The sequence below is a fragment of the Stenotrophomonas sp. GD03958 genome (assembly GCF_029839005.1).
GTDB lineage: Bacteria > Pseudomonadota > Gammaproteobacteria > Xanthomonadales > Xanthomonadaceae > Stenotrophomonas > Stenotrophomonas hibiscicola.
On the sequence record NZ_JAOBZT010000004.1, the window covers coordinates 1 to 51,320 of the forward strand.

At 65.9% G+C, this 51,320-nt stretch carries 74 protein-coding genes (1 of these 74 running past the window's edge); 40 read left to right on the plus strand and 34 right to left on the minus strand.

What is annotated here, in order from left to right:
- Nucleotides 1-133 precede the first annotated feature (133 nt).
- The 6 genes from rsmD (at nt 134) to N5C25_RS01785 (ending at nt 4,948) form a co-directional block, all read left to right on the plus strand.
- Entirely contained in the window at nt 134-712 is a 579-nt protein-coding gene (gene rsmD, locus N5C25_RS01760) for a 16S rRNA (guanine(966)-N(2))-methyltransferase RsmD (protein ID WP_251102729.1), read from the plus strand.
- A gap of 26 nt (nt 713-738) precedes the next feature.
- On the plus strand, nt 739-1,248 hold the full coding sequence (gene coaD / locus N5C25_RS01765) for a pantetheine-phosphate adenylyltransferase (protein WP_005416145.1): 510 nt from the start codon (nt 739-741) through the stop codon (nt 1,246-1,248).
- A 60-nt stretch (nt 1,249-1,308) separates the two neighbouring features.
- Complete coding sequence (locus N5C25_RS01770) at nt 1,309-1,800, plus strand: hypothetical protein (protein WP_010484374.1); 492 nt, start codon at nt 1,309-1,311, stop codon at nt 1,798-1,800.
- 132 nt (nt 1,801-1,932) lie between these two features.
- Complete coding sequence (locus N5C25_RS01775) at nt 1,933-2,214, plus strand: YfhL family 4Fe-4S dicluster ferredoxin (RefSeq protein WP_010484376.1); 282 nt, start codon at nt 1,933-1,935, stop codon at nt 2,212-2,214.
- Nucleotides 2,211-3,941 carry a gamma-glutamyltransferase gene (gene ggt, locus N5C25_RS01780; RefSeq protein ID WP_251102728.1) on the plus strand — a complete coding sequence of 577 codons (1,731 nt, stop codon included), beginning with the start codon at nt 2,211-2,213 and terminating at the stop codon, nt 3,939-3,941. Before N5C25_RS01775 ends, ggt begins: the two co-directional genes overlap by 4 nt.
- A 119-nt stretch (nt 3,942-4,060) precedes the next feature.
- Nucleotides 4,061-4,948, plus strand: coding sequence for an MBL fold metallo-hydrolase (locus tag N5C25_RS01785; RefSeq protein WP_019661213.1), 888 nt, complete (start codon nt 4,061-4,063; stop codon nt 4,946-4,948).
- Between the two features lie 41 nt (nt 4,949-4,989).
- Here the strand turns inward: N5C25_RS01785 and N5C25_RS01790 are convergent, their stop codons facing one another.
- On the minus strand, nt 4,990-5,283 hold the full coding sequence (locus tag N5C25_RS01790; RefSeq protein ID WP_279936224.1) for a PsiF family protein: 294 nt from the start codon (nt 5,281-5,283) through the stop codon (nt 4,990-4,992).
- A gap of 186 nt (nt 5,284-5,469) precedes the next feature.
- On the minus strand, nt 5,470-6,102 hold the full coding sequence (gene upp / locus N5C25_RS01795) for a uracil phosphoribosyltransferase (protein WP_005409099.1): 633 nt from the start codon (nt 6,100-6,102) through the stop codon (nt 5,470-5,472).
- 171 nt (nt 6,103-6,273) lie between these two features.
- On the opposite strand from upp, the gene N5C25_RS01800 reads away from it, so the two are divergent.
- The 4 genes from N5C25_RS01800 to N5C25_RS01815 are packed head-to-tail and all read left to right on the plus strand — an operon-like array spanning nt 6,274 to nt 11,939.
- Complete coding sequence (locus N5C25_RS01800; RefSeq protein WP_251102726.1) at nt 6,274-8,835, plus strand: TonB-dependent receptor; 2,562 nt, start codon at nt 6,274-6,276, stop codon at nt 8,833-8,835.
- Nucleotides 8,832-9,950, plus strand: coding sequence for a phytase (locus tag N5C25_RS01805; protein ID WP_279936225.1), 1,119 nt, complete (start codon nt 8,832-8,834; stop codon nt 9,948-9,950). Before N5C25_RS01800 ends, N5C25_RS01805 begins: the two co-directional genes overlap by 4 nt.
- Before the next feature lie 14 nt (nt 9,951-9,964).
- Nucleotides 9,965-11,314 carry a metallophosphoesterase family protein gene (locus tag N5C25_RS01810; protein WP_279936315.1) on the plus strand — a complete coding sequence of 450 codons (1,350 nt, stop codon included), beginning with the start codon at nt 9,965-9,967 and terminating at the stop codon, nt 11,312-11,314.
- A 10-nt stretch (nt 11,315-11,324) separates the two neighbouring features.
- A complete protein-coding gene (locus N5C25_RS01815) occupies nt 11,325-11,939 on the plus strand; it encodes an inorganic diphosphatase (RefSeq protein ID WP_021203979.1) in 615 nt (204 codons plus the stop codon).
- A gap of 19 nt (nt 11,940-11,958) precedes the next feature.
- On the opposite strand, the gene N5C25_RS01820 is transcribed toward N5C25_RS01815, so the two are convergent.
- Nucleotides 11,959-12,543: a hypothetical protein gene (locus N5C25_RS01820; protein ID WP_134730638.1), complete on the minus strand. Its 585-nt coding sequence runs from the start codon at nt 12,541-12,543 to the stop codon at nt 11,959-11,961.
- A 109-nt stretch (nt 12,544-12,652) separates the two neighbouring features.
- Here N5C25_RS01820 and N5C25_RS01825 point away from each other — a divergent pair, with 109 nt between their 5' ends.
- Together N5C25_RS01825 and N5C25_RS01830 are read left to right on the plus strand one after the other, a co-directional pair.
- Nucleotides 12,653-14,068, plus strand: coding sequence for a deoxyribodipyrimidine photo-lyase (locus tag N5C25_RS01825; RefSeq protein WP_251102724.1), 1,416 nt, complete (start codon nt 12,653-12,655; stop codon nt 14,066-14,068).
- Nucleotides 14,069-14,208: 140 nt separating this feature from the next.
- On the plus strand, nt 14,209-14,904 hold the full coding sequence (locus N5C25_RS01830; protein WP_005416156.1) for an OmpA family lipoprotein: 696 nt from the start codon (nt 14,209-14,211) through the stop codon (nt 14,902-14,904).
- Nucleotides 14,905-15,097: 193 nt separating this feature from the next.
- Here the strand turns inward: N5C25_RS01830 and N5C25_RS01835 are convergent, their stop codons facing one another.
- The gene (locus N5C25_RS01835) at nt 15,098-16,129 is read right to left on the minus strand and encodes a LysR family transcriptional regulator (protein ID WP_005416157.1); all 1,032 of its coding nucleotides are present in this window, start codon (nt 16,127-16,129) and stop codon (nt 15,098-15,100) included.
- A 145-nt stretch (nt 16,130-16,274) separates the two neighbouring features.
- On the opposite strand from N5C25_RS01835, the gene N5C25_RS01840 reads away from it, so the two are divergent.
- The 6 genes from N5C25_RS01840 to N5C25_RS01865 all read left to right on the plus strand — a co-directional run bounded on the left by N5C25_RS01840 (nt 16,275) and on the right by N5C25_RS01865 (nt 24,102).
- Complete coding sequence (locus tag N5C25_RS01840) at nt 16,275-16,502, plus strand: hypothetical protein (RefSeq protein WP_058980293.1); 228 nt, start codon at nt 16,275-16,277, stop codon at nt 16,500-16,502.
- Nucleotides 16,499-17,269, plus strand: coding sequence for an SDR family oxidoreductase (locus N5C25_RS01845; RefSeq protein WP_058980294.1), 771 nt, complete (start codon nt 16,499-16,501; stop codon nt 17,267-17,269). Before N5C25_RS01840 ends, N5C25_RS01845 begins: the two co-directional genes overlap by 4 nt.
- A 91-nt stretch (nt 17,270-17,360) precedes the next feature.
- Nucleotides 17,361-18,587 (plus strand): efflux RND transporter periplasmic adaptor subunit, encoded by a 1,227-nt coding sequence (locus N5C25_RS01850; protein WP_019661223.1) that lies wholly within the window; start codon nt 17,361-17,363, stop codon nt 18,585-18,587.
- A 127-nt stretch (nt 18,588-18,714) separates the two neighbouring features.
- The gene (locus N5C25_RS01855; protein WP_099494590.1) at nt 18,715-21,885 is read left to right on the plus strand and encodes a multidrug efflux RND transporter permease subunit; all 3,171 of its coding nucleotides are present in this window, start codon (nt 18,715-18,717) and stop codon (nt 21,883-21,885) included.
- Nucleotides 21,886-21,949: 64 nt separating this feature from the next.
- A complete protein-coding gene (locus N5C25_RS01860) occupies nt 21,950-22,687 on the plus strand; it encodes an SDR family oxidoreductase (protein ID WP_279936226.1) in 738 nt (245 codons plus the stop codon).
- The gene (locus N5C25_RS01865; RefSeq protein ID WP_279936227.1) at nt 22,681-24,102 is read left to right on the plus strand and encodes an efflux transporter outer membrane subunit; all 1,422 of its coding nucleotides are present in this window, start codon (nt 22,681-22,683) and stop codon (nt 24,100-24,102) included. The genes N5C25_RS01860 and N5C25_RS01865 overlap by 7 nt, the downstream gene beginning before the upstream one ends.
- 41 nt (nt 24,103-24,143) lie before the next feature.
- On the opposite strand, the gene N5C25_RS01870 is transcribed toward N5C25_RS01865, so the two are convergent.
- Entirely contained in the window at nt 24,144-24,521 is a 378-nt protein-coding gene (locus tag N5C25_RS01870; RefSeq protein WP_279936228.1) for a VOC family protein, read from the minus strand.
- A gap of 140 nt (nt 24,522-24,661) precedes the next feature.
- Here N5C25_RS01870 and N5C25_RS01875 point away from each other — a divergent pair, with 140 nt between their 5' ends.
- Nucleotides 24,662-24,925 carry a hypothetical protein gene (locus tag N5C25_RS01875; RefSeq protein WP_021203970.1) on the plus strand — a complete coding sequence of 88 codons (264 nt, stop codon included), beginning with the start codon at nt 24,662-24,664 and terminating at the stop codon, nt 24,923-24,925.
- Nucleotides 24,926-24,944: 19 nt separating this feature from the next.
- On the opposite strand, the gene N5C25_RS01880 is transcribed toward N5C25_RS01875, so the two are convergent.
- From N5C25_RS01880 to N5C25_RS01905, 6 genes are all read right to left on the minus strand, one after another.
- Complete coding sequence (locus tag N5C25_RS01880; protein ID WP_043399271.1) at nt 24,945-25,799, minus strand: endonuclease/exonuclease/phosphatase family protein; 855 nt, start codon at nt 25,797-25,799, stop codon at nt 24,945-24,947.
- A gap of 138 nt (nt 25,800-25,937) precedes the next feature.
- Entirely contained in the window at nt 25,938-26,165 is a 228-nt protein-coding gene (locus N5C25_RS01885; RefSeq protein WP_227200225.1) for a hypothetical protein, read from the minus strand.
- Nucleotides 26,166-26,224: 59 nt separating this feature from the next.
- Nucleotides 26,225-26,461, minus strand: a complete 237-nt coding sequence (locus tag N5C25_RS01890) for a hypothetical protein (RefSeq protein ID WP_279936229.1) — start codon at nt 26,459-26,461, stop codon at nt 26,225-26,227.
- Between the two features lie 87 nt (nt 26,462-26,548).
- On the minus strand, nt 26,549-27,253 hold the full coding sequence (locus tag N5C25_RS01895; RefSeq protein WP_279936230.1) for a PA1136 family autoinducer-binding transcriptional regulator: 705 nt from the start codon (nt 27,251-27,253) through the stop codon (nt 26,549-26,551).
- 5 nt (nt 27,254-27,258) lie between these two features.
- Nucleotides 27,259-28,131: a glyoxalase III HchA gene (hchA, locus tag N5C25_RS01900; protein ID WP_279936231.1), complete on the minus strand. Its 873-nt coding sequence runs from the start codon at nt 28,129-28,131 to the stop codon at nt 27,259-27,261.
- 84 nt (nt 28,132-28,215) lie between these two features.
- Nucleotides 28,216-30,228, minus strand: a complete 2,013-nt coding sequence (locus N5C25_RS01905; RefSeq protein WP_279936232.1) for an alpha/beta fold hydrolase — start codon at nt 30,226-30,228, stop codon at nt 28,216-28,218.
- A 145-nt stretch (nt 30,229-30,373) separates the two neighbouring features.
- Here N5C25_RS01905 and N5C25_RS01910 point away from each other — a divergent pair, with 145 nt between their 5' ends.
- Nucleotides 30,374-30,835 (plus strand): isoprenylcysteine carboxylmethyltransferase family protein, encoded by a 462-nt coding sequence (locus tag N5C25_RS01910; protein WP_262213184.1) that lies wholly within the window; start codon nt 30,374-30,376, stop codon nt 30,833-30,835.
- A 14-nt stretch (nt 30,836-30,849) separates the two neighbouring features.
- On the opposite strand, the gene N5C25_RS01915 is transcribed toward N5C25_RS01910, so the two are convergent.
- The 21 genes from N5C25_RS01915 to N5C25_RS02015 form a co-directional block, all read right to left on the minus strand.
- A complete protein-coding gene (locus N5C25_RS01915) occupies nt 30,850-31,332 on the minus strand; it encodes a hypothetical protein (RefSeq protein WP_058980302.1) in 483 nt (160 codons plus the stop codon).
- 253 nt (nt 31,333-31,585) lie between these two features.
- Nucleotides 31,586-31,804, minus strand: a complete 219-nt coding sequence (locus N5C25_RS01920; protein WP_065183319.1) for an AlpA family transcriptional regulator — start codon at nt 31,802-31,804, stop codon at nt 31,586-31,588.
- Between the two features lie 11 nt (nt 31,805-31,815).
- Entirely contained in the window at nt 31,816-31,998 is a 183-nt protein-coding gene (locus tag N5C25_RS01925) for a hypothetical protein (RefSeq protein WP_279936233.1), read from the minus strand.
- Nucleotides 31,995-32,261, minus strand: a complete 267-nt coding sequence (locus tag N5C25_RS01930; protein WP_279936234.1) for a hypothetical protein — start codon at nt 32,259-32,261, stop codon at nt 31,995-31,997. Before N5C25_RS01930 ends, N5C25_RS01925 begins: the two co-directional genes overlap by 4 nt.
- A 137-nt stretch (nt 32,262-32,398) precedes the next feature.
- Nucleotides 32,399-32,599 (minus strand): hypothetical protein, encoded by a 201-nt coding sequence (locus N5C25_RS01935; RefSeq protein WP_279936235.1) that lies wholly within the window; start codon nt 32,597-32,599, stop codon nt 32,399-32,401.
- Nucleotides 32,596-33,240: a hypothetical protein gene (locus N5C25_RS01940; RefSeq protein WP_279936236.1), complete on the minus strand. Its 645-nt coding sequence runs from the start codon at nt 33,238-33,240 to the stop codon at nt 32,596-32,598. Before N5C25_RS01940 ends, N5C25_RS01935 begins: the two co-directional genes overlap by 4 nt.
- Nucleotides 33,237-33,527: a hypothetical protein gene (locus tag N5C25_RS01945; protein ID WP_279936237.1), complete on the minus strand. Its 291-nt coding sequence runs from the start codon at nt 33,525-33,527 to the stop codon at nt 33,237-33,239. Before N5C25_RS01945 ends, N5C25_RS01940 begins: the two co-directional genes overlap by 4 nt.
- Nucleotides 33,524-33,784, minus strand: coding sequence for a hypothetical protein (locus N5C25_RS01950; protein WP_279936238.1), 261 nt, complete (start codon nt 33,782-33,784; stop codon nt 33,524-33,526). Before N5C25_RS01950 ends, N5C25_RS01945 begins: the two co-directional genes overlap by 4 nt.
- Nucleotides 33,777-33,959: a hypothetical protein gene (locus tag N5C25_RS01955; protein WP_279936239.1), complete on the minus strand. Its 183-nt coding sequence runs from the start codon at nt 33,957-33,959 to the stop codon at nt 33,777-33,779. The genes N5C25_RS01950 and N5C25_RS01955 overlap by 8 nt, the downstream gene beginning before the upstream one ends.
- Complete coding sequence (locus N5C25_RS01960) at nt 33,956-34,177, minus strand: hypothetical protein (RefSeq protein WP_032962321.1); 222 nt, start codon at nt 34,175-34,177, stop codon at nt 33,956-33,958. The genes N5C25_RS01955 and N5C25_RS01960 overlap by 4 nt, the downstream gene beginning before the upstream one ends.
- Complete coding sequence (locus N5C25_RS01965; protein ID WP_279936240.1) at nt 34,174-34,395, minus strand: sigma-70 region 4 domain-containing protein; 222 nt, start codon at nt 34,393-34,395, stop codon at nt 34,174-34,176. Before N5C25_RS01965 ends, N5C25_RS01960 begins: the two co-directional genes overlap by 4 nt.
- Complete coding sequence (locus tag N5C25_RS01970; protein ID WP_279936241.1) at nt 34,392-34,982, minus strand: hypothetical protein; 591 nt, start codon at nt 34,980-34,982, stop codon at nt 34,392-34,394. Before N5C25_RS01970 ends, N5C25_RS01965 begins: the two co-directional genes overlap by 4 nt.
- Before the next feature lie 2 nt (nt 34,983-34,984).
- Nucleotides 34,985-35,878: an ATP-binding protein gene (locus tag N5C25_RS01975; protein ID WP_279936242.1), complete on the minus strand. Its 894-nt coding sequence runs from the start codon at nt 35,876-35,878 to the stop codon at nt 34,985-34,987.
- Nucleotides 35,879-35,967: 89 nt separating this feature from the next.
- The gene (locus N5C25_RS01980) at nt 35,968-36,117 is read right to left on the minus strand and encodes a hypothetical protein (protein ID WP_279936243.1); all 150 of its coding nucleotides are present in this window, start codon (nt 36,115-36,117) and stop codon (nt 35,968-35,970) included.
- Complete coding sequence (locus N5C25_RS01985; RefSeq protein WP_279936244.1) at nt 36,114-36,506, minus strand: hypothetical protein; 393 nt, start codon at nt 36,504-36,506, stop codon at nt 36,114-36,116. The genes N5C25_RS01980 and N5C25_RS01985 overlap by 4 nt, the downstream gene beginning before the upstream one ends.
- On the minus strand, nt 36,496-36,648 hold the full coding sequence (locus tag N5C25_RS01990; protein ID WP_279936245.1) for a hypothetical protein: 153 nt from the start codon (nt 36,646-36,648) through the stop codon (nt 36,496-36,498). The genes N5C25_RS01985 and N5C25_RS01990 overlap by 11 nt, the downstream gene beginning before the upstream one ends.
- A complete protein-coding gene (locus tag N5C25_RS01995) occupies nt 36,635-36,886 on the minus strand; it encodes a hypothetical protein (RefSeq protein ID WP_279936246.1) in 252 nt (83 codons plus the stop codon). Before N5C25_RS01995 ends, N5C25_RS01990 begins: the two co-directional genes overlap by 14 nt.
- Nucleotides 36,887-36,995: 109 nt before the next feature.
- Nucleotides 36,996-37,196, minus strand: coding sequence for a hypothetical protein (locus tag N5C25_RS02000; protein ID WP_279936247.1), 201 nt, complete (start codon nt 37,194-37,196; stop codon nt 36,996-36,998).
- On the minus strand, nt 37,193-37,498 hold the full coding sequence (locus N5C25_RS02005) for a hypothetical protein (protein WP_279936248.1): 306 nt from the start codon (nt 37,496-37,498) through the stop codon (nt 37,193-37,195). The genes N5C25_RS02000 and N5C25_RS02005 overlap by 4 nt, the downstream gene beginning before the upstream one ends.
- A gap of 170 nt (nt 37,499-37,668) precedes the next feature.
- Nucleotides 37,669-38,106 (minus strand): hypothetical protein, encoded by a 438-nt coding sequence (locus N5C25_RS02010; RefSeq protein ID WP_279936249.1) that lies wholly within the window; start codon nt 38,104-38,106, stop codon nt 37,669-37,671.
- A 321-nt stretch (nt 38,107-38,427) separates the two neighbouring features.
- Nucleotides 38,428-39,177, minus strand: coding sequence for a S24 family peptidase (locus N5C25_RS02015; RefSeq protein ID WP_345781905.1), 750 nt, complete (start codon nt 39,175-39,177; stop codon nt 38,428-38,430).
- A gap of 26 nt (nt 39,178-39,203) precedes the next feature.
- On the opposite strand from N5C25_RS02015, the gene N5C25_RS02020 reads away from it, so the two are divergent.
- The 8 genes from N5C25_RS02020 (at nt 39,204) to N5C25_RS02055 (ending at nt 42,627) form a co-directional block, all read left to right on the plus strand.
- The gene (locus N5C25_RS02020; RefSeq protein ID WP_279936250.1) at nt 39,204-39,470 is read left to right on the plus strand and encodes a YdaS family helix-turn-helix protein; all 267 of its coding nucleotides are present in this window, start codon (nt 39,204-39,206) and stop codon (nt 39,468-39,470) included.
- A 284-nt stretch (nt 39,471-39,754) separates the two neighbouring features.
- On the plus strand, nt 39,755-40,120 hold the full coding sequence (locus N5C25_RS02025; protein ID WP_111203437.1) for a hypothetical protein: 366 nt from the start codon (nt 39,755-39,757) through the stop codon (nt 40,118-40,120).
- Complete coding sequence (locus N5C25_RS02030) at nt 40,117-40,602, plus strand: DUF559 domain-containing protein (RefSeq protein ID WP_279936251.1); 486 nt, start codon at nt 40,117-40,119, stop codon at nt 40,600-40,602. The genes N5C25_RS02025 and N5C25_RS02030 overlap by 4 nt, the downstream gene beginning before the upstream one ends.
- Nucleotides 40,603-40,604: 2 nt before the next feature.
- Entirely contained in the window at nt 40,605-41,480 is an 876-nt protein-coding gene (locus N5C25_RS02035; RefSeq protein WP_171952163.1) for a YdaU family protein, read from the plus strand.
- On the plus strand, nt 41,470-41,853 hold the full coding sequence (locus N5C25_RS02040) for a hypothetical protein (protein WP_216654511.1): 384 nt from the start codon (nt 41,470-41,472) through the stop codon (nt 41,851-41,853). Before N5C25_RS02035 ends, N5C25_RS02040 begins: the two co-directional genes overlap by 11 nt.
- Nucleotides 41,850-42,050, plus strand: coding sequence for a hypothetical protein (locus tag N5C25_RS02045; RefSeq protein ID WP_171952162.1), 201 nt, complete (start codon nt 41,850-41,852; stop codon nt 42,048-42,050). The genes N5C25_RS02040 and N5C25_RS02045 overlap by 4 nt, the downstream gene beginning before the upstream one ends.
- On the plus strand, nt 42,047-42,226 hold the full coding sequence (locus tag N5C25_RS02050; RefSeq protein WP_111188576.1) for a hypothetical protein: 180 nt from the start codon (nt 42,047-42,049) through the stop codon (nt 42,224-42,226). The genes N5C25_RS02045 and N5C25_RS02050 overlap by 4 nt, the downstream gene beginning before the upstream one ends.
- Nucleotides 42,223-42,627, plus strand: coding sequence for a recombination protein NinB (locus N5C25_RS02055; protein ID WP_279936252.1), 405 nt, complete (start codon nt 42,223-42,225; stop codon nt 42,625-42,627). Before N5C25_RS02050 ends, N5C25_RS02055 begins: the two co-directional genes overlap by 4 nt.
- On the opposite strand, the gene N5C25_RS02060 is transcribed toward N5C25_RS02055, so the two are convergent.
- On the minus strand, nt 42,612-43,217 hold the full coding sequence (locus N5C25_RS02060; RefSeq protein ID WP_279936253.1) for a hypothetical protein: 606 nt from the start codon (nt 43,215-43,217) through the stop codon (nt 42,612-42,614). The two genes, N5C25_RS02055 and N5C25_RS02060, sit on opposite strands and share 16 nt — an antisense overlap.
- Before the next feature lie 50 nt (nt 43,218-43,267).
- On the opposite strand from N5C25_RS02060, the gene N5C25_RS02065 reads away from it, so the two are divergent.
- From N5C25_RS02065 to N5C25_RS02095, 7 genes are all read left to right on the plus strand, one after another.
- Entirely contained in the window at nt 43,268-43,576 is a 309-nt protein-coding gene (locus N5C25_RS02065; protein WP_279936254.1) for a nuclease domain-containing protein, read from the plus strand.
- Nucleotides 43,573-43,938 (plus strand): hypothetical protein, encoded by a 366-nt coding sequence (locus N5C25_RS02070; protein ID WP_279936255.1) that lies wholly within the window; start codon nt 43,573-43,575, stop codon nt 43,936-43,938. Before N5C25_RS02065 ends, N5C25_RS02070 begins: the two co-directional genes overlap by 4 nt.
- Nucleotides 43,935-44,132 carry a hypothetical protein gene (locus tag N5C25_RS02075; RefSeq protein ID WP_279936256.1) on the plus strand — a complete coding sequence of 66 codons (198 nt, stop codon included), beginning with the start codon at nt 43,935-43,937 and terminating at the stop codon, nt 44,130-44,132. The genes N5C25_RS02070 and N5C25_RS02075 overlap by 4 nt, the downstream gene beginning before the upstream one ends.
- A 35-nt stretch (nt 44,133-44,167) precedes the next feature.
- Nucleotides 44,168-44,608: a hypothetical protein gene (locus N5C25_RS02080; RefSeq protein WP_279936257.1), complete on the plus strand. Its 441-nt coding sequence runs from the start codon at nt 44,168-44,170 to the stop codon at nt 44,606-44,608.
- Nucleotides 44,609-44,771: 163 nt separating this feature from the next.
- Nucleotides 44,772-44,978, plus strand: coding sequence for a hypothetical protein (locus tag N5C25_RS02085; protein ID WP_279936258.1), 207 nt, complete (start codon nt 44,772-44,774; stop codon nt 44,976-44,978).
- The gene (locus tag N5C25_RS02090) at nt 44,975-45,229 is read left to right on the plus strand and encodes a hypothetical protein (protein ID WP_279936259.1); all 255 of its coding nucleotides are present in this window, start codon (nt 44,975-44,977) and stop codon (nt 45,227-45,229) included. Before N5C25_RS02085 ends, N5C25_RS02090 begins: the two co-directional genes overlap by 4 nt.
- On the plus strand, nt 45,213-45,704 hold the full coding sequence (locus N5C25_RS02095; protein ID WP_279936260.1) for a terminase: 492 nt from the start codon (nt 45,213-45,215) through the stop codon (nt 45,702-45,704). The genes N5C25_RS02090 and N5C25_RS02095 overlap by 17 nt, the downstream gene beginning before the upstream one ends.
- 3 nt (nt 45,705-45,707) lie before the next feature.
- On the opposite strand, the gene N5C25_RS02100 is transcribed toward N5C25_RS02095, so the two are convergent.
- Nucleotides 45,708-45,890, minus strand: a complete 183-nt coding sequence (locus tag N5C25_RS02100; protein WP_279936261.1) for a hypothetical protein — start codon at nt 45,888-45,890, stop codon at nt 45,708-45,710.
- Nucleotides 45,891-46,009: 119 nt separating this feature from the next.
- Between N5C25_RS02100 and N5C25_RS02105 the strand changes: the two genes are divergently transcribed.
- From N5C25_RS02105 to N5C25_RS02125, 5 genes are all read left to right on the plus strand, one after another.
- The gene (locus N5C25_RS02105; RefSeq protein ID WP_279936262.1) at nt 46,010-47,305 is read left to right on the plus strand and encodes a PBSX family phage terminase large subunit; all 1,296 of its coding nucleotides are present in this window, start codon (nt 46,010-46,012) and stop codon (nt 47,303-47,305) included.
- A 51-nt stretch (nt 47,306-47,356) separates the two neighbouring features.
- Nucleotides 47,357-49,684 carry a hypothetical protein gene (locus N5C25_RS02110; protein WP_279936263.1) on the plus strand — a complete coding sequence of 776 codons (2,328 nt, stop codon included), beginning with the start codon at nt 47,357-47,359 and terminating at the stop codon, nt 49,682-49,684.
- Nucleotides 49,685-49,696: 12 nt separating this feature from the next.
- A complete protein-coding gene (locus N5C25_RS02115; protein WP_279936264.1) occupies nt 49,697-49,996 on the plus strand; it encodes a hypothetical protein in 300 nt (99 codons plus the stop codon).
- 70 nt (nt 49,997-50,066) lie between these two features.
- On the plus strand, nt 50,067-50,387 hold the full coding sequence (locus N5C25_RS02120; protein WP_057499589.1) for a DUF2829 domain-containing protein: 321 nt from the start codon (nt 50,067-50,069) through the stop codon (nt 50,385-50,387).
- Between the two features lie 3 nt (nt 50,388-50,390).
- On the plus strand, nt 50,391-51,320 hold the 5' portion of the coding sequence (locus N5C25_RS02125) for a hypothetical protein (RefSeq protein WP_279936265.1). The gene runs 225 nt beyond the window's last position; 930 of the gene's 1,155 nt are visible here — the first part of the coding sequence; the start codon lies at nt 50,391-50,393; the stop codon falls past the right edge of the window.

A 51,320-nucleotide genomic window follows, 5' to 3' on the forward strand; every position in this document is an offset into this window, starting at 1 on the left:
GCCTACCCACAGGAAACCAGCTTTTGCCGTTGCTCTGGCTGTTGCTTCGGCCTCTGCGGGTTCCGGGCGCCGCCCGGACGACTACAATCCCGCTCATGCTGAAATTCTCGAATGAACCCCGCCGGGGGCGCCTGTGAGCGGCCGTGGGGGCAATGACGGTCAGGTCCGCATCATCGGTGGTCGCTGGCGTAACACCCGCCTGCCGGTGCCGACCCTGCCGGGGCTGCGTCCCAGCAGCGACCGCGTGCGCGAAACCCTGTTCAACTGGCTGATGCCCAAGCTGGGCGGGGCGCGGGTGCTGGACCTTTTCGCCGGCAGTGGCGCGCTGGGCCTGGAGGCGGTTTCGCGCGGCGCTGCTCACGCCACCCTGGTCGAGCGTGATGCTCAGCTGGGGCGCAACCTGACCGCCGCCGCGACCAGGCTGCAAGCCAGCGACCAGATCACCGTGGTGCAGGCCGATGCCCTGCGCTGGCTGCAAGGGGCGCAGGCGCAGCAGGCCGATCTGGTCTTCATCGACCCGCCGTTCGCCGATGGCCTGTGGCAGGACGTGCTGGCCCAGCTGCCGCGGCACCTGGCCGCCGATGCCTGGCTGTACCTGGAATCGCCGGCCGGCCACGTGCCGGTGCTGCCGCCGGACTGGCTGCTGCACCGCGAGGGCGGCACCCGCGAGGTGCGCTTTGCCCTGTACCGCCGCGCCACTGCTACACTTTGACCTCATCTGAACATCTGCACCCGCCCATGACCGTGGCCAACCGCCGCATTGCCGTGTATCCCGGCACATTCGATCCGATCACCAACGGTCATATCGACCTGGTCAGCCGGGCCGCGCCGCTGTTCGAAAAAGTCGTGGTCGGCGTGGCGCAGAGCCCGTCCAAGGGCCCGGCGCTGCCGCTGGAGCAGCGCGTGCAGCTGGCACGCGGCGCCCTGGCCCATCACGGCAATGTCGAGGTCATCGGCTTCGATACCCTGCTGGCGCATTTCGTACGTTCGGTGCAGGGCGGGGTGCTGCTGCGCGGCCTGCGCGCGGTGTCCGACTTCGAATACGAATTTCAGATGGCCAGCATGAACCGCCACCTGATCCCCGAGGTCGAGACCCTGTTCCTGACCCCGGCCGAGCAGCACAGCTTCATTTCGTCCTCGCTGGTCCGCGAGATCGCCCGCCTGGGTGGCGACGTGTCCGGCTTCGTGCCGGCCGCGGTGCTCGAAGCCCTGCGCAAGGTCCGCGAAGCGAAGGCGGCACAGTCGTAAGCCCCGCTGTACCCGCACCCCATTACGTACACCACCACGCACCATTCCGGGAGGAAACCCATGAACACCACCATGCGCGCGATGCTGATCGCTTCGTTGGCCCTGGCCTTCACCGCCTGCAAGAAGGAAGAGGCCGCTCCGGTCGACGAGGCCAAGCAGGCCCTGGTCGCGCCGTCCAAGGATGACGATGCAGGCTGGAAGAAGTACCTGCAGGAAGTGGCCATCCAGAACATGGGCAACATCAGCAACAGCCCGTTCCTGTACTACCTCTCGCCGGAATCGGACCCGGACTTCCAGGCCAAGTACGAGCGCCAGACCGAGAGCGCGACCCAGGCGGTGGCCCGTGGCGTGCAGCCGGGCAACATGCTGGCCTTCGGTTCGTCGGCCTCGGGCAAGATGGCTGACATGATCCAGGCTGTGTTCAAGGACGTGGCGCCGGATTCGATGAAGGGCGTGCGCGTCGTCTTCATCGGCCAGTCGGCCGACAACGCTCGCGTGCAGGCGGCGGTCCAGCCGACCGGCGCCGAGTACATTTTCGTCGAAGCCAAGTAATACCGAGCCATGGCGGCCATGCTCCGGCATGGCCCGGGCGGCACCCCGCAAGGGTGCCGCTGATGACCTGACCGGCCCGCGCGCCCGCGCTGGCCGGTCCTTTGTCCCAAGGCGCGGGCGAGGAGTATCGCCATGTCGCTGAAAATCAACGAGCTCTGCGTCAACTGCGACGTCTGCGAGCCGGCCTGCCCGAACCAGGCCATTTCGATGGGTGAAACCATCTACGTGATCGACCCTGCGCGGTGCACCGAATGCGTGGGTCATTTCGACGAGCCACAGTGCGTGGTCGTCTGCCCGGTCGAGTGCATCGACCCGGATCCGGAGATCGTGGAAACGGAAGACCAGCTGCTGGCCAAGCTGCGCCAGCTGCAGCACGATCACCCCGAACTCTACGCGGAGCCCCCATCCGAATGAAGACGCTGATCGTTCGCCCCCTGTTGCTGCTCGGCCTGCTGCTGAGCCCGATTGCCTGGGCCGGCAGCCCGGTCCGTGCCGAGCGCCCTGATGGCGCCGCCATTGCCAGCGGCCATGCGCTGGCCACCCAGGCCGGTATCGACATCCTGGCCCAGGGCGGCAACGCCTTCGACGCAGCAGTGGCGGTGTCGTCCACGCTGGCGGTGGTCGAGCCGATCAGTTCCGGTCTGGGCGGTGGCGGCTTCTTCCTGCTGCACGATGCGGCCACCGGAAAGGACGTGATGCTGGACGCGCGCGAGACCGCGCCGGCCGCCGCGACCCCGCAGGCCTTCCTCGACAAGCAGGGCAACCTCGACCGTGACCGCTCGGTCAACGGTGCGTGGTCGGCCGGTATTCCGGGCCTGCCTGCGGCGCTGGTCGAGCTGTCGGCCAAGCACGGCAAGCTGCCGCTGTCGGCATCGCTGCAGCCGGCGATCCGCATCGCGCGCGAAGGCTTCCCGGTCTACGAGCGCATGGCCAAGGGCTATGCCTCTCGCCGTGAGGTGATGGAGCGCTATCCCGGCACCCGTGAGGTCTACCTGCGCAACGGCAAGCCGATCGCCAGCGGTGACCTGTTCAAGCAGCCGGAGCTGGCACAGACGCTGGAGCGCTTGGCCGCAGGTGGCTTCGATGGCTTCTACAAGGGCCAGACCGGAAAGCTGTTGCTGGCCGGCGTGAAGCAGGCCGGCGGCCAGTGGACCGCTGAAGAGCTGGCCGGCTATCGCGTGAAGCAGCGCGAACCGATCGTGTTCAACTACAACGGCTGGAAGATCACCACCGCGCCGCCGCCGTCGTCCGGTGGCATCGCGCTGGCCAGCATGCTGCAGATCCTGGAAGGCTGGGACATCAAGAAGATGGACCCGGCGCACCGCACCCACCTGGTGGTGGAATCGATGCGCCGTGCCTACCGTGACCGCACCTTCTTCCTCGGCGATCCGGACTTCGTGCAGATCCCGCAGAAGGTGCTGACCAGCAAGGACTACGCACAGGGCCTGCGGGCGACCATCCATCCGGAGAAGGCCACGCCCAGCGACCTGCTGTCGGGCAACCCGACCCCGCTGGAAGATGACGAGACCACGCACTTCTCGATCATCGACCGTGACGGCAACCGTGTCGGCGCCACCCAGACCGTCAACCTGCTGTACGGCTCGGGGCTGATTCCGAAGGGCACCGGCGTGCTGCTGAACAACGAGATGGACGACTTCGCGCTGAAACCAGGCACGCCCAATGCATTCGGCGTGATGGGCTACGAGGCCAATGCGCCCAAGCCGGGCAAGCGCATGCTCAGCTCGATGACGCCGACCTTCATGGAAAACAGCGAAAAGGTGATCGTGCTGGGCACCCCGGGTGGCAGCCGTATCATCACCATGGTGCTGCTGGGCATCCTCGGCTACGACGCCGGCCTGGACGCGCAGCAGGTTGCTGCGCTGCCGCGCTATCACCACCAGTGGCTGCCGGACCTGATCGAAGCTGAGGACGATGCATTCGACGCGGCGACGGTGAAGCAGCTGCAGGCGATGGGCCACAAGATCGACCTGCCGGGCAATGTCGCCGCAGGCGGCCGCGGTTCCAGCCACGTGTGGGGCAACCTGCAGACCGTGGAATGGGACCGCAAGGCGAACCGACTGTTCGGCGGCAGCGACCCGCGCAATCCGGTGGGCAGTGCCCAGGTCGTGCCGGCCCATTGACGTGAGAGTGCCGGCCACTGGCCGGCACTTCGGCGGATATCGAAACCCCGTCTTCGCCGGCGGGGTTTTCCGTTTACTTTCTAGCGATTATTTAACGGTCCGGCGCCGATAATCGACACATGAAACTCTGGTCTATTCGTGGAAACTCGCAACGCCTTGATGGCGGCGCGATGTTCGGCAACGCGCCGCGCGCGTTGTGGGAAAAATGGGCGGCTCCGGACGAGCTCAATCGCATCGAGCTGGCCTGCCGTGCGCTGCTTGCCAGTCCGCTGGAAGGCAAGACCGTGCTGTTTGAAACCGGTATCGGGGCGTTCTTCGATCCGCGCATGCGCGAGCGCTACGGCGTGCAGGAAAGTCAGCACGTACTGATCGATTCGTTGCGCGAAGCCGGCTTCGAGCACGAGGATATCGATGTGGTGGTGCTCAGCCACCTGCATTTCGATCATGCTGGCGGCCTGCTGGCGGCATGGAGCGAAGGGCGTGAACCCGAGCTGCTGTTCCCCAACGCGACCTACGTGGTCGGTGCGCAGCATTGGCAGCGCGCCGTGCAGCCACACCCGCGCGATCGGGCCAGTTTCATTCCTGAGCTGCCCGGCCTGCTGCAGGCCAGTGGCCGCCTGGAAGTGGTGGAGGGGGAGTACTCGAAGGCACTTGGCCGCAGCGTGCGCTTCAGCTACAGCGACGGGCATACGCCGGGGCTGATGCTGGCCGAGATCGTTGGTCATGCGCATGCCGGTGAAGATGCGCACGGTGGCGTGGTGTTCTGTGCCGACCTGATCCCGGGGCGCTCATGGGTACACGTGCCGATCACCATGGGCTACGACCGCAACGCCGAGCTGCTGATCGACGAGAAGCGGCAGTTCCTTGAAGACAAGCTGGCGCGCAACGTGCGGCTGTTCTTCACCCACGACCCGCAGGTGGCGCTGGCGCAGCTGGGCCGTGATGACAAGGGACGTTTCGTGACCCTGCACGAACAGGGCGAGCTGAAGGCGCGCGCCCTGGGGTAACGGCAGAGCCGAGCGTGGGCTCGGCTCTACATCACTCGTCGTTACGACGCCTTCAGGCAGCTGCTCATGAAGGTCTTGCGCGCATCGCCTGCCAGCTTCTTCGCACCCGCGTCGGCATTGCACTTGCGCATGCGTTCCTGCTGTGGATTGACCGCCTTGGGTTCGGCGGCGTGGCCGCTGAGGCAGGAACTCTGCGCGGTCTTGTAGGCATCACCCTTCAGCCCCTTGTTCTTGGCCGAACATTCGGCCATGCGCTGCTGCTGCGGGGGGGTGGCGTTGGCAGCCAGGGGCAGGCCAACCAGCAGGACGGCGGCCAGCAGGAAAGCGGCTTTCATCGGAATGCTCCAAGCGCTGGCGGGTGCGCGGAGCATTCGCTTCCGACCGGTAAGGCCACGTGAAGAATCACGCGTCGGCCACGCCCGCGTCCACGGGCGTTCACGTGCCGCGGCGAAGCGCGCCCGCGAGTGGTTGGCGGGTCAGAGCCCTCTCCTGCGGAGAGGGATCCGACCCGTTCACCGGGATTACCCGACGCGGGTTCCGAAGATGCGGTCGCCGGCGTCGCCCAGGCCCGGCAGGATGTAGCCCTTGTCGTTGAGCTGGGCATCGATGGCCGCGGTGTAGATCTCCACGTCCGGATGCACGGCCTTCACTGCTTCGATGCCTTCGGGCGCGGCCACCAGGAAGATGCCCTTGATGCGACGGGCGCCGGCGCGCTTGAGCATGTCGATGGTGGCGATCAGCGTGCCGCCGGTGGCCAGCATCGGGTCGAGGATCAGTGCGTCGCGCTCTTCCAGGCGGCCGGTCAGGCGCTCGAAGTAGGGCACCGGCTGCAGGGTTTCCTCATCGCGCTGCAGGCCCACCACGCTGACACGGGCGGCCGGGATCAGCGACAGCACGCCGCTGAGCATGCCCAGGCCGGCACGCAGGATCGGCACCACGGTGATCTTGGCGCCGGCAATGCGCTGAACCGTCACCGGGCCGGCCCAGCCGGGCAGGGTGTGCGGCTCGGTGTCCAGGTCGGCGGTGGCCTCGTAGGCCAGCAGGGTGCCCAGCTCGTTGGCCAGTTCGCGGAAATCCTTGGTGCTGAGCGCGGCATTGCGCATCAGGCCGATCTTGTGCTGCACCAGCGGATGGCGCACTTCGACGATCTTCATGGTCGGGAAGGGGGGAAAGGAGAGAGAGGACGCCATTTTGCCGGATTGGCGTGTCGAATCCCAAACCGGCCCCGGAGCGGCGTGACCGGAAATGTGCGGATGCATGTCATGGCCATGCAACCTTGCGGACATACCGTGCAGACCCATTCTTAACAGGAATGGGGATTCCCAGTGCATATCAAGACTCCGTTGGCCGTTGCCATCACCCTGACCCTGGCAATGGGGGCCGCAGCACCGCTGCAGGCGGCCGGGCAGCAGGCGGTAGCCGCCACCGGCGCCGTGGCCGCCGACGCGGTCGACCTGGACCGCATCGAAGTACGCGCCCAGCTCGAGTCGCAGATCCGCGCAGTCGACCTCAAGCGCAGCAGCGACGCCATCGAGGATGCAGTGTCCTCCGACGCACTGGGCCAGTACCCGGACAAGAACGTGGCCGAGTCGCTGCAGCGCCTGCCGGGCATCAGCGTGACCCGCGACCAGGGCGAGGGCCGCTTCGTGGTCATCCGCGGCCTGGATGCCAATCTCAACAGCGTCAGCGTGGATGGCATCGCCGTCGGCACGCCGGAAGATTCCAGCCGCGCCGCGCCGCTGGACGTTATCCCGTCCGACTCCACCGAACGCCTGCGCGTGGTCAAGTCGCCGACCCCGGACATGCCCGGTGATGCCATCGGCGGCGCCGTACTGGTGGAATCAGCTTCGGCCTTCGACCGCGACGGTCGCAGCCTGCGTGGCAAGATCGAAGGCAGCCACCAGCAGTTGTCCGGCGAGACCAGCCCCAAGGCCGCCTTCAACTACAGCGAAGTGTTCAACGACACCTTCGGCGTGGCCCTGGGCGTGAACTACCAGAAGCGGAAGTTCGAGTCGGACAACACCGAAGTGGAGTACGACGGCGAGGATGACGCCGCACCTGGCGACGTCACCGCGATCAACCTGCAGCACCGCAAGTACGAGATCGAGCGCAAGCGCATCGGCGCCAACCTCAACCTCGACTGGCGGCCGAACGAAAACAGCAAGTACTACCTGCGCACGCTGTACAGTCAGTTCGATGATGCGGAGACCCGTCAACGCGTGATCTTCAACTTCGATGACGCGAAGATGGTCAAGACCGGCACCGACCAGTACCGCCTGGACGGCATGCCGAAGGATTCCATCGACAAGCGCATGCGCTATCGCACCAAGAAGGAAAACACCTTCGCGGCCAGCCTGGGTGGCGAGAACAAGTTGACCAATGCCGTGGTCGATTACCGGATCGGCTACACCCGTACCGAAGAGCGGGTAAATGACGAGATGGAGGCGCGCTTCAAGCTCAACGGAAAGGCCTTCAACGGCACGCTGGACCAGCGCAGCCGCCTGCCCAGCTACAGCTTCGACAATCCGCAGTGGCTGGACAATGCCAACTACGCGTTCGATCGTTTCGTGATCTCGCCGAAGCAGGTGAATGACAAGGAACACAGCGCGCAGGTCAACGTGCGCTTCGACGGCGACAGCAGCAGCATCAAGTTCGGCCTGCTGGGCCGCTGGCGCGACCGCGACGTGAATGTGGATGAGCGCGAACTGCGCGTCGGCCCGAAGGTGGCGCTGGCGGGCTGGACCACCTCCTCGCCCGAACATCGCCACGGCAACTTCGGCGACGGCATGGATTCGGCGGCGATGCGTGCCTTCTGGGCGGCCAATGGCAGCCAGTACAGCGCCCGCCCGCAGGACGTCGGCGGCAACGCGATGACGTCGCTGGAAGAGGATTACGTGGCCAGCGAAGACATCTTCGCCAGCTACGCCATGGGTACCTGGGACGTGGGCGCACTGCGCATCATCGGCGGTGTTCGCGTGGAAAACACGCAGTTCAAGGCGATCGGCAACCAGGTGGACGTCGCTGCCAACGGCCGCAGCTTCACCGTTGCCCCGCGCGTGGCCAACAGCAGCTACACCAACGTGCTGCCGGGCCTGCACCTGCGCTATGACGCGGCCGATGACTGGGTGCTGCGCGCCTCGGCCAACAAGACCGTATCGCGCCCATCCTTCGGCGACGTTTCGCCGCGCGTGGGTTACAGCCGGGGTGACGAGGAAGTGCGCCTGGGCAACCCGGACCTGGACCCGTACGAGTCGAAGAACATCGACCTCTCGGTGGAGAAGTACATCGGCAGCAGTGGCATCGTTTCGCTGGGCCTGTTCCATAAATCGATCGACGGTTACATCGTGGAGACCGTGCGCACCAATGATCCGGCCTACGGCGGATACGACGTGACCCAACCGATCAATGGCCGCAAGGCCACCGTGCGTGGTGCCGAATTCAATTGGCAGCAGCAGCTGGCCTTCCTGCCGGAGGGCCTGGATGGCCTGCTGGTCGGCGCCAGTGGCACCTGGCTGGATACCGAGTTCGATGCCGGCATCAAGGACCGTGCGGGCGAGGACTTCATGCTGCCGCGCGCTTCCAAGCATGTCTACAGCGCACACATCGGTTATGAAAAGTATGGTGTAAGCACGCGCCTGGCGGCCGTGTACCGCAGCGAGTATCTGGACAGCATCGGCAAGGGCCGCGCGTTCGACATCTACGTGGCACCCAACACCCAGCTCGATTTCTCGCTTGACTACAAGTTCACCCCAAGCGTGAGCGTGTACTTCGAAGCGCAGAACCTGCTGGACAAGCCATTGGAGCTTTACCAGGGCACCCGTTCGCGCACCCTGCAGATGGAAGAGTACGGCCGCACCTATGCGCTGGGCCTGAAGGTGGCGCTGTGAGGGGGCGTGGCTTCACCTTCCTGGCCGCCGCGCTGGCAGCCGCGCTGGTCGCCGGCTGCACGCCGGCCACCGGCACCGATCCGGTTGCGGGACTAGCCGCGCCGGCCGCCGGGGGCGAGCGCGTGGTGACCACCATCGCCGAGGCCTTCCTGTCACCGATGACCCCGGCCGACAACATCGACTCGCCTGCAGCCTGGCGCGCGCCGGACGGCGCGCTGTGGCTGATCGCCACCGCCAAGGCCACCGACAAGCTGGTGGTCTACGACGGCAGCACCGGGCAGCACCTGCGTGACGTCGGCAGCAGCGGCACCGCACCGGGGCAGTTCGACCGCCCAAACGGTATCGCGGTGATCGACGACCTGCTGTGGATCGTGGAGCGCGACAATCACCGTGTGCAGGTGCTGAGCCTGCCGGACTTCACGCCGCTGGCGACGTTCGCTGCCGACGACCTGCGCAAGCCGTACGGGCTGTGGGTCGACCGCCGTGCCGATGGCTACAGCGTCTACGTCACCGACTCCTGGGACAACGGCGAGGATGCGCAGGGGCGTGACATCCTGCCGCCGCTGGCCGAGCTGGACAAGCGCGTGCGCCAGTACCACGTGTCCCGCAATGGCGCGAAGGTCGACGCGAAGCTTGTCGCCAGCATCGGTGACACCACCGAGGCCGGTGCGCTGCGCGTGGTCGAGTCGATCTGGGGCGATCCCGAGAACGACCGCCTGCTGATCGCCGAAGAGGACGAGAGCTACGCCAGCGAGTTCAAGGTCTACACCCTGGCGGGCCGCTTCACCGGCACCACCTTCGGCCGCGACGTTTTCAAGGCACAGGCCGAAGGCGTGACCCTGCGCACCTGTGGCAAGGACGGCTGGTGGATCACCACCGAACAGGGCAAGCAGCGCAGCGTGTTCCACCTGTTCGACCGGCACACGCTGAAACCGGTCGGCGCGTTCCAGGGCAATACCGTGGCCAACACCGATGGCATCTGGATGATGCAGCAACCCAGCGCGCGCTTCCCGCATGGTGCGCTGTACGCCGTGCACGACGACCAGGGCGTGGTGGCCTTCGACTGGGAGAGCATCGCCAAGCAGCTGGCGCTACCGCTGGAGTGTGGTGCATGAGCCGGCACTGCGTGATGCCTACGTTGGCACTGGGCCTGCTGCTGGCCCTCCCGTCGCTGTCGTTCGCAGCAGCCGAAGCCAATACCCAGGTGCCGGCGGGCAGCCGCCACTACGCGGCGACGACGGTACCGGACCGCATCGTCGCCTCCCCGTCGGCCGATCCCAGCCATGGGTTCGCCGTGGCCTGGCGTACCGACGGCAGCGTGCAGGCACCGCTGCTGGAGATTGCCCCCGCCGCAGATTCGCCCGCCATCGAGGGCATCCGCCAGGTGCGCGCAACGACCCGTTCGCTACAGACCGAGAACGGTCTGTCGCATCATCATCGCGCCGACATCAGCGGCCTGCGGCCGGATACCCAGTACGTCTATCGGGTGCAGGGCAACGGCAGCTGGAGCGCCTGGAACCAGCTGCGTACGCTGGCCGCCGCCGACCAGCCGCTGACCCTGCTGTACTTTGGCGACACCCAGAACAAGAACGTCAGCCATGTCAGCCGAGTGGTGCGCGCCGCGCAGAAGGCCGCACCCGAGGCGCGCATGAGCTTGTTCGCTGGCGATCTGGTCAGTGGAGGTGATGGTGCCGATGACAGCGAGTGGGGCGAATGGTTTGCCGCCACCGGTTGGCTGGCGCAGGAGACCCTGGTGGCGCCGGCGATCGGCAACCACGAGTACTTCGAGGAGTTCGAGGACACTCCGCGGGAGCGCCGCGTGCTGGGCCGGCACTGGCCGGTGACGTTCGCGCTGCCGGGCAATGGTGCCACCGCCGCGCACCAGACCAGCTACTGGTTCGATGCGCAGGGCGTGCGCGTGGCCGTGGTCGATGGCACATCGGCACTCGACCTGGGCACCGCCAAGGCACAGGCACAGTGGCTGGACAAGGTGCTGACCGGCAATCGGCAGGCGTGGACCATCGTGCTGCTGCACCAGCCGTTCTACTCGCCGCGCGAAGGGCGCGAGAACGCCGCGTTGCGTGACGTGCTGCTGCCGGTGGTGCGCCGCCACAATGTTGACCTGGTGTTGCAGGGCCACGATCACACCTACGGCCGCCGTGGCGAAGGGCAGGCCGCAACCCCGCAGTACGTGGTGACCGTGGCCGGGCCCAAGCAGTACCGTCTCTCCGACGAGGCGCGAAAGACGATGGATCCGGTGGCCGAGGACACTCAGCTGTTCCAGGTGTTGAACATCGATCCGCAGCGCCTGCGCTATGAGGCGCGTACCGTGACCGGTCGTCTCTACGATGCCTTCGAGTTGCGCCGCGATGCCAAGGGGGGCAAGCAGCGCACGGAGCTGACCGAAGGCCGCATTACGCCACGCGACTGCCCGCGCGCACAGACCGCCAAGGGTCGTACCGACCGCTGCTGGGAATGAGGAGATGCCGATGACCACGCACCGCCGTATCGTTCCTCTCGCTGCCATCGGTGCGGCACTGCTGTTGCTGGCCAGTGCAGTGACCGCTGCCGATACCGTGCTGCACCCGTTCCTGGCCGACCAGCCGAAGCAGGCCCCGGATGAAGTTCACCTGGCGGTGGAGATTCCTGCCGGCAGCTTCACCAAGTACGAGATCAAGGAAGACGGCCTGGTGCATGTGGATCGCTTCCAGTCGATGCCGGTCGCCTATCCGGCCAACTACGGTTCGATGCCGCGCACGCTGGCTGGCGACAACGATCCGCTGGACGCGCTGGTGCTGACCCGTGAACCCCTGCATCCGGGCGTGATCGTGCGCTTCCGGCCGATCGGTTACCTGAAGATGATCGATGGCGGCGAGCACGACGAGAAGATCATCGGCGTACCGACCGACAAGGTCGACCCGACCTACGCCACGATCCGCGATCTGAAGGATCTGCCGGAGGTCGAGCGCCAGCGCATCGAGGCCTTCTTCCGGGTCTACAAGGACCTGCCGGCCGGGCGCAACCCGGTGCAGCTCAACGGTTGGGGCAACGCCGCCGAGGCGAGGGCACTGATCAGCGAAGCGATGAAGCGCTTCGAAAAGTAGATCCACGCCATGCGTGGATTCAGTCCAGCAACGTCTCGATGAACGATTCGGCCTGCAGGCGGTCGCCCAGTACCCGGGCCACCGCCTGTACTGCTGCCTCCTGGTGTTCAGGGCGGATGCCGCCATCATCATCGTCGTTGTAGAGGTCATCGCCGGCATCGAGGTATACCGTGCCCGCTGCAGCCAGAGCCGCCATCAGGGTCGGCACATCGGCGGTGATCTCGCCGGCATCCAGCAGGCCGGCACCGTGATGGCTGAACAGTACACGGCCATCGTCCAGGTCGAGGATGAAGGGATCGGCGCTGCGATCGGCAATCACCAGCCAGTTCGATGGCCAGTCGTTGATCCGTTCGCCGCTGACGCCGTGCCATCGATAGCCGGCCTGCTGGCTCCACAGGCGTTGCAGTGGCGGTATCCAGACATCAAGGCCGGGAACGGTGATGCCGGCGCGGCCAACCCTGGCATTGATCTCTTCGCCCAGCGGCCCCACCTGCGCGTAAAAACGTGCCAGTACGGGGGGCAGCGGGAACGGGCCCTGCCAGTCACGCTCGTGCTGGGCATGCAGCAGCCCGAAGCGGGCGAATGAGGCGTGCAGATCTTCCATGTCAGAGTCCAACGGGTAGCGGCCGTGCAGCCTAGCAGACAGCGTCTGCGCGCATCGCCTTCACCACCGCTGGCTATCATGTGCGCCTTCCACAACGAAGGCAGTGCCTGTGTCGGTAGCGTTGGTATGGTTCCGCCGTGATCTGCGGCTGCAGGACAATCCGGCCCTGCAGGCCGCGCTGGATGCAGGTCACGATGTGGTGCCGGTCTACATCCACGCGCCGCACGAGGAAGGCGAATGGGTGCCCGGTGCGGCCTCCGATGCCTGGCGCCACCGTTCACTGGCCGCGCTGGATGCGGACCTGCGCGCGCGGGGTTCCTCGCTGGTGCTGCGCAGCGGCGATAGCCTGCCGGCCCTGCAGTTGCTGATCGAGCAGGCGGGCGCCGAGGCGGTGTACTGGAACCGCAAGTACGAACCGGCCACACAGCCCCGCGACGCGGCCATCAAGCGCACGCTGCGCGAGCAGGGCATCGACGCGCAGAGCTGCAATGGCAGCCTGTTGTTCGAACCCTGGGACATTGCCACGCAGCAGGGCCAGCCGTACAAGGTATTTACGCCGTACTGGCGCAATGTACTCAGTCATTGGCGCCTGCCGGCACTGCAGGCTGCACCGGAAGCACTGGCGCCGCACGCGGTCGACAGCCTGGCATTGGATGATCTCCAGCTGGCACCGACGCTGGACTGGGATACCGGCTTCTGGGCGCACTGGCAGCCGGGTGAAGCCGGTGCGCTGGAAGCACTGTCCGTCTTTGAAGACGGTGCCCTTCGCGGGTATCGCGAGCAGCGTGACCTGCCGGACCGTGTCGGGACCTCGCGGCTGTCGCCGCACCTGCATTTCGGCGAAATCGCACCCTGGCGGATTGCCCATGCGCTGGAAGGGGTGCGTAGCGCCGGCACCGACGCCGACATCGACGGCTACCTGCGCCAGCTGGGCTGGCGTGACTTCGCCTACCACCTGCTGCATCACTTCCCGAAGACGCCCACCGATAACCTCAACCCGCGCTTCGACCGTTTCCCGTGGGCCACTCCGAGTGCCACGCAGCTGCACGACTGGCAGCGCGGCAATACCGGCGTGCCGATCGTCGATGCCGGCCTGCGCGAGCTGTGGCACACCGGCTACATGCACAACCGGGTGCGGATGATCGTGGCCAGCTACCTGTGCAAGCACCTGCGCGCGCACTGGCTGCATGGCGCGCGCTGGTTCTGGGACACCCTGGTCGATGCCGACCTGGCCAATAACACCATGGGCTGGCAATGGGTGGCCGGGACTGGCGCCGATGCCGCTCCGTACTTCCGGGTGTTCAACCCCGTGACTCAGGCCGAGAAATTCGATCCGCAGGCACGGTACATCAGCCGCTGGGTGCCCGAACTGGCCGCGCTGCCGATGAAGGCCCGGTTTGCGCCGTGGCAGCATCCGCTGCTGCTGGCGGCGCATGCCCCGGGCTATCCGCGTACGCCGCTGGTGGACCTGGCCGCAGGCCGCGACGCCGCATTGGCGGCATACCGCCAGTCGGGGGCGGGGTAAAGGGTGACCCGAGCGATCCGGTCAGTTAGCTGAACGCGGCCCTGTCGGCGCACCGGATCATCATCCCGACGTCGCATCGGGCTGTTTATTCTCTCTGCGCCCGCAAGCCGCCGGCCCGTCCGGAAACCAAGGAGAACCTCATGATCCGCAACACCACCCGCAACGTCGCACTGGCCCTGATGAGTGCGGCCGTCCTGTCGGCCTGCGCCACCGGCGGCTCCTACGTGCAGAGTGACCAGTACGGCAATCCGACCGAGCAGCAGAACCGCACCGGTCGTAACGCGCTGATCGGTACCGCCATCGGCGTGGCAGCCGGCCTGCTGACCGGCGACAGCGCCACCGAGCGCCGCCAGCATGCCCTGATCGGCGCCGGTATCGGTGCGCTCAGCGGCGCCGCGGTCGGCCAGTACCAGGATCGCCAGGAACGCGCGCTGCGCGAGCGCACCGCCAACACCGGCATCGATGTGCAGCGCCAGGGCGACAACATCATGCTGAACCTGCCGGACGGCATCACCTTCGATTTCGGCAAGGCCACCCTGAAGCCGCAGTTCTACGGCTCGCTCAACGGCGTCGCCGGCACGCTGCGTGAGTACAACCAGACCATGATCGAAGTGGTCGGCCACACCGACAGCATCGGCAGCGACGCTGTGAACAACCGACTGTCGAAGGAACGCGCCGACTCGGTCGCCCAGTACCTGATCGGCCAGGGCGTGCAGAGCGTACGTATCGAAACCCTGGGCGCCGGCAAGGCGTATCCGATTGCCGACAACAGCACCGACGCCGGCCGTGCCAAGAACCGCCGCGTCGAGATTCGGGTGATTCCGCTCAAGCAGTAACGCGGAGCGTTACTGCTTGAGCCGGTCCGGCCATCGGCCGGAACGAAAATGCCGCCCTTGCAGGCGGCATTTTTGTGGGTGCCGAGCGTTGCTCGGCACGCCGATGGCGTATGCGGAGTCTAGCCGTGCTCGACTCTACAGAAGCCGGCATCGCGCGCCCGGGTAGAGCCACGCCATGCGTGGATACCCCCGGCTACGCCGCCGAAGCGGCCACCTTCTCCAGGATCCGCTTGCCACTGCTTTCCAGCGCGGCATCTTCCTGTGCCTTCTGCTGCTGCGCCAGCTTCGCACCCGGGCACTGCGCCAGCATGTAATTGGCGTCGAAGTTGAGCTTCTCGACCAGGAAGTCGACAAACGCACGCACCTTTGGCGAGACCAGGCGGCCGCCGGCGAACACGGCGTTGAAGTCCACTTCCGGGCCGGTCCAGCCGGCCAGCACGCGGCGCACCATGCCCGATTCAACGAACGGCTTGGCCATCACGTCGCCGGTCAGCAGCAGGCCTTCGCCACAGACCAATGCACCATTCAACGCAGACATGTCGTTGGCGGTCATCAGCGGGGTAACCGGGAAGTCGCGCAGTTCCCCACCGTTCTCGCCCAGCTGCCAGGTGAAGCGCGGCGAGTTGCCGGTGTGGTACGGCTTGCGCATCGCAAGGATGCGATGGAACTGCAGTTCTTCCGGATGCAGCGGCTCGCCGTAGCGCTCGATGTAGGCCGGGCTGGCGAACACCTGCGTCCGCAGGCTGCCCAGCTTGCGCGCGACCAGATTGGAATCGGGCAGGGCACCCACGCGCAGCGCCAGGTCCGCTTCACCGGCGATCAGGTCCAGCTTTTCGTTGCCCATGTGCATGTCCAGGCGGATCTCCGGGTACTGCGCATGGAACTGGCCCAGCAGCGGGGCGATCCAGGTGATGCCGATCGAATAGGGCACGGTGAAGCGCAGCCAGCCGCGCGGGCCGGACTGCAGCTGGCTCACCGCGCTTTCGGCCTCTTCAAGCTCGCGTGCGATGCGCTGGCAATGTTCGTGGTAGATCGAACCAGCTTCGGTCAGGCCGAGGCGGCGCGTGGTCCGGTGCAGCAGGCGCGCGCCCAAGCGCGTTTCCAGCTCCTGCACTTTGCGGCTGACCGTGGTCTTGGGCAGGCCGAGCGATTTGGCAGCGGCAATGAAGCTGCCTTGCTCGACCACTTTGACGAAGATCAGCGTCTCGTTGAGATCGTGGGACATGGTCGGATCCTGGACGTCGGGGATGGGACAATCGTGACAGAACGATTGGACCGGGAGCGGGATGATTATTCCCCTTAATCAGGACTAATCAAGTAAAGGTTTGAGGTCTATCGTGGCGCCATTCGTTAATTGGAGCCCGTCCGCCATGAGCCTGCGCAACATTCTTGCCCGACTCCGGAACGCCGGCCAGAGCACCCTGGACCTGGCGATGACCGTCGAAGCCCGTCCGAGTTCCTTGGTACACAAGGACTTTCGTGAGTTTACCGCGCCCATGCGTCAGCAGCGTGGCGGCGCCATCCGCTTGGCCCCTCCCAAGGGTGACCGGCTGCGCCGGATCGGGACTATCCCGGATTTGGGAGGAAATGTCCCGTGAATGGGATACTGACGCCTGAAGTTCTGGTCCTCGGTGGTACCGGTGCCGTGGGCCAGGGCGTGGTCGGCGCCTTGCTGGAAGCCGGCAGCCCGGTGCTGGTGGTCGGTCGCGATCCGGGCCGGCTGGCTGCGCTGCATGAGCAGTTCGCCGATGAGCCGGGCCTGGAGACGCTGCTGGGTTCACTCAGCGATGATGGCTCGGCACGCGCCCTGGCCGAACGCATCGGGCAGCGCCCGCGTCCGTTGGCCGCGGTGATCGCGGCCATGGGCGGGCCCTACCGTCGCGGCCGGGTGATCGACCGCAAAGGCGATGAGCTGCTGGGCGCGATGCAGGCCGACCTGATGCCGCACGTGCACGCGGTGCGCCACCTGCTGCCGCTGCTGCAGGACAACGTGCATGCACGGCGCTACGTGATGATCGGCAGCCCGGCCAGCGCCAAGCCCTGGGCGGGCTACGGCGAGACCTCGATCACTACTGCCGCGCTGCGCATGTACGCGCAGGTGGTGCATCAGGAAGCGCAGGCGCTGGGCGTGCGCGCGCAGATGCTGGAAGTCTGCAGCCCGGTGTGTACCCCGGCCAACGCGGCCAACGCCTGCATCGAGTGGCCCAGCTCGCTGCTGGTCGGCCGCCGCGTGGTCTCGCTGCTCGATGGTTGCCGGGACAACCGCGCCATCGTCCGCTGCGACAGCAGCGATGCCGAACTGCCACGCGGCCTGCTGCACCTGGAAGTTCCCCCTTTGTGGCGCGATACCGCAGGCGTCGCTTGACCTCGACCAAGGTTGAGGTCGCAGTATGCGCCGCCGATTTTTGCAACACGTTCCCATATTGCTGTACCACCCCTCCGTACGGATGCATGCCATGACTTCCCCCAATACCACCCCACATCGTTTCGGCCATCGCATTGCGATGGTTGGCGTGTCGATCCTCGCCGCGGCCGTGCTGGCGGCCTGCAGCGGCGGCCATGCCGAAGAGGCCGGTGCACCGCCGCCGCCGCAGGTCAGCGCCGCGCCGGTGCTGGTCAAGCAGGTCAGCCAGTGGGACGAGTTCAGCGGCCGCGTCGAAGCGGTACAGAGCGTTGAACTGCGCCCGCGCGTGTCCGGCTACATCGACAAGGTCAACTACGTCGAAGGCCAGGAAGTGAAGAAGGGCGATGTGCTCTTCACCATCGACGCCCGCAGCTACCAGGCCGAGTACGACCGCGCAGCCGCCGAGCTGGCCCGTGCCCGCACCCAGGCCAGCCTGGCCCGCAGCGAGTCCGAGCGTGCCAAGCGGCTGTCCGAGCAGCAGGCGATCTCCACCGAGACCGCCGAGCAGCGTCGCGCGGCTGCCGACCAGGCGGGGGCTGCCGTGCAGGCCGCACAGGCGGCCCTGGATGCAGCCCGGCTCAACCTGGAATTCACCAAGGTGCGCGCGCCGATTGACGGCCGTGCCGGCCGCGCGATGGTCACCGCCGGCAACCTGGTCACTGCTGGCGACAGCGCCAGCGTGCTGACCACGCTGGTCTCGCTGGACACGGTGTTCGTCTACTTCGATGCCGACGAGAGCACTTTCCTGCGCTACGCCCAGATGGCGCGCAAGGGCGAGCGCCCGAGCGAGCGGGACAGCGAGCTGCCGGTGAAGGTCGGCCTGTCGGGGGAAGAGGGCTATCCGCACTCGGGCAAGGTCGATTTCCTCGACAACCAGGTGGCGCGCAGCACCGGCACCATCCGCGTCCGTGCGCTGCTGGACAACGCCGACCGCCAGTTCACACCGGGCCTGTTCGCCCGCGTGCAGCTGCTTGGCAGCGGCCAGTTCCAGGCCCTGCTGATCGATGACAAGGCCGTGCTGACCGACCAGGACCGCAAGTACGTCTATGTGGTCGACAAGGATGGCAAGGCCCAGCGCCGCGACATCCAGCTCGGCCGCACCGCCGATGGCCTGCGTATTGTCGAGCACGGCCTTGCCGCCGGTGACAAGGTCATCATCGACGGTGTGCAGAAGGTCTTCATGCCGGGCATGCCGGTGCAGGCCAAGGCGGTGGCCATGCAGCCACCGGCCGCAAAGCCCGCACCGGGCCGCGATGCCACCGCTGCGCTGAACCACTGATCCGCCCGCTCCTGATCCGCGTCCCCGCTTAGCTGCCGGCGCCAGCGGCAGTCTTCCCTGCCTTCGTCATATTGGCGAGGGGCGGGGCGGCTGTTGCCCGCCGAATGCCTTTCCCAGGAATTCCTCCATGGACTTTTCCCGCTTCTTCATCGACAGGCCGATCTTCGCGGCGGTGCTGTCGATCGTGATCTTCGCCGCAGGCCTGATCACGATTCCAATCCTGCCGATCAGCGAGTACCCCGAAGTGGTGCCGCCGTCGGTGGTCGTGCGCACGGTCTATCCGGGCGCCAACCCCAAGGTCATTGCCGAGACCGTTGCTACCCCGCTCGAAGAGGCGATCAACGGCGTCGAAGGCATGATGTACCTGAAGTCGGTTGCCGGCTCGGACGGCGTGCTGCAGATGACCGTCACCTTCCGCCCGGGCACCGACCCGGACGCGGCGGCGGTGAAGGTGCAGAACCGCGTGGCGCAGGCACAGGCACGCCTGCCCGAGGACGTGCGCCGGCAGGGCGTGACCACGCAGAAGCAGTCGCCCACCTTCCTGATGGTGGTGCACCTGACCTCGCCGCAAGGCAAGTACGACACTCTGTACCTGCGCAACTACGCGCGCCTGCACGTCAAGGATGCGCTGGCGCGTATTCCGGGCGTGGGTGACGCGCAGATCTTCGGTGGCGGCGACTACGCCATGCGTGCCTGGCTGGACCCGGACAAGGTGGCGTCGCGCGGCCTGACCGCCAGCGACGTGGTGCGCGCCATGCGCGAGCAGAACGTGCAGGTGTCGGCCGGCCAGCTCGGCGCCGAACCGCTGCCGGACAGCAAGTTCCTGACCCTCATCAATGCCCAGGGCCGGCTGAAGACCGAAAAGGAATTCGGCGACATCGTGCTCAAGAGCGGCACGGATGGCGAGATCGTGCGCCTGTCCGACGTGGCCCGCCTGGAACTGGGCGCGGGCGACTACACCCTGCGGTCGCAGCTGGACGGCAAGAACGCGGTGGGTATCGGCATCTTCCAGTCGCCGGGTGCCAACGCGCTGGAAATCCGCGACCAGGTCATCTCGACGATGGACGAGATGCAGAAGACCATGCCGGCCGATGTGAAGTACGAAGCGGTGTATGACACCACCATCTTCGTGCGCGACTCGATCAAGGCCGTGGTCTCCACGCTGCTGGAAGCGATCGCCCTGGTGGTGCTGGTGGTGATCCTGTTCCTGCAGACCTGGCGTGCGTCGATCATTCCGTTGATCGCGGTGCCGGTGTCGGTGGTGGGTACCTTTGCCGCGCTGTACCTGCTGGGCTTCTCGATCAACACGCTGAGCCTGTTCGGCCTGGTGCTGGCGATCGGCATCGTGGTCGACGATGCGATCGTGGTGGTGGAGAACGTCGAGCGCAACATCGAGGAAGGCCTGTCGCCCACTGCGGCGGCACACCAGGCCATGCGCGAAGTGTCCGGCCCGATCGTGGCGATCGCGCTGGTGCTGTGTGCCGTGTTCGTGCCGATGGCGTTCCTGTCGGGGGTCACCGGCCAGTTCTACAAGCAGTTCGCCGTCACCATCGCCATCTCCACGGTGATCTCGGCGATCAACTCGCTGACCCTGTCGCCGGCCCTGGCCGCGCGCCTGCTGAAGGCCCATGGTGCGCCGAAGGACGGCCCGAGCCGCCTGATCGACCGCCTGTTCGGCTGGGTGTTCCGTCCGTTCAACCGCTTCTTCAAGTCCAGCTCGGAGAAGTACGAACGTGGCGTGGCCCGCATCCTCGGCCGTCGTGGTGCGGTGTTCGTGGTCTACGCGATCCTGCTGGTCGGTACCGGCGTGATCTTCAAGCTGGTGCCGCCGGGCTTCATCCCGACCCAGGACAAGCTGTACCTGATTGCCGGCGTGAAGCTGCCGGAAGGCTCGTCGATCGCGCGTACCGACGAAATGCTGCGCAAGGTGGCCAAGATCGCCCAGGAAACCGATGGCGTGGCCCACACCATCTCGTTCCCGGGTTTGAATGCACTGCAGTTCACCAACACGCCCAACACCGGTGTGGCGTTCATTCCGCTCAAGCCGTTCGCCGAGCGCCATGGCCGCACTGCCGCGCAGATCAACGCCGAGATCAATCAGAAGATCGCTGGCCTGCAGGAGGGCTTCGCGTTCGCGATGATGCCGCCGCCGATCCTCGGCCTGGGTAACGGCAACGGCTACCAGATGTTCATCGAGGACCGCGGCAACCTGGGCTACGGCGCACTGCAGAATGCCGTGCAGGCGATGCAGGGCACCGTTGCGCAGACCCCGGGCATGGCCTTCCCGATTTCCAGCTACCAGGCCAATGTACCGCAGCTGGATGCCGAGGTGGACCGCGTCAAGGCCAAGGCACAGGGCGTGCAGCTCACTGAGTTGTTCGACACGTTGCAGACCTACCTGGGTTCGGCCTACGTCAACGACTTCAACCAGTTCGGCCGTACCTGGCAGGTGATCGCCCAGGCCGACGGTCCGTTCCGCGAGACGGTCGAGGACATCGGCAAGCTGCGCACCCGCAACGATCGTGGCGAGATGGTGCCGATCGGTTCGATGGTCACCATCAAGCAGACCTTCGGCCCGGATCCGGTGCTGCGCTTCAATGGCTACCCGGCAGCGGACCTGGCCGGCGAGGCCGACCCGCGCCTGCTGTCCTCGGCCGAGGCGATGACCAAGCTGACCGAGATCGCCGGCAAAGTGCTGCCGGTGGGCATGACCACCGAATGGACCGACCTGAGCTACCAGCAGGCGACCCAGGGCAAGGCAGCCTTCATCGTGTTCCCGGTGGCGATCATGCTGGCCTTCCTGGTGCTGGCCGCGCTGTACGAGAGCTGGTCGCTGCCGCTGGCGGTGATCCTGATCGTGCCCATGACCCTGCTGTCGGCGCTGTTCGGCGTGTGGCTGACCGGTGGTGACAACAACGTGTTCGTGCAGGTCGGCCTGGTGGTGCTGATGGGCCTGGCGTGCAAGAACGCAATCCTGATCGTCGAATTCGCCAGAGAGCTGGAGATGGGCGGCAAGGGCATCGTTGAAGCCGCGCTGGAAGCCTGCCGCCTGCGACTGCGCCCGATCGTGATGACCTCCATCGCGTTCATCGCCGGCACCGTGCCGCTGGTGCTGTCGCACGGCGCAGGCGCCGAGGTGCGCTCGGTGACCGGTATCACCGTGTTTGCGGGCATGCTGGGCGTGACCCTGTTCGGCCTGTTCCTCACCCCGGTGTTCTACGTGGCACTGCGCAAGCTGGTTACCCGCAACGGTGGCGGCCAGCTGGTGCAGCATGGCGAACCGACCATCCATCACTGACATGGAACCCCGCCGCCGCCGGCTACCGGCCGGCGGCGGCTTTTCCCTCACGAGGCATGAATCCATGAATACCCATCAGAACAAGATCGCGCTGGTCACCGGCGCCACCCGTGGCATCGGCCTGGAAACCGTGCGCCAGCTGGCCCAGGCGGGCGTGCACACGCTGCTGGCCGGTCGCAAGCGTGAGACCGCCGTTGAGCTGGCGCTGAAGCTGCAGTCTGAAGGCCTGCCGGTCGAAGCCCTGCAACTGGACGTGACCGACGCGGCCAGCATCGCCGAAGCGGTCGAGCAGGTACGCCAGCGCCATGGCCGCCTCGACATCCTGGTCAACAATGCCGGCATCATGATCGAGAATCCCGCGCAGGCGCCGTCGGAGCAATCGCTGGACACCTGGAAGCGCACCTTCGACACCAACGTCTATGCGCTGGTGGCGGTCACCCAGGCATTCCTGCCGCTGGTCAAGCAAGCCAAGTCCGGCCGCATCGTCAATGTGTCCAGCATGCTCGGTTCGCAGACCCTGCACGCGGATCCCTCCTCGGGCATCTATGACTTCAAGATCCCGGCGTACAACGCCTCCAAGGCCGCGGTGAACAGCTGGACCCTGAGCCTGGCCTACGAACTGCGCAACACGCCGATCAAGGTCAATACCGTGCATCCGGGTTACGTCAAGACCGACATGAACGGCGGCAACGGCGAGATCGAAATCAGTGAAGGCGCGCGTTCCAGCGTTGAAATGGCGCTGATCGGTGAGTCCGGTGCCAGCGGCAGCTTCACCTACATTGGCGAGGTGCTGCCATGGTGATCCGCACGTTGGCGATGGCCGTCTCCAGCCTGGTGCTGGCAGGCTGTGTCAGCGTCGGCCCGAACTACAAGGCCCCGGTACAGGAGCCGGTGGTGCTGCAGGGGGCGCAGCAGCCGGTCTTCAGTTCCGTCTCGCCGGTGGCCAGCTGGTGGGCGCAGTTCGACGATCCGGTGCTGGAAGAGCTCGTGCACGGCGCACTGTCGGACAACCTGGACCTGCGCGTGGCCGTGGCCCGTGTCAGCCAGGCTCGCGCGGTCTTCGTCGAGAGCCGCTTCGACCAGGCGCCGCACGTTACCGCAGGCGGCAGTTACGACCGCCGCAAGCAACCCGATCCGCAGCTGGGTGGGCAGCGGGTGTTCAGTGAAAGCTACCAGCTCGGCTTCGACGCCGGCTGGGAGCTGGATCTGTTCGGCCGCAAGCGCCGTGCTGCAGAAGCCGCGCGCGCCGACCTGGACGCCGAGCAGGCCAACCTGGCCGACGCGCAGGTGCTGGTTGCCGCTGAAGTGGCGCGCAACTACTTCGAACTGCGTGGCACCCAGAAGCGCATCGCAGTCGCCCAGCACACGCTGGAGAACCTGCGCGATACGCAGAAGCTGACCGAAGCACGCTGGGAACTTGGGGCCGGCAGCGAACTGGACGTGCAGAGCAGCCGCGCCCGCCTGAAGGCGATCGAGGCCGATATCCCGCTGCTGGAAGTAGCCGAGACGCAGTCGCGCAACCGGCTGGCCGTGCTGCTGGGCCAGCGCCCGGAAGTGCTGACGGCGATGCTGGCGCCGCAGGAAGTCCCGGCATTCGCCAAGGCACTGCCGCTGGGCGATACCCGCGAGCTGCTGCGCCAACGCGCCGACGTGCGCGTGGCGGAGCGTCGCCTGGCTGCCGCGACCGCACGCGTGGGCGTGGCCACAGCGGACCTGTTCCCGCGGTTGTCGCTGTCAGGCTTCGTCGGCTTCCTCGGCGGCGATGCCAGTGGCCTGGTCAATGGCAACAACAAGGCCTGGTCGCTGACGCCCTCGCTGAGCTGGGCCGCGTTCGACTTCGGCACCGTACGCGCGCGCCTGCGTGCCAGCAAGGCTGAAGCCGAAGGCGTGGCCGCGCAGTACGAACAGGCGGTACTGCTCGCCCTGGAGGACACCGAGAACGCGCTGACCCGCTATTCCAAGCAGCAGGCACGGTTGGCAATCGTGGTGGAGCAGGCGCAGGCGGCTCGGCGTGCCGAATCGCTGGCGCAGATCCGCTATCGCGAGGGATCGGAGGACTTCCTGACCCTGCTGGACGCGCAGCGGACCCAGCTGGCAGCCGATGATGCGCTGGCGGCGGCCGAGGCCGACGTCAACGTCAGCGTGGTGGGTGTGTACAAGGCGCTGGGTGGTTGGGGTCAATCACCGCAGCCGCCAAGCGTGGCGCAGGCGCAGTAACCGCAGGGGACGGAGGCAGTGGCTTCCGTCCCCTTGTTCTTTCAGGGCCAGTGGTTGGCCGGTACCTCACGCTCGCGCATGCGCACGATGCAGAAGCGATGGCCGGTTGGTGCTTCCATCACCCACCAGCGCTTGACGAAGCCTATCCGTCGCGCGCCGAGCTTCTCCAGGGGGTCGGCTTCGGCATCGATGTCGTCGCTCTCGATGTCCAGATGCACCCGTGACGGGTGATCGACGCGCTGGACTTCAACGTCCAGGCCCGCCGGAGCACCGAGCAGGTCGGCGTACTCGGCGGCGTCTTCGGCACGGGCGGGCTGCGCCTGCAGGCCAAGCGCGGCGGCCCAGAAGCGGGCGCCTTCGTCGGCGGGAATGCCCTCGCAATCGATGATGAAACCGGCCAGGCGACTCTGGTGTGCCATGCCGTTCTCCACAGTTCGGGAACAGGGGCAGGGTAGCGCGGCGTCTGCTGTGGACGTTGTCACAGTCGTGACGTTTCTGACTCTGCCGGAAGCCGTGTCCGCCGTGTAACTAGTGGGGCAGATTCCAGGGAGTACACACGATGAGCGATGACAGGCGGGATACCCAGCGCATGCTGTTTGGCGACCCGGGGCCACCCGGTGCGGGCCTTTCGGTGGCGGTCGTTGTGCTGCTGGTGCTGGCGACGATGGCCGCTGCGATCGGTTTCCTGCGACTGCCCGATCCGATGCTGGGGCTCGGGCTGATCGGTGTCGCCGTGTTCCTTGCCGTCGGCGCCCGCATCTGCCAGGCGCGCAACCAGCACCAGGCGTTGTACCGGCTGTTGTCGCGGCAGCCGCCGCCGTAGCCACGGCTGCCGCGGGAATTCAGGGCTTCGGCCAGTCCAGCTCGACCACCAGCGGGAAATGATCCGACGGCAGCACGCCGTCGATGCGACGATCATCGGTAAGGAAGCTGCGCGCACGGAAGCCACGCACCAGCACCCAGTCCAGCTGCACGGTGGCCTTGCCGGTGAAGTCGTGGAAGGTCGGGCGCGGACCCTGCGGTGTTTTCACCTGGGTACGGGTGTCCTGCAGCAGGCGGGTGAACGCCCTGTAGGTGTCACCGCCGGGCTCGCTGTTGAAGTCACCGGTCAACACCACCGGCAGGTCGTCCGGCATGGCCTGCAGGCGCTTGCCGATGAGCTCGGCACCCTTCACCCGGCGCGGTTCGTCCTCGTCGCGGTAGGGCAGGTGGGTATTGAGGAAGTAGAAGCGACGGCCATCGTCCAGGCGCCGGAACAGGGCCCAGGTGACCATACGCGGGTACAGGTTGCCCCAGCTGATGCTGCCAGGGACGTCCGGCGTATCCGAAAGCCAGAAGTTGCCGGATTCCTCGATGGCCAGCACCTTGCTGTCGTAGAACACGCCCATGTGCTCATCGCCGCTGCCACCGCGGCGGCCTTCACCGAACCAGCGGTAGCCGGGCAGGTGCCCTGACAGGTAGTCGGCCTGTTCCTTCACCAGTTCCTGGGTGCCGATCACTGCCGGGTGCGCGTCGAGGATCACCTTGACCATCGCATCACGGCGGTCGGGCCAGCGCTTGCCCGGCTCGGTGTCAGCCGGGGTACGGACATTGAATGACATCACCTTCAACGGCGCCGGCGTGACCGCCCAGGCAACGGCAGGCAGAGCAAGCGCCAGCAGCGCACTCAGCGCCGGGCGACGGAAACGCGACAACATCGTGGAATCCCTCCATCCCATGAAAACGGTTTCATGGAGCATGCCATGGAAGGCGGGGGCAGTGGTATGCCGGGACGGGCGACTTGGAGACGCCGGGCGGGCGCTGGACGCTCCGCCCGGCAGATGCCCCTTGCCCGATCAGGGGTCGTAGATCATCCCGTTCTCGTCGCGGTTGTAGTGGTCGCTGGCCACGCGGGTGCCGTCGTCATGGACCACGTACAGCGTGCAACGCTGGTGGAACACGTTGCCGCTGATGCGGAAGGGCACGCACTCCTCCTGCAGGCCGACCTCTTCGGCTGCATTCGCCGGCGGCGAGGGCACCAGGGCCGCAAGTGCAACTACTGCAGCGAAAGAAAAAGCGGTCATTCGATTGTGCAGCGTCATTGATCACACTCCTTGTAGCCGTAGTCGGTGTCCGATGCAGATCAGTCTGCCGGGAGGTACCACTGACCGTTCTCGTCTATCCAGTACACCGACGTGAAAACGGTGCCGTCTGCCAGAGTGCGGGTGACGGTGCAGCGCTGATGCACGAGGTTGGGCCCAAGTCTTACGCGCACGCAATCGGTCGTCGATCCGGGGGACCCGGCCGCGTGGCCAGTCGCCGGTATCCCACTACCCAATGCCAACATCAATGCGGCCATCGCGGCCAGTTGCAGTTTCATAAGCATCATCCTTGCTTTCTGCAATCGCGCACATGCGCATGGCGTGTGTAACGCGCGAACCAGAGCTCCGGAAGTGCCTCGCCGCGATCAGTCTTCGATCTCGCCGCGACGGCTGGCGGCACGCACTGCCTGCGCGGTGGTCGCCACACCCAGCCGTTGCCGCGCGTGGCGCAGGTGGTTCTCCACCGTGCGCGTGGAAAGCCCAAGCGTGGCCGCGATCTCAGCTTGCCGGCGCCCGGCGGCAACCCAGCGCAGCACTTCGCGCTCGCGGTTGCTCAGTGCGCTTCCCGAACGCTCGGCAGGCGATTCGGCCAGACGGCGCGCGGCCCGGAATGCTGCGGTTGCAGCAGCTTCCAGCCGCAGGCGCGCGTTGGCCGACGCGTCGATTGACGTACCGGCAACGCTGACCGCGCCTTCCAGGCCGGTGATGCCGAACACCGGCACCTGCAGCCCATGCAGGCCTTCGCCGCGAGGCTGCATCACCACCTGGTAGCGCTCGCCGCGAACGCCCAGGCGCTTGCTCCAGAAGAACGGCGCGTTGCTGTCCAGCACGTGGCGATTGACGGGGCAGGCGTGGAGGTAGCGCGCAAGGTCGGTATCGCTGCCATCGCCGAACCAGTCGCCCTCGATCCAGTACACGCGTTGCGTACCTCGCTCCAGCCCGGTGCCGGTGGCAAACACCAGCACGCGGTCGAAGCCGAGCGGTGCCGCGATGCCTCGCAGGACTGCACCCACCGCGCTCAGCGAACGGGCGCGTTCCAGCTCCAGCAGCGCCTCCACCAGCTCGGTCATCCGGCTCAGCGCCCGGCCAGGGCGTCGAGCAGGGCGCGTGCAGCCAGTTTGCCCAGCGCATTGCCAGCCAACGGGCTGTCGCCGGTCAGCAGCAGGCGGTCCTGCAGCACGCTGCCATCGATGCCGTCATTGACGATCTGCACGCCCCGCTGTGCCAGGCGCTCACCGAAGAACCACGGCAACTGTCCAGGCATGTAGCCGATCTCCGGCGTCTGCCGGTCCATCGCATCGGGGAAGGCGCAGATGCGGTAGCCGCGGAACAGCGAACCGCCATCGGCCTCGTCCACGCCCGCAGCCAGCAGGGCGGCCGGACCGTGGCAAAGGGTGATGATGTGTCGTTGCTGGGCCATCGCCCAATGCAGGACGGACTTCACCGCGCGGCTCTGCGGCAGTCCGATCAGGGCGCCATGGCCACCGGGGATGAACACTGCAGCATAGTCCGAATCCGCATCGAGCCCGGCAACCACCTCGTCCAGTGGCAGCGGCTGGCGGAAGCACGAGGCATAACGCTCGTACAGCCCGCCGATTTCCTTGTCCTCGTTTGGAAATGCCCACCACTCGAACTTGGCGGGGTTGCCCGACAGCGTGGCTACATCGATGCCGAAGCCGGCCTTGTCGAGGTGGTACATCGGCAGCAGGGTCTCCACCGGATGGTTGCCGGTGGAGAACAGGTGGCCATTGGCAGTTGGCAGATAGCGTTCGTCGGCAGCGATCATCAGCACCTTCCAGCGGCCATCGCGGCGCGCATCCGGGTAGTCGGCACCGGAAAGGTTGCTCTTGGGCGATGTGAACTGTGACAGCGAGTAGGGCGACGGGAAGAAGGCATCGTGCTCGGCCGGGTCGGGGCTGGGCTGGCGGCTGGGCTCTTGCGTGTTCATGCAGACCTCCTGCGGGAAATGTGAGGCCAGCATAGGAGGGTGGGTGCGCACGCGCGATGAGGGATTTCCCTCAGCTGCCCACGGCTAATTGGCCTGGTTCCCGTGTTGCTGCATGTCCTCATGCAGGATCCGCCGCAGTTCGACGATGGCCGGCGTGGCTTCCTGCACGCTGTGCCCGGAGACGATCACCTTCTCCGAATCCGCATGCGGCAGGTGCGAGCTCCAGTAGGGCACCAGCCCGTCGCTGGTCTTTCCCAGCGGACCATCGGCCTTTGCCCGCGCGATGATCGAGTGGTAGTGCACCTTCGGCGACATCGGCAGGCCTGCCACGGCGCGGACGAAGGGATCGTCCTTGTCCAGATTCTGGATGCTGTTCATCTGGTAGCCGTGCTTGCCGTCGGTGCGGTCGATCTGGCCGTCGTTGGCGATGGTGGCAACGTCTTCCAGCACGGTCAGCGGCAACCGCACCAGGCGACCGATCCAGCGGCCCAGGCGGGTGCCCGCCACATCGGTACCGCGGTGTGGCGTGGCGATGAACACCACCCGCGACACTGCCGGTTCCGGCAGGAAGGTCAGCACCGGTGCGCCCTTGGTGCGCAGCAGTTCACGCTGTGCCGGCGTCATCTGCGCGGTTGCCAGCAGGGTATCGACCAGATGATCGCCGGAAGAGGAAACCATCAACCGCGCGATCACCCCACCCATGCTGTGCCCGACCAGGACCATGTCATGTGAAGCCTGCGCCTTGCCGCTGGGGTCGAAATGCTTGAACACCTCATCCAGCGTGTGGCGCATCGCATCGTGGCTCATCGCGATGGGCATGTTGGTGGGGTAGTAGAACTGCCAGACCTGGAAATCCTGGCGGATCTCGTCGTCGCGCAGCAGTTCGTTGGCCACGTTGACCCAGGCTTCCGGACTGCTGGCCAGGCCATGGATCATCAGCAGTACGCGACGGTTGGGATCGTAGGGCTGCATCATGTACAGATGCGGTGTGTCGATGCCGCCCTTGCCCCCGAACAGCGAGCGCAGCGACTGCCGGCTGAAATTGGAACGGGCCAGCCACAACGCATAGCCGGCGGTGAAGTTGGCCGCCAATGGCACCTGCTGGCCGTGCAGGGTTACTTCCGAAACCTGGTAGGGATCGTGGATCTCCAGCTCCGGCTCGTCATCGTGCAGCACTTCCCACAGGTTCTTTCCCGAGAAGCGCAGCAGCACCGTCATCGATGGCGAAGGCATCTCGCTCCAGCTCTGCGTGGCGGAAGGGCTTGCCTGCGCCGCTGCCGGCGTAGTGCTGGGCGTGGTTGCGGCCGGGTCATCCATCACGGCCACCAGTTCGGCACCGAAGCCATCGCGGCGGTGCACGCTGCGCAGCGTGCCGGTGAACGACAGCGAGGCGGCGGGTACCAGTTCGGTCGGTGTACGCTCGCCCAACGCCGATGCTTCCCCTGGAGGGGCCAGCACGAACGTCCAGCGGCCCAGCTGGAGATGGTTGGCATCGTTGTGCACGCGCCCGGTGGCGTAGGCGTCGTACAGCTGCACCGACGCCTCCTGCACGGCCAGGTTGTAATAGTCGCGCACCTGGGTCTGGCGGTCTTCGAAGCCGCGCTGGTTGGCGGTGCGCTCGGTGAAGAACAGGTAGGCGTAGGCCTGGCGCGCGACCTGCATCCATGCGTCCAGGCGCGGCTGGAAGTCGGCATCCAACTCGTTGATTGCGGTCTTGGCGCGACCCGAGGCGGAGTACTCGCGCTTCGGCGCCGGCAGGGTCATCGCATACTGCAGCCACAGCTCGGCCAGGCTGGAGCGCTTGTCCTCCTCGCGCACGACGATGCTGGCTTCCATCGCTTCGATGCAGGGCAGGCCGGGCTTGGCGCAGACACCTTCATCAAGGCCGGCCACGCGCAGCGTCTCCGTGGTCGCCGCACTGAGCTTGCCGGAGGTGAGGATGTCACCGCGCTTGAGCGCGATGTACTGGCCGGGCGTGACCGAGGCGACCTGCACCGAAGGCCCGAACTGCCGCAGCGTCGCGCAACCTCCCAGGCTGAGCAGCGCGGTGATGATGAGGGTCGTGCGGCCGATCAAGCCCAAGCCCGTGGTAGCCATGCGATCCTCCTGCGCGGAGGCGCCACTCTAGCGGTCGGTCTGTCAAAGTGGAATCCACTGGCCGGATTGGGCCTGGCCGATGCGTCCGCCGTGCGATCCGGGCATTCCCGTGTGACACTGTGGTGGAACGTGCTTGGTGATCGTGATGACCTGGCTGGAAACACGTGTTCCCCCGCCCGTGGTGATGCTGCTGTGTGCAGCTGTCGGCTATGCAGCGTGCAGGCTGTGGCCGGGTTCTGCCTTTCGGGCACCGGTGCCGGCGCTACTGGCGGGTCTGACGATGGCGCTCGGTGTGGTGCTCAACCTGCTGCCCAAGGTCTCCTTCCGGCGAGCAGGCACCACCGTCAATCCTCTGCGACCTTCGGCCTCGAGCGTGCTGGTTACCAGCGGGGTCTACCGCCGCACACGGAATCCGATGTATCTGGGCCAGGCGCTGGTTCTGCTGGGAGCCATGGTGTACCTGCAGCATCTGATCGCGCTGATGGTGGTCCCGCTGTTCCTGGCGTACATCACCCGGTTGCAGATCCTGCCGGAGGAGCGGGCACTGATGGCGCGCTTTCCCGAGGCGTACGCGCAGTACCGTCGTCGCGTGCCGCGCTGGCTGTAGCGTTGGCTACGCCATCAGCGGCTGATCTGGCATTTCACTGCGGCCGAATAGCCCTCGTAGTCGTCACCCGCGATCACGTGCAGGGTATGGCGCTTGTCGATGCGCTTCGCGTACGACGGTTCTTCGGTATCGGCGTGCTCGTTGACTTCGGTCACCGACCAGGCCTTGGCCAGGCGCTTGGCATCGACACCGTTCAAGTACACGAAGAGGCTCTTCTCGCCTTCGGCCACGTTCACATCGGCACTGGTGGCCGTGCCGCCAAACAGCGCGACCGGGTTGTCCTCCGGTTCGAATGTACCGCCCGGCTTCTTGGCCAGGCCGGCTGCCTGCAGGGCATCGATGGCTTCGGCCTCGCTGAAGTTGGAGCCAGGTCTGCAGGACAGCAGGGCTTCCAACGTTGCGGTGCCTGGCGGCGCGATGGTGGGTGTGGAGGCGTGCGTGGCTGGGGCTGCGGCCAGGGCAGTGAGGAGCAGGGACATCGCGAGGGGGGCTTTCATGGCAGATCCTTCTGGCGATCGCGGGGTGAGGGGCTGTTGGAGGTGTCATCCCGATTATGCGCCACACATCCTCCGCGACGTGCAGGCACAAAAAAGCCGGAACCCCAGTTGACGGGAGATCCGGCTTCTTGTGGCCTCGACAGGCCATACAGATGGTGGAGGTGGGCCCTACCGCAATGTGAACGTAACTTGTTGATGGTGAAGGTGGTTGGTGCTGGTGTCCGAAACCGATACCCCCAGCAATACCCCCACTCTAAGCAGCCTTGGCGGGTTCAATTCCATCCCGCTCGGCGACCCGGGCGGCCTGCCAGGCATCCACCTCAGCCTCGATCCAGCCTACCGCGTTGCCGCCCAGCGGCACAGGCGCCGGGAACGTGCCGGCGCTGATCCGGTCATAGATCGTGGTCTTGCCCAGACCCGTGCGGCGCTTGACCTCGGGCATCTTGATGAAAACGAGCGGCTCGGTAGCCATGTTGTCCTCCTTCAGTTCGTGGCCAGCGCAGCGCGCAGCTGCTCGGTGGCCTGGGTTGCTGCATCGCGCAGGCGCAGGACCCCTGCGCGCAGGCGGATCACTTCATCGGCCGCGACCACCAGCTGCTCGCGCAGCACGTCCTTGGCCGGCTGCTTCATGCGGCGCGGTTCGCGGGGGAAGAGCTGGGCGTTCATCGCGGCTCCCCGAAGTCGTGAAGGCAGCCAAGGCAGCGCTTGCTCGGGTCCGTCTCGCCGCAGCCGCCGCACATCCGGGTTGCTGGCTTGAACGGGCGCATCACCTTCTCCGCCTCGACCTTGTCGCCACGTGCCAGAGCCATCAAGGCGAGGCCACGGGCATCCCACAGGCGAAGCGTTGCCGCCGAGGCGGATTCCAGGTTCACGCCTTCGATGCTCGCCAGCTGCCGGCCGACCTTGCGGTGGTCGATTGCCTCAGCCATGAGCGCACCTCCGCCAGCACCAGCGCAGCCCATTGCGCGCGGCGCGGCATGCGCGGCTTATCGCCCACAGGGTGGCGATGCCGGCCGCAAACCCGGCCAGGGCGAACACGTGGACCATTGCAGCGGTGAGCAGCTGGTCAGCCATTGGTCTGGCCTCGCTCATGCTCTTCGTTGAGTCGCTTGCACTGCAGCTCAGCCTTGTCCCAGCCGTTCGGCTTCAGGATGTCCCAGCGCGTCACCGTGCGTCGTTCGTGGGTGTCGTTGACGTAGGCGTACCGACTGCCGGATGCCTTCAGCACCACGTATCGTGGCGGGGCCTGCTCGCTGTCGGCGCTCATTTGCCCACCGCCTTGCCGTCGATCAGGGCCAGCAGCTCGTCGGCGCAAGCGCGCCTTGCCTCGCCCACGGTGCCCCCATAGCCGATGATCCAGTTGCGCGCCAAGGCCCGAAGCTGCCCCAGGTCCACGGCCTGCGCGGGCGGGGCGGCGTAGAGAGGAACCGCGTTGTCAGTCGGCGCGCGGTCGCGGTTGACTGCCTCTGCACTGCACACGACGCCCGTGCTGGGCCAATGCCATGCAATGACCTCCCCCACCGGCTGGCGGGCGGCGAGGGCGCGACGGTTCCACGCTGCGGCGTGCGGGGCGTGATCTGCAACGACAACATGCTGAGCGAGGATGCAATCTGAATCGCGCGGATGCACTCCGTCGCCGGCCCCGTTGATGGTCAGTGACTCGCCGCAGAAAGGGCACGGCAGCAGCGCATCCTGACCACCCGGGGAGGGCTGGGCGGAGAGGGCGGCGCGTGCGTAGTCCCGCATCTGCTCGGCGGTGTACGCAACGGGCGTGTAGTACACGTCATGCGGACCCATGCCGGTCCCGCGCTCTTCGTAGCCCATCTGCGGCAGCGGCGGCAGCTGATCCCCCAGCCTCACCCTCCCACCGGGCTGCACGTTCGCCAGGGTCTTGTCGTTGGTATTCATGCAACCTCCTGCAGTTGGGAGGCCTGTTCGGCCTCGATCAGGGCATAGCCGATGGCGTCGACGCGCTCGCGCAGCTGGCGGCGTGCGATCAGCAGCTGCAGCGCGATGTGCCGGCGGTGGTCGTTGATCTGGAACGTCCGCGTCTCGATGTGCAGCTTTCCGGCCAGGTCGCGGCGGAACAGGCGGTAGGTGAGGACGTGGCCGCCCAGCACCTTGTCGATGGACCGGCCCCAGGCGAAGCCCTCGGTGCGCTTCGGCAGCCGGCGGTCGTAGCGGTGGTGGGTCATGGCTTCACCCCGTGGGCATCGCGCTGGTGATCGGCCATGCCGATCTGGCGCACGCGACGGCCGCAGGTGGGGCAGGGCACCTTCTTCTTGCGGGCCTGCTCGGCGGTGTGGCGCGCGATATTCTCGGCCTTGCGTTCTGCCTTGGTCGGCTGGCAGTGGCGGCAGTAGCGGGCGAACCCCTGGCCACAACCCGGCAAGTTGACGCCGCAGCCCTCGCACACGTCGCCGTCGATCATCATGTCGGCGTACTCACCCATGGCTGGCCACCGCGATCACACCCGCAGCCACCAGCGCTGCCTCGGCGTCCTTGATGTACTCGTGCCCGTAGATTTTCCAGTTGTCCTCGAAGTCGACATTGCAGGCTTCCGAGGCGCGAAGGCACAGTGCACGGGCCGCAGCTGTGACCTTCTGAGAGGGGGTGTCGTTGCTCATGCGTGGCTCCGAAGCGGCACGCGGCGCACTGGCCCGTGCCACAGGTTGGTAAGGTTGTTCAGGCGCACCTGCAGCGGGTCGCGGCGCAGGGGGCGCAGCGGGTCGTGCAGGCGGCGCTCGGTGTTCCGGCAGGGCGCGCACGCGGCGGTGGCCTTGCCGTTGATCAGGGGGAAGAACCGCAGCGGCAGCCGGGCCGCGCACTTCGTGCAGGTCTTCATGGCTGCTCCAGGCGCGACTTGCTGAGGTTCTCCCAGGTGAGCGGGTAGGGGCCACGCTTCACCCTGGTGTCGGCGGTGGTGAGCGAAACGCCCAGCTGCTCGGCGATCTGGCGCATGGTGTAGCTCTTGCCCTCGACCACTCGGGCGAACAGCGCCGCCTTGGCCTTGCCGCCACGGATCGTTCCCCGGTGCGGGTAGACGTAGTTCAGGCCCTTCATGCGGCCACCTCAGCGCGATAGTTGGCAGGGAGGTGTTCCTCGGCGAATGCCAGGTAGTCGAGCGCCAGCTGCATGCAGTCGTCGTGGAGGCCGGGGTAGCGGGTGACCTCCAGCAGCTGCGGCGGCGAGACGCGGTACTCCAGCTCGCCGACCTCCTTCAGCTCGAACACGTTCCAACGGAAGACGTCGGCACCGAACAGATCCAGGTAGAACCGCCACTGGTAGCCGGCCAGATACCGCTCGGCATCGAACCGGCTGGTGGTCTTGTGGTCGTCCACCCGCTTGCCGTCGAGGCAATCCACCTTGCCGGTCACGGTCAGGCCGCCGTACTCGCCATAGGCGCGAACCTCGCGGATAGTTGGCAGCACCAGCTCGCAGTCCGGCAGGTGGAACGTGTGGTCCATCGCCTGCAGCACGTCGTAGTCGCCCGGCACCGCGTGTTCCAGAGCATCGTGGAACGCGGTACCGGCCAGCATCGCCTTGGTGGGCTGATCCACGGTGATGTAGCGCACCAGGTCTGCCACCGGCTGGTCGTCGGCGTCCCGCCACTTCCGGAACGCCTCGATGTTGGAAACGCGGGCCAGCACGTTCAGGCTGCCTTCGGCGCGGCGTACTGGCCGGCCTTGCTGTCGAAGGTCAGGCCGAGCGCGGCGGCACGGTCGTTCAGCAGCACCTTCATGGCCTGCGAGCCGCCCTTTGCCTCCGGCAACAGCGCATTGATTCCGTCAACGTCCTGCGCCGCCGTGGTGCGGTCGCGCCACTTCTCCAGCGCCGCCTGAGCCTCCCGCTGTTCCTCGGTCATGGCGTTGAGCCGGTCCTTGATCTGCTGGATCACGCGAGCCAGGAATTGCGGGTCACGCTCCGGGTGCGGCACTTCCAGCGGTTCCAGCTGGCCCGGGTTCTTGCCGAACGACGCATCGGTCGGGCTGAAGTTGAGCATGCGCTTACCGTCGCGGATAGACAGCCGGCCCATGGCATCCGCCGCCTTGTAGATCTCGCCCTTGCTGCCGCCCTGAACGTCCAGACGCTCAATGATCTCGTCGCCGTTGCGCTGCTCGTCCATGTGGGCGATCAGCACCACGTCCTTGCCCATGCTGTTGAGGTGCTTCAGCCATGCGACGAACTCGGCCTTCAGCTGGCCGAAGCCCTGCAGCGTCAGCGAACCGCCCCGGCCCATCTTCGGATTGCGGCGGATGATGTCCGGCGTCAGCGTGTCGAGCGCTCGCCCGGCGGTGTCGACCACCACCGTGTTGAAGTCGGCCAGGTCGTCGGCGGTGATGTGCGCCACGTCTTCCCAGCGCTCCACCTGCACGGTGTCCTTACGGTTGGCCGACCGGTGCGCGCCGCGGTCGAAGTCCAGCAGCAGCGGCTTGTCGGCAGTGAAGGAAATGGACGTCTTGCCCAGGCCGGGGGCGGCATAGATGCAGACGTTCAGGCGGGTGACCGTGATCGGGTCGGTGGAGCGGATGATGCGCAGTGCCATGGTTAGAACTCCCGTTGGCGTGATGAAGGGGAATGAATGCCGGCGTTGTGGAATCCCAGCCGGCGCGGGGCCCGTGAGGGCGGGGGAATTCAGCCGCGCACGCTGCTGGTTGCAGCCCAGCGGGCTTTGGCAGCGTCACGGTCGGTGTGGGCTTGGTGGATCTCGGCGATGCGCAGCGGCACGACGACGGCGGCGAACAGCGCGACGGCGGCCCAGGCGATGCGGATGCGGAACCTCATTGCGCACCGCCCGTGGCCTTGGCGATGGCGTCGATCTGCTCGCGCCATTCGTCAACGAACTCGCGGTGGTCACTGCTTGCCAGCCATTGGCGCTGGACGGATTCGACGTCGCCGCTGGGGCAGACGCGCACCAGCCAAGCGTCGAAAAGGAACTGCTCCGTCTCCCGAACTGCCTTGGACAGCGCTTCCAGCAGCTGCGGCGCGGCGGCGATCAGGCGGGCGTTGGCTTCATCCGTGCGCAGGCCTTTCAGCATGGTGTGCACGTAAGCCACGTCGCTCTCGCTATCCCTGATAGCGAACGTCACCCGATCTCCTTTTCCGTTGATTGGGCTGCAGAAAGGGTGGTACTGAGTGACGTGCCACGGCCCCGGAGTGTGCTTACTGCTCATCGTCGTGTTCCTCCACACACAGGCCGTCCACGGCCTCGCGGTTTCGTTGTTCTCGGGCTTCCGCCAGCGACATCGGCGGGGCGATTGGCGGCAGGCAGAACTGGTCGGCGAAGGCCGCGTCCAGCCGGTCAAACGGGTTCATGGGGCGTCTCCGGTTCGCACACGGCCAGAGCGGCGCGCAGGCGGTCGTCGGCGGCCAGCTGGTCGGCAAGGTCGCGGGCAGTGAGAGAGGCGTGGGCGGCGGCGAAGACCTCGGCGAACAGCGACCGCGCGTAGTCGATGCCGGCCAGGAAGTGGTCCGTGCTGGTGGTGATGCCAGACGTCGCCGATAAGAAGTCGTTGTGCGCGATGCGCTCTGCATGGGTGGGGCGCCGGCTCATGACAGCACCGCCTGCACCATGACGGCGAATGCGACGCCCATGCAGAAGGCCAGCAGGTAGCCCGAAGCCAGCTTCAGCGCCTGGAAGTGCAGGGCTCGGTCGGCGGCGGTCATGCGGCACCGCCTTCGATGCGGGAGATGGCCTCACGGCAAGCCCTCATCGCGGATGGATAGTCCCGATAGAGCTCCGCCGGGCCGAAGGCCACCCACTCGTCACCGCGCCAGACGCGGTCATCGCTAGCCTTGATGAAGAATTTTCCGTAGTCCGTTGGCTGTATCGTCACCGCCAGCACATCGACAGGGGCGCTCATGCCGCACCGCCAGCGCGCATCAAGCGCTCGATCTGTCGGACGATCAGAGCCTGCCGGTCCAGCAGCTCCCGCAGGTCGTGCAGAAGGTGCGCCGGAACGTCGACCTCGGAAACCAGGTAGTCCAGTGCGCGCTCGGAGGTCACCATCACCGAGATCAGCTCGGCGGTGCTGCCCTCACGGTCGTAGGTGCGTGCCAGGGAGTTGCAGGCGTCCTGGAACGCCTCTTCGGTATCCGGCGGCAGCAGGCCATCAAAGCTCCGCTGTGCGTTCCGTTTGATGTCGGTTGCAGTGTGCAGACCCATCTTCGTCTCCAAGCCCCGGCCCGGGATGGGCTGTGGTGGGGCGTTAGGCAGAGATTAGGGGCGCTAATACTTACTGTCAATAGGGGCGCTTATATTTCTTCCTGCGAAAGATGAACTGGTTCATCCGTTGCCCGCGAAAAAAGAAGCCCCGCCTGGGCGGGGTTCTTTCGTCAGTGCTTGGAAGTCGGTGAAGCTTCCTGCGTAGCGGCCGCTGCCGGGGCCGGGGCCGGTACCTCCGGCTGAAGCTGGGGCGGAATCTGGATGATGATTGGCTGGGGCGCTGGAGCTGCTGGAGCTGCCTGTGAAGCGGCGGAGTTACTCGGCTTCAGCGCAGTAAGAACTAGCCCTCCAGCCCCAAGGATGCCCGCGAACAGGGCCAGGACCGTTGCCAGCATCCAAGCTCTATTCTCCTTCTGGCCGCGCTCGAAATCTGCACGCAACTCTCCAATGTCACCTTTGCTGGCAAGTGACGGGAGGATCGCCTCGAGTTTTGCAAGTCGTTCGCGCATGTCGGAATCATTGCCCCCGCCGTCGCCCGTTTCAAGGGGTCTCGTCTTCGCATAGGGGTTCTCGCCAGGTTCCAGTACTCGTAGATGCTTACGGTTCATCCTTGGACCCCGTTCTCGCCTTGACCCATTTTGCCAAGCGGATCAAGTTGTGGAACCTCGTGTACCCACACTTTCTGCATTCTGTGCTGAATACAGGCATGTAGTGAGCGGGAAGTTTTCCAGGAACGCCTGTTGCCGTTGGCACGATGGTGTAGGCGCCGCCGCCAGGTCCTATGGACAGCAGCCAATCGTCTTCAGTGCAGATTGGGCACGGAACATGCTCCGACCCGATCTCGCTTAGGAAATCCACCCCATCCTGCGGGCTGACCACGATTCCGTTTACGGTAACCTGCTCCTCGCTCTCGTCGCTTTTCTTTGTCATCAGTCTGCCCAACCACCTATCCAATGCACACGGCCAACAACCGTGATCGGTTCCCGCTTCGAGTCCATCCTCCTTGGCTTCTGCCAGTGATGGTCACCCTTTGGGTTGTCGCTGGTGAAGAACACTGCGCCGTCAAGCAGCAGCGCGCGCTTCACGAAGTACTCAGGCCTAGCCATGCCATCGACCTGAATCACGTATAGAGCCCCATCGACCACTCGTGTGTCCGAGGTGTCGAACATGATGGCGTCGCCATCCTCGATGGTCGGCTCCATGGAATCGCCCTTGCCGTAATAGATGGCCAAGGGGCGGTTGTAGATGCCGCGGCGGCGCAGGCTGGTCTTCTTGAACTTGAGGCTGTGCGTCTCGGCATACTCCTCAGCCTCAGCACCGGCGCCTAGCCCGGCAGCCTGGGAGTAACCGGTCACGTCCGTGTAGTCGTCGTCCGACGGGGCAGGGGAGTTGTACTGCTGCTCGGGCAGATCGTCACGGATGTCCGTGTCCTCGATGCCAAGGGCCGCGCTGAATGCCTTCAGCGTCCTGTAGTTCATGGGGATCCGTCCGTTGAGGTACTGGCTCACTGCGCCCTGAGTGATCCCCAGTTCGTCGGCCATCTTCTCTTGGGTCAGTCCCAGCCCACGCGCACGGGCGGACCACTCCGCCTTCAGCCTTGCGGCTGCTGCTACATCTCGCTTGGTGGGCTTAGCTTTTCGTGCCGTCTCCATATGAGGGACGCTAATTAATGCGTTCATACTTTGCCAGCAGTGCCACTATTGACGTGAATATCAGCGGCACTTATCTTTGCGGCATGGACATCCCCACCTACCGAAAAGAGAAGGGCCTGTCTCAGGCGGCGTTCGCCGCGCTGCTGACCAAGTCGGGCTCCCCCGCCACCCAGAGCCTGGTCTCCCAGTGGGAGAGCGGAGATACCTCGATCACCGCCGATCGTGCGGTCCAGATCGAAAAGGCAACCCGGAAGTTGGTCAGCCGCAGCGATCTCCGACCCGACCTGTTCGCTCCCCGCCGCCGGCGCGCTGCCGCCTGACATGACCACCTCACCGACCCCGGGCAGGGAAGGGCACCACGGTGCCGCTGCCGGGAGCGGGCGGGTTCTTCCGTTCCGCCTGGGTGATTCGCACCCGATCCCCGTAGCGCTTCAGCACGAACAGCCGGCCGGCAATCGGCACCAGTTCAACGACGTCGCTGTCTCGCCTCACCTCTGAATTCACGGATGGCTGCTCTCGATTGGGGAGTGGCCATTTTCAGAACCCACCAGGGGAACGCAGGGGAAAAGGAATTCCCCTGGCTTCCCACCAACCAGGTAAGTGCATGAAAAGCTTGCAAATCACCTTTGAAGATGGCCTGACGCGCAACGCAACGCTGCGTGATCACATGGCTTCGATGGTCCACCGCGGCGCTGGCCTCACTGCTGTGGCCGGGCAGCTCGATATGGCCCCGTCGAAGCTGAGCGAGAAGCTGGCGGGCTGCGACAGCAGCGGCAAGCCGCGCGGCCTCTCGATCGATGACCTGGAGCGCTACGTCCAGGTCACCAAGGATGTGTCGCCGATCCACTACCTGATCGAACGCTACCTGATCACCCCCGAGGCGGCGACCGCCGAAGCGCTGGCCGAACTGCACAAGCAGTTGTCCGGCCTGAGCGGGACGCTGGCAAAGCTGGGGGTCCGCTGGCCATGAAGAAGGACGGATGGCGCGACTGGCTCATTGCCAGAACCCCCTCAGAGAAGTCCCAAAGCCCGATGGAAGCGCTGTATGCAGCGGCCTTCCACTTGCTGCGCGAGAGATTGAATGTGCCAAGGGCACCGGTCGTGATCCTGGAGGAGCAGGCGCATGTCGGTCCCTACCGGGTCGATTTCCTATTCAGATGCAAAGCGCAAGACGGGTCTGTCAAACGGCTTGTGGTGGAGATTGACGGGCATGACTTCCATGACCGGACCAAAGAGCAGGCATCGAAGGACCGGTCACGCGATAGATGGATGACGGAACGTGGCTACGTGGTCATTCGATTCACCGGTAGCGATGTCTGGAACGACCCGTTCTCCTGCGCTGAGCAGACGTCTGATCGAATTCACCAGTTCGTTCATGGCTTGTCGCGAAGGGAGGCGAGGGTAGCCGCCGCCATGGCAAGCATGAACGCCCTCTTCGAGAAAGAGGACTGATCGTGAACTACTTCGAACACCACATCGGGGACTACGCGGCCGCTACCGCCCACCTGACGCTGGTGGAGGACGCCATCTACAGCCGCCTGCTGCGTAGGTACTACCTGCAGGAGGAAGCGCTGCCGGCGGACGTGAAGCAGATTGCCCGACTGGCTGGCGCCCGTTCCCCGGAGGAAGTGGAGGCGGTGCAGGCGGTTCTCGGCGAGTTCTTCACCCTGACCGACGACGGCTGGCACAACAAGCGCGCAGACGAGGAAATCGAGCGTTATCAGGCCAAGCAGGACAAGGCCCGAGCTAGTGCTGCAGCCCGCTGGAGCAGGGATGCAATGCCATCGGATAGCGAACGCAATGCGAACGCAATGCGGCCGCATAGCGAAGGCAATGCTCTCCAGACACCAGACACCAGTAACCAAGCAGAGAAGCAGAAGCAAAAGCGTGTGCAGCCTCCGGCCGCACCCAGCCGGTTCGAGGAGTTCTGGGTCGCCTACCCGAACAAGAAGGGCAAGCAAGAGGCCGAGAAGACCTGGCGCCGCCGGAAGCTGGACGACCGCTGCGACGAACTGATCGCTCACGTCCGCCTTATGCAGGCGGAGGACGACGGATGGATCCGTGGCTACGTGCCGATGGGGTCGACCTACCTCAACCAAGCCCGCTGGCAGGACGTTCCGCGTGAGCCGGCGAGAGCAGGGCCCGCGAGCAATCAGCCGATGCAGCCCAGCAAGACCCTTACCGCAATTCAAACCCTGCAAGGGATGAAATCACATGCAAACCTGGATCCACGACGAGATTCTGGACGGGCTGAGCAAGCTGCTCTGCTTGGGCCTGGACCGGACCCCGGCATCGGACCTGATCGCAGGGACGGCCGCCATGTGGGCTGAGGCGCTGACCAACGACCGCGTCTGGGAGCAGGAGCCGGACGCGCCGCGCTTCCGCCGCGCCTTCGTCAAGCTGAGTCAGACCCGGCGCCAGTGGCCGGCCCCGGCTGACTTCCTCGAAGCGTTGCCGCCTCGTGAACAGCTGGCTCTGACCAAGCAGCCGATCCCTGCTGATCCCGAGTCGCCGGCGATGAAGAAGCGATTCGAGCAGATCGGCAAGATGCTGGCCGCGCCGCCAAGGAAGAAGGCCGACAACGGCCACGGGCATGTGCATCCCCGCGCTGACGGCCAGCGTGCCCGCTGTGGCGGTCCCGGCATCTGCGACCAGTGCAGCCGCGAGCAGGCTCTGGCCAATGCCCAGGTGGTGCGCGCATGAGCCGCATGAACCTCTCCGACGCCGACGTGTTCCGTCTGTACTGCGAGGGCTGCAACGCCCATGAAATCGCTGCGGCGATGCAGATCCCTGAGCCGGCCGCCGTCGTGCTTATCGCACGCAGCCGGTTGCTGCATGCCGCTGCTCAGGAAGACCGCCGACCAGGACAGATGCACCTATCCGAAAGGGAGGCTGCGTGATCCCTCAGTACGAACTGGAACGCGCCCGCCAGACCGGCCGGTGGATGCGCGACGCACACAAGGACCGCAATTCGGTACCGCTCTACGCCATGGGCGAAGACGGGCTGGCGCTGCGGCGGGCTTGGCTGGCCGGCTACGACGAACGAGACGAGCAGATCAGGAGGAAGCGGGGATGAGTGCGATTTCGCCGAATGACTGGAAGCTGGATGGCTCCGGCGGAATGACTGACAAGCAGCGCAGGATGCTCAATGCCGTCTGTGGCGACTTGGCGGCGCAGCTGTCCTGGCACGGCAACCGCCTGAGCAAGGACGACTGGCGGCACATGGTCGCCGGGACGATTCTGGGCTGGAGGATGATGCCCGCCATCGACCGGGGTGAAGGTGCGCAGGGCTTCATCATGCTGGGAGGGTCCAGCCTGAAACTGTCCCGCTCGCAGGCAGCTGAGGCGATCACAGCCCTCCTGCAAATCGGCGATCACCCAGACGAACAAGGACTCTCGGCCAAGCCGGTGCGCTGGTCTGACACCGTGCTGCTGGGGCTGGGGTTTAATCCACGCGATTTTCAGGAGGCGGCATGACCTGCACTGTCAGCGGCCTCCTTCTCTGTGATGTAAAGCAGGGCCCCGACCTCCTTTTCCGCTCGCTCCACGATCGGAAACAGGGACTGAGCTGTGGTTCTCAGAAAATCAAGGTGAGCAGTGTCGTAACGCTCCAGGTTTCTGCAGCTAAGGAGGTACGTGTACAAGCCCTGTGCGCCATGAACTACCTTCAATGCAGAGTCTGCGGCGCCCATCAGGTCAAGCGCTTCAGTAGCGCGCAGTCGGATGGAAAGATGAGGCTCTATCGCCTTGTAGGTAGCCGATGGAGTGTCTCGGAGGGGTTCTTCCATCACAGCTTCCATCACCGAAGCAAAACGAGTGATCTCACTCCTGAGCGAAATTGCTGTAGCTCTCGCCCGCATGAGCGTAGTTTTGCGGCGCTCTTCCTCCAGCAGCTTGGCTGCATCAGCCTTTTCATGCGCGGCATTCTTGGCGGCAAGTTCTTGCCGCCAAAGAGCGACGGCAAAGGTGGCTACGGTAAGAACTGCTTGGGTCCAGGCAGCCCATTCGCTTTGCGTAATGCAGAAGGAGCTCGCGAGCCAGCTGCAGTAGTTAATCGGATCGGCCACGTCACGTCCCCTGTGAATTGTCGCGAGATTGTATGCGGAGGGATGGCCTGATGCACGGCAACTACCGTGACCGCGCCCTGTTGGACCTTGCCTACCAGCTCAACTGCACCTTGCAGATCGACGGGGTGTGCGAGGGCGGCCCGGGCGAGCCATGCCACAGCAACCAGTCCCGCCACGGCAAGGGCGGCAGCATCAAGGCGCACGACTGCTTCTTCGCCAGCGGGTGCCGGAGCTGCCACCGAGAGCTCGACCAGGGGAAGCGCTTCACCCGCGAGGAGAAGGCCGACATCTGGCAGCGGGCGCACGACCTGACCATGTTGCAGCTGTGGCAGCAGGGCTACCTGCGGGTGCGCGCATGAACGAGCTGATCCTGCCGTGGCCAGACAAGCGGCTGTCGCCAAACGCCCGTGTGCACTGGTCGAAACGGTCCGGCGCTGCCCGGCTGGCGCGGCACCTCGGCGCCGTCACCGCATTGGAGGCTGGGTGCAAGGGCTGGGCACTGCCAGAGGGCCGCCTGCACCTGCACGTGACCTTCCACCCGCCAACCAAGCTCCTGCCAGACGACGACAACATGCTGGCCCGGTTCAAGCCGTACCGGGACGGCATCGCCGACGCTCTCGGCATCGATGACAAGCGGTTCATCAGCCACCCGCTGGTCAGCACCGAGGTCCGCAAGGGTGGCCAGGTAGTGGTGCGGATCACGGAAGGGCCCGAGGCATGAGCCCGGCCTTCAGCCAGTACACAACGTCGGAGCTGGAGGTGGTCGCCCGCCTGGATCACGCCTTGGCCGACGAGATCTTCAGCCTGCACCGGAAGGGCTACGACGTGCGCGAGGTGCTGCACGAGGCCCGCGCGCTAAAGACCGAAGCGCAGCTGATGCGCCGCGAGATCAACCGCAGGAAGGCAAGCCCATGAGCCAGGTATCCCAACCCCGCACCGGAGGTCGAAACATGGCCGCATCCGTTGAAGCTCCGCGCCGCACCGGTACAACTGAGGGTGTTCCGTTCCGGCAGGTCTGGAAGCCGCGCGTGGTCTGCGTGGTCGACCCGACCAACCCGGCAGATGCCCTGAACGCCATCCTTCCACGAATCGCAGAGAACCAGCGCGGATGCACGGTAGCCAGCTTCCTACTGATCAACCCGGAGACCTCGCAGGCGTTCGTCCTGGCCGAGGACAAGCCGGTGGCCGTGGAGATGGCCCGCAAGGGCGAGAAGTCTCCGTACTGGCCGTGGTTGGTGGGCAAGTACAGCTTCCCCCGTGTGACCGCGGAGGCGTTCGCGAACGTGCTGGAGGACATGCTGGAGCATCTGGGCATCGCCACACCGTCGCCACGGAAGCGGCCCATGCCTATGCAGCTCGACCTGTTCGACCTGTCTGGGCGCGCCGCTTGACCGCGTACATGCGGCCCTCTACCGAGGCAGGTATCGGTAGCCCCAGCTGGCAGGTGGGTAACAGCCAGCACCGAGGGAGCAGGGTGCCGCGTTGCGGCGGCGGAACCGGACGCCACGCCGGGGCCGTGACCACTTTCCCCTGTGGGACCGAGGAGGCCCTGCCGTGAGCCTGGACCCGATCACGCAGGGCCTGCAGCATTTGGCCAGCCAGTTCAGCCTGACCCGGCAGGAGTGGCGCGACCACCACCGCGGCGGCGACTCGCTGCTGGACTCGCTGGTGAGCCACGGCTACGCGCAGGAGCAGGGCGAGCGCTTCGGCATCACCCGGCAGGGGCAGGTGCGGTTGCAGGCCCTCCAGGAGGGCGCATGAGCATTCAAGAGATGCATGGGGAGTCCGTGGCCGATCTGCTGTACCGGCAGAGGCAAGAAGCCATTGAGCGGACTGGCAGGGAGCCGTCCGAACTGGTCATCACCAGTTTCCAGGAGAGGCAGCTGCGCGCAGAGATGGAGCCGCACATGGACCACTCCGGCCCGGGCGAAACGCCCGCTGATGGCATTCGCTTCTGCGGGATCCCCGTTCGGGTCATTCCTATGTGGGAAAACCATGGCAGCGCCGCGTAAGCCAAAGGCGGAAGCCAAGGCCACTGGCCGCCCAAGCGCCTACAAGGCTGAGTACGCCAAGCAGGCCGAAAAGCTGTGCCTGCTGGGGGCTACCGACCAGGAAATCGCCGATTTCTTCGAAGTGAACGTCCGAACCGTGTACCGCTGGAAGGGGCAGTACCCGGACTTTTGTCAGGCCCTAAAGGCCGGGAAGGACCAGGCAGACGAGCGGGTGGAACGATCCCTGTACCAGCAGGCTATCGGCTATGAGCAGGACGAGGTGAAGATCTTCATGCCCGCCGGGGCTGAGTCTCCGGTGTACGCCGAATACCGCGCCAAGGTGGCGCCTAACGTCACGGCGGCGATCTTCTGGTTGAAGAACCGCCGCCGCAACGATTGGCGTGATCGAATTGACCACGCTAACGACCCGACCGACCCTCTGCCGGCTCCTCAGTTCATCGTGGCGCCTGTTGAGGTAGCAAGAAGGAAGGAATGACGTTTACTTAACAAGCTCTTTCAAAACCCGGTGGTACAGAGCCACCGATTGCGACATGAGCTCAGTGTCCAGCATTTTGAGTGGTGCCGTGTATCGCTTCAGGTCCATGCCGGAGAGCAGCCCTGCGGCAAGGGTGGCAGCGACCTGCATCTGAGCTTCGGTGGGGGCCTTGTGTTCAATGCTCATTGAGTTCTTCCTTGGTTTGGTGGATTGACGCGACCGTGTTATCGGCAGCATCACATGCAACTGAAGGCACGAACAGTCGGCCACAGGCTCGTCTGTCGATCCCGGCCAAGCTGCTGCCGGTGCTGAAGCCGAAGCAGTTCAAGGTACTGTACGGTGGGCGCGGCTCGGCGAAGTCGCACACCGTGGCGCAGATCCTGGTGATGCTGTCGATGCAGGCCAAGCACCGCATCCTGTGCGTGCGCGAGATCCAGAAGTCGATCGCCCAGTCCTCCAAGCGGGTCATCGAGGACTACATCAACCGCATGGGCCTGTCGGCCTACTTCAAGATTAACAAGCAGGGCGAGGACCAGATCACCTGCATCCTGACCGGTTCCACGTTCAGTTTCACAGGTCTGCAGGATCACACCGCCGACAGCATCAAGTCGTTCGAAGGAGCGACCATCGTGTGGGTGGAGGAGGCGTCCAACGTCTCGGCCAACAGCTGGAACAAGCTGATCCCGACCATCGTCCGCACGACCGGCGCTGAGATCTGGGTCACCTTCAACCCTGACCAGCAGGACGACTACGCCTACAAGCGCTGGGTGCTGGGCGATGACCCGGACGCCATCGTCATCCAGATCAACTGGCTGGATAACCCGTGGTGGAACCCAGCGATGGAGACGGAGCGCCTGAAGACGCTGGCCGTGTCGCAGGACCTGCACGACCACATCTTCGGCGGTCAGCCCCGGGCCAAGGCCGGCATCCTGTTCAAGCGACACTGGTTCAAGCGCTTCAACCTGGGCGACGAGCCGAAGGGACTGCGCAAGTACCTGGCCAGCGACTACGCGGGCGCTCCAGACCCGGACGACCCCGAGGCCGACCCCGACTGGACCGAACACGGTTGTGCCGGTCTCGACCACGTGGGCGACATGTGGTTCGTGGACTGGTGGAGCGGTCAGGAAGACCCGTCGGTGTGGATCGCGGCCCTGATGCAGATGGGCCGGCGCAACAAGCCGGTGATGGCGTTCGAGGAAATGGGCGTCATCCTGCGCACCACCGACGGCGCCATCCGCCGCGCGGCCAAGGCCACGCAGACGTTCGTGCACCGCGTGCCCCTGGCCAGTGCCGGCAGCAAGGCAGACCGCGCCCTGGGCTTCGCTGCCCGCGCTGCGACGGGCTCGGTGCACATCCCGAACACCGAATGGGGCGACAGGCTGATCGACCAGCTGTGCGCCTTCACCGGCGAGGACGGACGCCGCGACGACATGGTGGACGTGTGCAGCCTGTTCGGCCGTGGCATCGACCTCATGGCCGACGGCAGCCTACCACCCGAGGCGAAGCCGGCGCCGCCTGCGCCGTTCACAGACCCGTGGTTCAAGCAGCGCGACGCCGCCGACCGCGACGACGACGAGAAGACCGCCCGCTACTACCGTTGATGCCTCCGGCAGCTCGGGCACCTTGGGGCCAGTTCGCACACCGGCCCGACCATGGCAGACCAACCCATCGCAGCACTCGAAACCGGGATCGCGGCCGCCGCTGATCCCGATCCGGCGCGCGCCCAGCAGTTGAGCCGCATGCAGGCCGACGTGAAGCGCTGGATGGCTCGCTTCGAGGAGGCCCGCGAGTTCGACAAGGACGCCCGGCAGCAGTACGTGAAGGACCGGCGCCAGGCACGCGGCGACTCGGGGTTCCTGGTCGACGCCAACCTGATCGGCACCTACATCGACATCCAGGAGGCGTTCCTCTACGCCCGCAACCCGGACTTCGACGTGTCACCCGGACCGGCGCACCGCATGCCGACGCCTGAGCAGCTGCGGGACATCGTGGAGTCGGACGAGCAGCTGATGGCCGAGCTGCAGCAGCAAGCAGAGCAGGACGCCATGGAGGTTGGCCGGCAGATCGCCGTGGAACAGACCGCTATGGGCGTTCCCCCTGAGCAGGCATTCCAGCAGGGGCAGCAGGCGCAGGAGAGCTACTTGGCCACCAACCCTGCCGACAAGCTCGTTGCGGACCAGGTGCTGAAGCTGCGCAAGCAGTACGCCAAGCGCTCGCGCGAGATGAAGCAGTTTGCAGAGACGCTGGAGGCCGTCGGCACCCAGATGTGGAAGGACGCGCAGTTGAAGCGCCGCGGCCGTCCTTGGGTCCGTTCGTCGCTCACCATCGGCCCCGGCGTGCTGAAGGCGACGTGGCAGGAGCGCACCGAGATCTCGCCCGAGACGCAGACCGCGATCAACGACCTGCAGCAGAACATCGCCCGGGCCAAGGCGCTGCAGAAGGAGCTGGAAGACGGCACCGCCGGCTATGGCGCCCGTGCGTGGGACACGGTCAAGGGCGTGTTCGGGAACAACGAGGAAGCCAAGGTCGCCGATCTGGAGCGCCAGTTGGCCGCCATCCAGAATGGGGCCGAGCGAGTGGTCGCCCGCGGCTACGCGATCGACAACGTGGCCGGCGAGAACTTCCAGGTGGCACCTGGCTTCACCATCGCCAACCACGTCGATGCGCCCTGGAACGCCGAGATCTCCTATCCATCCTATGAGGACGCGCTGGCCGAGCATGGCCCGTATCTGGCGCAGTTCGACAAGGACGGCAACGCCGAGAACATCCTGCGCAAGGCCGTCCGCTACGCACCGCGCAAGCCCTGCATGGGCAAGAACGAGAGCGTCGGCTTGACGGGCAACGCGGCCACGGCAGAGGAAGCCGATGCCTACACCACGAACACCGACGGCGGCGCCAATGGGTGTTACGTGCGCCGCATCGAGATCTGGGACGCGGAGAGCAACACCGTCCTGACCGCGATCACCGGCGTGCCGTTCTGGGTCAAGCCCGCCTTCAATCCGCCGGCCACGACCCGGTTCTACCCGTATTTCGTGATCTGCACGTCCGAGGTGGATGGCCAGCGCCACCCGCAGAGCCTGGTCAGCCGTTCGACCAAGCTCATGGACGAGTACAACCGCATCGGTTCGGCCGAGACCGAGCATCGCCGCCGCATCAAGCCAAAGACGGCGTTCCACGCGGGCGCGATGGAGGCGGAAGAGGCGGCCAAGCTCGCCAAGGCGGACATCGGCGAGATGGTCGCACTCAACGTCACCCAGCCGAACGCGGACTTGCGCACGCTGCTGGTGCCGATCACCTACGCACAGATGGACCCGGCGGTTTACGACCGCACGCGCATCCTGGCCGAGCTGGAGCGCATCTGGGGCGTGCAGGAAGCGCTGACTGGCTCAATCAACACGGCCAAGACCGCCACCGAGGCGGACATTCAGCAGCAGGGTTTCCAGGCGCGCAGCAGCAGCCGCCGCGACAACATGGAATCGGTCCTGAGCGAGCTGGCCGAATACACCTGCCAGATCGCCCGCGTCTACCTGACCGACGAGGACGTGCGCTTTATTGCTGGTCCAACCGCATTCTGGCCGCCCTACATGGGGCCGGATGACCTGGCCGAGTTCGTCCGCATCGAGATCCGCGCAGGGTCGTCGGGTAAGCCGAACACCGCGATGGAGCGCCAGTCGTGGGCCAACCTGCTACCGCTGCTGCAGACCGGTATTACCCAGATCGGCCAGCTGCGCGGCGCGTCGCCCGACGCGATCGCCGACGCGCTGGAGCAGCTGATGCGCCTGACTGCAGAGCGCAGCGGCGAGCGCTTCGACATCGACCAGCTCATCCCCCAGAACGACGGCACTCAGCCGGCCATGCCCGCACAGGCCGTGCCCGGCAGCGCGTCGCCTCCGCACGGTGGGAACGCCGGCCAACAGCCGCCGGTTCCGCCCGCGCCTCCCGGTGGCTCTCCGGCCGCCGATCCCCTCGCAGCAGCCTGATAGGAGCAACACATGAACCACAGCATCACTTCTGCATGTTCCCCGGCCGAGGAATTCGAGGCTGAAGGATTGCGCGACCGTCTGCGCGTGACTGAAAGCCAGATCGCGCAGCTGGAGTACGCGATCGCCCAGCTTTCCAGCCGGCTGTCCCCAGTTCTCCGCCCGGAACTGGTCGATCCGAAGTCCGATGCATGCGCTAACACGCCCCAGCCGACTCGCAGCCCATTGGCACAGGAGGCGCATAGCCAGGGCCTGCGCATCTACCAGGCGCACCGCGACCTGTACTCCATCGAACAGCGGCTTGCCCTGTGATGGGTAGCGCCCCGCGTCACCACCCACTGACGCTCGCCATCTGGCGGGCATTCGCAACCTGGAGCAAGTGATGAACGAGAAAGTCACCCCGCCGTCTCCCGCTGAGTTCACCTTCGGACTGGGCTTCGGCAGCGCGCTGGATCACCTGAAGGAGGGCCGCCGCGTGGCCCGCGATGGCTGGAACGGGAAGGGCATGTTCGTGTACCTCGTGCCCCCGGCCAGCTACGCCGTCCAGACCGGCGCGGCGAAGGCCCATTTCGGCGAAGGCTCGATGGTTCCGTACAACGCCTACTTCGCCATCAAGAACGTCAACGACACCGTCAGCACCTGGGTTCCGAGCGTCAACGACTGCCTGGCAGATGACTGGTATGTGCTGCAGGAGGAGGGCTGATCCATGCACGTCGAAGCCGATAACCCGGCGACCGCGCCGGACACCACCCCGACCGACCAGCCCGCCGACGTGATGGCGGCGCTGGATGCCGGCATCGCCGCTGCTGATGCTGAAACGGCGCCTGCCGCTGAGACCGCGCCCGTCGAAACTCCTTCGGCCGATGCCACCACGCCGCCGGCAGAAGACCCGGCCGCAGCTCTGCCCGCTGATGGCCAGCCGCCGGCCCAGCCGCAGGAAGGCGCACCGCCGGCCGATGGTCAGCCTCCTGCTGCTGAAGGTGAGCAGCAGCCCGACGCCGACACCGAGGCGGAGATCACCGCCCTTGGCCTGAAGGAGAAGTCCGCCGAGCGGTTCCGCGGCATGGCCGCCGAGATCAAGGAGCTGGCTCCGCTGCGCGAGGCCATGAAGGCGGCCGGCATCGAGGACGTGGCCCGTCTGCCCGAGCTGGTCCAGCGCTCGCAGGTCGGCGAGGACATGGTGAAGATGGTCATGGACACCGGCGCCAGCCCCGAGCAGTACGGCATGGCGCTCGACTACCTGGGCCTGATCGGCAAGGCGCAGCAGGGCGATCTGGTCGCAGCCGAGAAGGCCTACGAGGTTATGGGCAAGGAGTATGCCGCGCTCGCCAAGATGCTGGGCAAGGAGGCGCCCGGCATCCACGACCCGCTGGCCAACCACCAGGACCTGCGCGCCGAGGTTGAAGCCGGCGACCTGCCGCGCGCCCGTGCCGTCGAGATTGCCGGGCAGCGCGACCGCGCAGCCTACACAGGAAGCGTCGATCGACAGCGCACCGAGAGCCAGCAGGCGGCGGAGCAGGCTGAACAGCGAGGCATTAGCTGGCTGACGCGTTTCGACGCACGGATGAGCAGTGAAGATCCTGACTATGCGGCGAAGCGCCCGGTGCTGGATCAGGCTGTCCGCGAGATCCGCGCA

Bases quoted from the DNA above. Each gene is read 5' to 3' on its own strand.
- coaD (WP_005416145.1), top strand. From the start codon at position 739: ATGACCGTGGCCAACCGCCGCATTGCCGTGTATCCCGGCACATTCGAT.
- N5C25_RS01770 (WP_010484374.1), top strand. From the start codon at position 1,309: ATGAACACCACCATGCGCGCGATGCTGATCGCTTCGTTGGCCCTGGCC.
- N5C25_RS01775 (WP_010484376.1), top strand. From the start codon at position 1,933: ATGTCGCTGAAAATCAACGAGCTCTGCGTCAACTGCGACGTCTGCGAG.
- ggt (WP_251102728.1), top strand. From the start codon at position 2,211: ATGAAGACGCTGATCGTTCGCCCCCTGTTGCTGCTCGGCCTGCTGCTG.
- N5C25_RS01785 (WP_019661213.1), top strand. From the start codon at position 4,061: ATGAAACTCTGGTCTATTCGTGGAAACTCGCAACGCCTTGATGGCGGC.
- N5C25_RS01790 (WP_279936224.1), bottom strand. From the start codon at position 5,283: ATGAAAGCCGCTTTCCTGCTGGCCGCCGTCCTGCTGGTTGGCCTGCCC.
- upp (WP_005409099.1), bottom strand. From the start codon at position 6,102: ATGAAGATCGTCGAAGTGCGCCATCCGCTGGTGCAGCACAAGATCGGC.
- N5C25_RS01810 (WP_279936315.1), top strand. From the start codon at position 9,965: ATGCCTACGTTGGCACTGGGCCTGCTGCTGGCCCTCCCGTCGCTGTCG.
- N5C25_RS01815 (WP_021203979.1), top strand. From the start codon at position 11,325: ATGACCACGCACCGCCGTATCGTTCCTCTCGCTGCCATCGGTGCGGCA.
- N5C25_RS01820 (WP_134730638.1), bottom strand. From the start codon at position 12,543: ATGGAAGATCTGCACGCCTCATTCGCCCGCTTCGGGCTGCTGCATGCC.
- N5C25_RS01830 (WP_005416156.1), top strand. From the start codon at position 14,209: ATGATCCGCAACACCACCCGCAACGTCGCACTGGCCCTGATGAGTGCG.
- N5C25_RS01835 (WP_005416157.1), bottom strand. From the start codon at position 16,129: ATGTCCCACGATCTCAACGAGACGCTGATCTTCGTCAAAGTGGTCGAG.
- N5C25_RS01840 (WP_058980293.1), top strand. From the start codon at position 16,275: ATGAGCCTGCGCAACATTCTTGCCCGACTCCGGAACGCCGGCCAGAGC.
- N5C25_RS01850 (WP_019661223.1), top strand. From the start codon at position 17,361: ATGACTTCCCCCAATACCACCCCACATCGTTTCGGCCATCGCATTGCG.
- N5C25_RS01855 (WP_099494590.1), top strand. From the start codon at position 18,715: ATGGACTTTTCCCGCTTCTTCATCGACAGGCCGATCTTCGCGGCGGTG.
- N5C25_RS01860 (WP_279936226.1), top strand. From the start codon at position 21,950: ATGAATACCCATCAGAACAAGATCGCGCTGGTCACCGGCGCCACCCGT.
- N5C25_RS01865 (WP_279936227.1), top strand. From the start codon at position 22,681: ATGGTGATCCGCACGTTGGCGATGGCCGTCTCCAGCCTGGTGCTGGCA.
- N5C25_RS01870 (WP_279936228.1), bottom strand. From the start codon at position 24,521: ATGGCACACCAGAGTCGCCTGGCCGGTTTCATCATCGATTGCGAGGGC.
- N5C25_RS01875 (WP_021203970.1), top strand. From the start codon at position 24,662: ATGAGCGATGACAGGCGGGATACCCAGCGCATGCTGTTTGGCGACCCG.
- N5C25_RS01880 (WP_043399271.1), bottom strand. From the start codon at position 25,799: ATGTTGTCGCGTTTCCGTCGCCCGGCGCTGAGTGCGCTGCTGGCGCTT.
- N5C25_RS01885 (WP_227200225.1), bottom strand. From the start codon at position 26,165: ATGACCGCTTTTTCTTTCGCTGCAGTAGTTGCACTTGCGGCCCTGGTG.
- N5C25_RS01890 (WP_279936229.1), bottom strand. From the start codon at position 26,461: ATGAAACTGCAACTGGCCGCGATGGCCGCATTGATGTTGGCATTGGGT.
- N5C25_RS01895 (WP_279936230.1), bottom strand. From the start codon at position 27,253: ATGACCGAGCTGGTGGAGGCGCTGCTGGAGCTGGAACGCGCCCGTTCG.
- hchA (WP_279936231.1), bottom strand. From the start codon at position 28,131: ATGAACACGCAAGAGCCCAGCCGCCAGCCCAGCCCCGACCCGGCCGAG.
- N5C25_RS01905 (WP_279936232.1), bottom strand. From the start codon at position 30,228: ATGGCTACCACGGGCTTGGGCTTGATCGGCCGCACGACCCTCATCATC.
- N5C25_RS01910 (WP_262213184.1), top strand. From the start codon at position 30,374: ATGACCTGGCTGGAAACACGTGTTCCCCCGCCCGTGGTGATGCTGCTG.
- N5C25_RS01915 (WP_058980302.1), bottom strand. From the start codon at position 31,332: ATGAAAGCCCCCCTCGCGATGTCCCTGCTCCTCACTGCCCTGGCCGCA.
- N5C25_RS01920 (WP_065183319.1), bottom strand. From the start codon at position 31,804: ATGGCTACCGAGCCGCTCGTTTTCATCAAGATGCCCGAGGTCAAGCGC.
- N5C25_RS01925 (WP_279936233.1), bottom strand. From the start codon at position 31,998: ATGAACGCCCAGCTCTTCCCCCGCGAACCGCGCCGCATGAAGCAGCCG.
- N5C25_RS01930 (WP_279936234.1), bottom strand. From the start codon at position 32,261: ATGGCTGAGGCAATCGACCACCGCAAGGTCGGCCGGCAGCTGGCGAGC.
- N5C25_RS01935 (WP_279936235.1), bottom strand. From the start codon at position 32,599: ATGAGCGCCGACAGCGAGCAGGCCCCGCCACGATACGTGGTGCTGAAG.
- N5C25_RS01940 (WP_279936236.1), bottom strand. From the start codon at position 33,240: ATGAATACCAACGACAAGACCCTGGCGAACGTGCAGCCCGGTGGGAGG.
- N5C25_RS01945 (WP_279936237.1), bottom strand. From the start codon at position 33,527: ATGACCCACCACCGCTACGACCGCCGGCTGCCGAAGCGCACCGAGGGC.
- N5C25_RS01950 (WP_279936238.1), bottom strand. From the start codon at position 33,784: ATGGGTGAGTACGCCGACATGATGATCGACGGCGACGTGTGCGAGGGC.
- N5C25_RS01955 (WP_279936239.1), bottom strand. From the start codon at position 33,959: ATGAGCAACGACACCCCCTCTCAGAAGGTCACAGCTGCGGCCCGTGCA.
- N5C25_RS01960 (WP_032962321.1), bottom strand. From the start codon at position 34,177: ATGAAGACCTGCACGAAGTGCGCGGCCCGGCTGCCGCTGCGGTTCTTC.
- N5C25_RS01965 (WP_279936240.1), bottom strand. From the start codon at position 34,395: ATGAAGGGCCTGAACTACGTCTACCCGCACCGGGGAACGATCCGTGGC.
- N5C25_RS01975 (WP_279936242.1), bottom strand. From the start codon at position 35,878: ATGGCACTGCGCATCATCCGCTCCACCGACCCGATCACGGTCACCCGC.
- N5C25_RS01980 (WP_279936243.1), bottom strand. From the start codon at position 36,117: ATGAGGTTCCGCATCCGCATCGCCTGGGCCGCCGTCGCGCTGTTCGCC.
- N5C25_RS01985 (WP_279936244.1), bottom strand. From the start codon at position 36,506: ATGAGCAGTAAGCACACTCCGGGGCCGTGGCACGTCACTCAGTACCAC.
- N5C25_RS01990 (WP_279936245.1), bottom strand. From the start codon at position 36,648: ATGAACCCGTTTGACCGGCTGGACGCGGCCTTCGCCGACCAGTTCTGC.
- N5C25_RS01995 (WP_279936246.1), bottom strand. From the start codon at position 36,886: ATGAGCCGGCGCCCCACCCATGCAGAGCGCATCGCGCACAACGACTTC.
- N5C25_RS02000 (WP_279936247.1), bottom strand. From the start codon at position 37,196: ATGAGCGCCCCTGTCGATGTGCTGGCGGTGACGATACAGCCAACGGAC.
- N5C25_RS02005 (WP_279936248.1), bottom strand. From the start codon at position 37,498: ATGGGTCTGCACACTGCAACCGACATCAAACGGAACGCACAGCGGAGC.
- N5C25_RS02010 (WP_279936249.1), bottom strand. From the start codon at position 38,106: ATGAACCGTAAGCATCTACGAGTACTGGAACCTGGCGAGAACCCCTAT.
- N5C25_RS02015 (WP_345781905.1), bottom strand. From the start codon at position 39,177: ATGAACGCATTAATTAGCGTCCCTCATATGGAGACGGCACGAAAAGCT.
- N5C25_RS02025 (WP_111203437.1), top strand. From the start codon at position 39,755: ATGAAAAGCTTGCAAATCACCTTTGAAGATGGCCTGACGCGCAACGCA.
- N5C25_RS02030 (WP_279936251.1), top strand. From the start codon at position 40,117: ATGAAGAAGGACGGATGGCGCGACTGGCTCATTGCCAGAACCCCCTCA.
- N5C25_RS02040 (WP_216654511.1), top strand. From the start codon at position 41,470: ATGTGGGCTGAGGCGCTGACCAACGACCGCGTCTGGGAGCAGGAGCCG.
- N5C25_RS02045 (WP_171952162.1), top strand. From the start codon at position 41,850: ATGAGCCGCATGAACCTCTCCGACGCCGACGTGTTCCGTCTGTACTGC.
- N5C25_RS02055 (WP_279936252.1), top strand. From the start codon at position 42,223: ATGAGTGCGATTTCGCCGAATGACTGGAAGCTGGATGGCTCCGGCGGA.
- N5C25_RS02065 (WP_279936254.1), top strand. From the start codon at position 43,268: ATGCACGGCAACTACCGTGACCGCGCCCTGTTGGACCTTGCCTACCAG.
- N5C25_RS02070 (WP_279936255.1), top strand. From the start codon at position 43,573: ATGAACGAGCTGATCCTGCCGTGGCCAGACAAGCGGCTGTCGCCAAAC.
- N5C25_RS02075 (WP_279936256.1), top strand. From the start codon at position 43,935: ATGAGCCCGGCCTTCAGCCAGTACACAACGTCGGAGCTGGAGGTGGTC.
- N5C25_RS02080 (WP_279936257.1), top strand. From the start codon at position 44,168: ATGGCCGCATCCGTTGAAGCTCCGCGCCGCACCGGTACAACTGAGGGT.
- N5C25_RS02090 (WP_279936259.1), top strand. From the start codon at position 44,975: ATGAGCATTCAAGAGATGCATGGGGAGTCCGTGGCCGATCTGCTGTAC.
- N5C25_RS02095 (WP_279936260.1), top strand. From the start codon at position 45,213: ATGGCAGCGCCGCGTAAGCCAAAGGCGGAAGCCAAGGCCACTGGCCGC.
- N5C25_RS02100 (WP_279936261.1), bottom strand. From the start codon at position 45,890: ATGAGCATTGAACACAAGGCCCCCACCGAAGCTCAGATGCAGGTCGCT.
- N5C25_RS02110 (WP_279936263.1), top strand. From the start codon at position 47,357: ATGGCAGACCAACCCATCGCAGCACTCGAAACCGGGATCGCGGCCGCC.
- N5C25_RS02115 (WP_279936264.1), top strand. From the start codon at position 49,697: ATGAACCACAGCATCACTTCTGCATGTTCCCCGGCCGAGGAATTCGAG.
- N5C25_RS02120 (WP_057499589.1), top strand. From the start codon at position 50,067: ATGAACGAGAAAGTCACCCCGCCGTCTCCCGCTGAGTTCACCTTCGGA.